50 protein-coding genes and 1 pseudogene (2 of these 51 cut by a window edge) are annotated in these 57,671 nt (G+C 46.7%); 10 read left to right on the forward strand and 41 right to left on the reverse strand.

Translation table 11 applies throughout. The features are described 5' to 3' along the window. The 14 genes from PSF11_RS13965 to PSF11_RS14030 all read right to left on the reverse strand — a co-directional run. On the reverse strand, nt 1–204 hold the 5' end (the start) of the coding sequence (locus PSF11_RS13965) for a tyrosine-type recombinase/integrase (RefSeq protein WP_000654298.1). 867 nt of this gene lie to the left of the window's left edge; the window shows 204 of its 1,071 coding nt (coding positions 1–204); it begins with the start codon at nt 202–204; the stop codon falls past the left edge of the window. A 15-nt stretch (nt 205–219) separates the two neighbouring features. Further along, entirely contained in the window at nt 220–1,869 is a 1,650-nt protein-coding gene (locus PSF11_RS13970; RefSeq protein ID WP_223302950.1) for a TraI domain-containing protein, read from the reverse strand. Nucleotides 1,870–1,987: 118 nt separating this feature from the next. Further along, complete coding sequence (locus tag PSF11_RS13975) at nt 1,988–2,314, reverse strand: hypothetical protein (protein ID WP_012368427.1); 327 nt, start codon at nt 2,312–2,314, stop codon at nt 1,988–1,990. 143 nt (nt 2,315–2,457) lie between these two features. Then, nucleotides 2,458–3,459: a DUF1281 domain-containing protein gene (locus PSF11_RS13980; protein ID WP_004245726.1), complete on the reverse strand. Its 1,002-nt coding sequence runs from the start codon at nt 3,457–3,459 to the stop codon at nt 2,458–2,460. Between the two features lie 84 nt (nt 3,460–3,543). Then, on the reverse strand, nt 3,544–3,843 hold the full coding sequence (locus tag PSF11_RS13985; protein WP_001038587.1) for a TA system toxin CbtA family protein: 300 nt from the start codon (nt 3,841–3,843) through the stop codon (nt 3,544–3,546). Nucleotides 3,844–3,852: 9 nt separating this feature from the next. Continuing rightward, nucleotides 3,853–4,827, reverse strand: a complete 975-nt coding sequence (locus PSF11_RS13990) for an ArdC family protein (protein WP_163769795.1) — start codon at nt 4,825–4,827, stop codon at nt 3,853–3,855. Between the two features lie 152 nt (nt 4,828–4,979). Further along, nucleotides 4,980–5,627, reverse strand: coding sequence for a hypothetical protein (locus tag PSF11_RS13995; RefSeq protein WP_004239680.1), 648 nt, complete (start codon nt 5,625–5,627; stop codon nt 4,980–4,982). Further along, entirely contained in the window at nt 5,627–6,139 is a 513-nt protein-coding gene (locus tag PSF11_RS14000; protein ID WP_000542402.1) for a hypothetical protein, read from the reverse strand. The genes PSF11_RS13995 and PSF11_RS14000 overlap by 1 nt, the downstream gene beginning before the upstream one ends. A 110-nt stretch (nt 6,140–6,249) precedes the next feature. Then, nucleotides 6,250–6,606 carry a hypothetical protein gene (locus PSF11_RS14005; RefSeq protein WP_004239684.1) on the reverse strand — a complete coding sequence of 119 codons (357 nt, stop codon included), beginning with the start codon at nt 6,604–6,606 and terminating at the stop codon, nt 6,250–6,252. 96 nt (nt 6,607–6,702) lie between these two features. Next, a complete protein-coding gene (locus tag PSF11_RS14010; protein WP_223302951.1) occupies nt 6,703–6,873 on the reverse strand; it encodes a hypothetical protein in 171 nt (56 codons plus the stop codon). Nucleotides 6,874–7,291: 418 nt separating this feature from the next. Next, nucleotides 7,292–7,609 (reverse strand): hypothetical protein, encoded by a 318-nt coding sequence (locus PSF11_RS14015; RefSeq protein WP_000171971.1) that lies wholly within the window; start codon nt 7,607–7,609, stop codon nt 7,292–7,294. Between the two features lie 81 nt (nt 7,610–7,690). Beyond that, nucleotides 7,691–8,053 (reverse strand): hypothetical protein, encoded by a 363-nt coding sequence (locus PSF11_RS14020; RefSeq protein ID WP_004245735.1) that lies wholly within the window; start codon nt 8,051–8,053, stop codon nt 7,691–7,693. Between the two features lie 348 nt (nt 8,054–8,401). Next, a complete protein-coding gene (locus tag PSF11_RS14025) occupies nt 8,402–9,073 on the reverse strand; it encodes an SGNH/GDSL hydrolase family protein (protein WP_223854836.1) in 672 nt (223 codons plus the stop codon). Next, nucleotides 9,021–9,929 (reverse strand): integrase domain-containing protein, encoded by a 909-nt coding sequence (locus PSF11_RS14030; protein ID WP_004252296.1) that lies wholly within the window; start codon nt 9,927–9,929, stop codon nt 9,021–9,023. Before PSF11_RS14030 ends, PSF11_RS14025 begins: the two co-directional genes overlap by 53 nt. 400 nt (nt 9,930–10,329) lie before the next feature. Here PSF11_RS14030 and PSF11_RS14035 point away from each other — a divergent pair, with 400 nt between their 5' ends. After that, the gene (locus PSF11_RS14035; protein ID WP_012368432.1) at nt 10,330–10,551 is read left to right on the forward strand and encodes a hypothetical protein; all 222 of its coding nucleotides are present in this window, start codon (nt 10,330–10,332) and stop codon (nt 10,549–10,551) included. Between the two features lie 420 nt (nt 10,552–10,971). On the opposite strand, the gene PSF11_RS14040 is transcribed toward PSF11_RS14035, so the two are convergent. Both PSF11_RS14040 and PSF11_RS14045 read right to left on the reverse strand, forming a co-directional pair. Then, on the reverse strand, nt 10,972–11,211 hold the full coding sequence (locus PSF11_RS14040) for a hypothetical protein (RefSeq protein WP_004245739.1): 240 nt from the start codon (nt 11,209–11,211) through the stop codon (nt 10,972–10,974). Beyond that, a complete protein-coding gene (locus PSF11_RS14045; RefSeq protein ID WP_004245740.1) occupies nt 11,211–11,510 on the reverse strand; it encodes a hypothetical protein in 300 nt (99 codons plus the stop codon). The genes PSF11_RS14040 and PSF11_RS14045 overlap by 1 nt, the downstream gene beginning before the upstream one ends. Before the next feature lie 342 nt (nt 11,511–11,852). Between PSF11_RS14045 and PSF11_RS14050 the strand changes: the two genes are divergently transcribed. Further along, complete coding sequence (locus tag PSF11_RS14050; protein WP_004239694.1) at nt 11,853–12,260, forward strand: DUF3742 family protein; 408 nt, start codon at nt 11,853–11,855, stop codon at nt 12,258–12,260. Nucleotides 12,261–12,302: 42 nt separating this feature from the next. Here the strand turns inward: PSF11_RS14050 and PSF11_RS14055 are convergent, their stop codons facing one another. The 16 genes from PSF11_RS14055 to PSF11_RS14130 form a co-directional block, all read right to left on the reverse strand. Beyond that, complete coding sequence (locus tag PSF11_RS14055; protein ID WP_134736457.1) at nt 12,303–13,817, reverse strand: conjugal transfer protein TraG N-terminal domain-containing protein; 1,515 nt, start codon at nt 13,815–13,817, stop codon at nt 12,303–12,305. Then, nucleotides 13,814–14,152 carry a hypothetical protein gene (locus PSF11_RS14060; protein ID WP_000160224.1) on the reverse strand — a complete coding sequence of 113 codons (339 nt, stop codon included), beginning with the start codon at nt 14,150–14,152 and terminating at the stop codon, nt 13,814–13,816. The genes PSF11_RS14055 and PSF11_RS14060 overlap by 4 nt, the downstream gene beginning before the upstream one ends. After that, the gene (locus PSF11_RS14065; RefSeq protein WP_134736458.1) at nt 14,153–15,595 is read right to left on the reverse strand and encodes an integrating conjugative element protein; all 1,443 of its coding nucleotides are present in this window, start codon (nt 15,593–15,595) and stop codon (nt 14,153–14,155) included. A 14-nt stretch (nt 15,596–15,609) separates the two neighbouring features. Next, nucleotides 15,610–16,584 (reverse strand): TIGR03756 family integrating conjugative element protein, encoded by a 975-nt coding sequence (locus tag PSF11_RS14070; RefSeq protein WP_012368435.1) that lies wholly within the window; start codon nt 16,582–16,584, stop codon nt 15,610–15,612. Further along, the gene (locus tag PSF11_RS14075; RefSeq protein ID WP_004239699.1) at nt 16,581–17,021 is read right to left on the reverse strand and encodes a TIGR03757 family integrating conjugative element protein; all 441 of its coding nucleotides are present in this window, start codon (nt 17,019–17,021) and stop codon (nt 16,581–16,583) included. The genes PSF11_RS14070 and PSF11_RS14075 overlap by 4 nt, the downstream gene beginning before the upstream one ends. A gap of 78 nt (nt 17,022–17,099) precedes the next feature. Continuing rightward, a complete protein-coding gene (gene taaP, locus PSF11_RS14080) occupies nt 17,100–19,325 on the reverse strand; it encodes a trimeric autotransporter adhesin TaaP (protein WP_004239700.1) in 2,226 nt (741 codons plus the stop codon). Nucleotides 19,326–19,419: 94 nt separating this feature from the next. After that, on the reverse strand, nt 19,420–22,287 hold the full coding sequence (locus tag PSF11_RS14085) for a conjugative transfer ATPase (protein ID WP_163769721.1): 2,868 nt from the start codon (nt 22,285–22,287) through the stop codon (nt 19,420–19,422). Further along, complete coding sequence (locus tag PSF11_RS14090; RefSeq protein ID WP_004245744.1) at nt 22,287–22,724, reverse strand: TIGR03751 family conjugal transfer lipoprotein; 438 nt, start codon at nt 22,722–22,724, stop codon at nt 22,287–22,289. Before PSF11_RS14090 ends, PSF11_RS14085 begins: the two co-directional genes overlap by 1 nt. Beyond that, complete coding sequence (locus tag PSF11_RS14095) at nt 22,721–23,206, reverse strand: hypothetical protein (RefSeq protein ID WP_004239705.1); 486 nt, start codon at nt 23,204–23,206, stop codon at nt 22,721–22,723. Before PSF11_RS14095 ends, PSF11_RS14090 begins: the two co-directional genes overlap by 4 nt. Beyond that, entirely contained in the window at nt 23,203–24,732 is a 1,530-nt protein-coding gene (locus tag PSF11_RS14100; protein ID WP_036919079.1) for a TIGR03752 family integrating conjugative element protein, read from the reverse strand. Before PSF11_RS14100 ends, PSF11_RS14095 begins: the two co-directional genes overlap by 4 nt. After that, complete coding sequence (locus PSF11_RS14105) at nt 24,729–25,625, reverse strand: TIGR03749 family integrating conjugative element protein (protein WP_163769719.1); 897 nt, start codon at nt 25,623–25,625, stop codon at nt 24,729–24,731. The genes PSF11_RS14100 and PSF11_RS14105 overlap by 4 nt, the downstream gene beginning before the upstream one ends. Further along, on the reverse strand, nt 25,622–26,266 hold the full coding sequence (locus tag PSF11_RS14110; RefSeq protein WP_000033152.1) for a PFL_4703 family integrating conjugative element protein: 645 nt from the start codon (nt 26,264–26,266) through the stop codon (nt 25,622–25,624). Before PSF11_RS14110 ends, PSF11_RS14105 begins: the two co-directional genes overlap by 4 nt. After that, the gene (locus tag PSF11_RS14115; protein WP_004239708.1) at nt 26,259–26,675 is read right to left on the reverse strand and encodes a TIGR03750 family conjugal transfer protein; all 417 of its coding nucleotides are present in this window, start codon (nt 26,673–26,675) and stop codon (nt 26,259–26,261) included. The genes PSF11_RS14110 and PSF11_RS14115 overlap by 8 nt, the downstream gene beginning before the upstream one ends. Nucleotides 26,676–26,687: 12 nt before the next feature. Then, nucleotides 26,688–27,050, reverse strand: coding sequence for a TIGR03745 family integrating conjugative element membrane protein (locus PSF11_RS14120; protein WP_073557142.1), 363 nt, complete (start codon nt 27,048–27,050; stop codon nt 26,688–26,690). A gap of 47 nt (nt 27,051–27,097) precedes the next feature. Beyond that, complete coding sequence (locus tag PSF11_RS14125) at nt 27,098–27,337, reverse strand: TIGR03758 family integrating conjugative element protein (RefSeq protein WP_001070025.1); 240 nt, start codon at nt 27,335–27,337, stop codon at nt 27,098–27,100. Then, a complete protein-coding gene (locus PSF11_RS14130) occupies nt 27,334–27,660 on the reverse strand; it encodes an integrative conjugative element protein, RAQPRD family (RefSeq protein ID WP_001236300.1) in 327 nt (108 codons plus the stop codon). Before PSF11_RS14130 ends, PSF11_RS14125 begins: the two co-directional genes overlap by 4 nt. 146 nt (nt 27,661–27,806) lie before the next feature. On the opposite strand from PSF11_RS14130, the gene PSF11_RS14135 reads away from it, so the two are divergent. Then, entirely contained in the window at nt 27,807–28,415 is a 609-nt protein-coding gene (locus PSF11_RS14135) for a DUF2913 family protein (protein ID WP_004239713.1), read from the forward strand. Nucleotides 28,416–28,502: 87 nt separating this feature from the next. Here PSF11_RS14135 and PSF11_RS14140 read toward each other — a convergent pair whose 3' ends face one another. From PSF11_RS14140 to PSF11_RS14180, 9 genes and pseudogenes are all read right to left on the reverse strand, one after another. After that, on the reverse strand, nt 28,503–29,252 hold the full coding sequence (locus PSF11_RS14140; RefSeq protein WP_000179437.1) for a TIGR03747 family integrating conjugative element membrane protein: 750 nt from the start codon (nt 29,250–29,252) through the stop codon (nt 28,503–28,505). Beyond that, a complete protein-coding gene (gene traD, locus PSF11_RS14145; protein WP_012368437.1) occupies nt 29,239–31,386 on the reverse strand; it encodes a type IV conjugative transfer system coupling protein TraD in 2,148 nt (715 codons plus the stop codon). Before traD ends, PSF11_RS14140 begins: the two co-directional genes overlap by 14 nt. Nucleotides 31,387–31,741: 355 nt before the next feature. Then, complete coding sequence (locus PSF11_RS14150; RefSeq protein WP_004245750.1) at nt 31,742–32,296, reverse strand: integrating conjugative element protein; 555 nt, start codon at nt 32,294–32,296, stop codon at nt 31,742–31,744. Continuing rightward, a complete protein-coding gene (locus PSF11_RS14155; RefSeq protein ID WP_004239718.1) occupies nt 32,286–32,924 on the reverse strand; it encodes a transglycosylase SLT domain-containing protein in 639 nt (212 codons plus the stop codon). The genes PSF11_RS14150 and PSF11_RS14155 overlap by 11 nt, the downstream gene beginning before the upstream one ends. 12 nt (nt 32,925–32,936) lie before the next feature. Next, nucleotides 32,937–33,671 carry a TIGR03759 family integrating conjugative element protein gene (locus PSF11_RS14160; RefSeq protein WP_000790124.1) on the reverse strand — a complete coding sequence of 245 codons (735 nt, stop codon included), beginning with the start codon at nt 33,669–33,671 and terminating at the stop codon, nt 32,937–32,939. Between the two features lie 13 nt (nt 33,672–33,684). Then, entirely contained in the window at nt 33,685–34,425 is a 741-nt protein-coding gene (locus PSF11_RS14165) for a hypothetical protein (protein ID WP_000149725.1), read from the reverse strand. Further along, on the reverse strand, nt 34,422–35,084 hold the full coding sequence (gene pilL2 / locus PSF11_RS14170; RefSeq protein ID WP_004239720.1) for a PFGI-1 class ICE element type IV pilus protein PilL2: 663 nt from the start codon (nt 35,082–35,084) through the stop codon (nt 34,422–34,424). Before pilL2 ends, PSF11_RS14165 begins: the two co-directional genes overlap by 4 nt. A gap of 171 nt (nt 35,085–35,255) precedes the next feature. After that, a pseudogene (tnpA, locus tag PSF11_RS14175) lies at nt 35,256–35,693 on the reverse strand (IS200/IS605 family transposase). Nucleotides 35,694–35,850: 157 nt separating this feature from the next. Continuing rightward, nucleotides 35,851–37,839 carry a TonB-dependent receptor gene (locus PSF11_RS14180; protein ID WP_272682830.1) on the reverse strand — a complete coding sequence of 663 codons (1,989 nt, stop codon included), beginning with the start codon at nt 37,837–37,839 and terminating at the stop codon, nt 35,851–35,853. Between the two features lie 256 nt (nt 37,840–38,095). Here PSF11_RS14180 and PSF11_RS14185 point away from each other — a divergent pair, with 256 nt between their 5' ends. The 7 genes in view from PSF11_RS14185 to PSF11_RS14215 are tightly spaced (at most 31 nt apart) and all read left to right on the forward strand, a layout consistent with a single transcriptional unit that may run on beyond the window. Then, a complete protein-coding gene (locus tag PSF11_RS14185) occupies nt 38,096–39,325 on the forward strand; it encodes an MFS transporter (RefSeq protein WP_000974234.1) in 1,230 nt (409 codons plus the stop codon). A 31-nt stretch (nt 39,326–39,356) separates the two neighbouring features. Continuing rightward, on the forward strand, nt 39,357–40,094 hold the full coding sequence (locus PSF11_RS14190) for a class I SAM-dependent methyltransferase (RefSeq protein ID WP_000371013.1): 738 nt from the start codon (nt 39,357–39,359) through the stop codon (nt 40,092–40,094). 20 nt (nt 40,095–40,114) lie between these two features. Further along, the gene (locus PSF11_RS14195) at nt 40,115–46,219 is read left to right on the forward strand and encodes a non-ribosomal peptide synthetase (protein ID WP_004239721.1); all 6,105 of its coding nucleotides are present in this window, start codon (nt 40,115–40,117) and stop codon (nt 46,217–46,219) included. Between the two features lie 12 nt (nt 46,220–46,231). Beyond that, nucleotides 46,232–55,447: a type I polyketide synthase gene (locus tag PSF11_RS14200; RefSeq protein WP_017827831.1), complete on the forward strand. Its 9,216-nt coding sequence runs from the start codon at nt 46,232–46,234 to the stop codon at nt 55,445–55,447. Continuing rightward, nucleotides 55,447–56,535, forward strand: a complete 1,089-nt coding sequence (locus PSF11_RS14205; RefSeq protein ID WP_000801189.1) for a Gfo/Idh/MocA family oxidoreductase — start codon at nt 55,447–55,449, stop codon at nt 56,533–56,535. Before PSF11_RS14200 ends, PSF11_RS14205 begins: the two co-directional genes overlap by 1 nt. Then, nucleotides 56,535–57,308 (forward strand): thioesterase II family protein, encoded by a 774-nt coding sequence (locus PSF11_RS14210; RefSeq protein WP_004239723.1) that lies wholly within the window; start codon nt 56,535–56,537, stop codon nt 57,306–57,308. The genes PSF11_RS14205 and PSF11_RS14210 overlap by 1 nt, the downstream gene beginning before the upstream one ends. 18 nt (nt 57,309–57,326) lie before the next feature. Then, nucleotides 57,327–57,671 carry the 5' portion of an ABC transporter ATP-binding protein gene (locus PSF11_RS14215; protein ID WP_001044024.1) on the forward strand. Its footprint extends 1,422 nt past the window's final position, so only the first 345 of its 1,767 coding nucleotides appear in the window; the start codon lies at nt 57,327–57,329; its stop codon lies off the right edge, out of view.

The raw sequence follows: 57,671 nt of genomic DNA on the forward strand, positions 1-57,671 counted from the left end.
CAGCACATGCTCATGTGTCACTTCATCCGGTAGCGGTAACGCATTTTCACAAACTCCGCAATAACGCAGAAAAAGACGTACCATCTTACGGTATGTTTTCTCCGTATCCGGCCGTAATACTTTATTGTAAAAGTAATTACTCAGCATTTGCTCCCATACATCCACTTTCTGCTGATGTTCATCAGAACTGTGATTATCTTTCATAAACACCTCCTGCTTTTAACTTCCGACAATACGAATAAACAATGATTCCTCCGGCATATTCATGCCAAAAATCTGACGTCCTTTAATCATGTAACCATTGATTTTTTTATGGGATAACGTAATTAATGTTTTGTTATCACTCAGCGGATTCAGTTTTTCACCATAAATTCGAGCCCTGAAATGCCCTGTTTGTCGGGTATCATGACGAATAATCCGGTGCAATTTAAGGGATTCAAAAGAAGAAATAATATGGCCGATATCATCCGGATTTTTACCCGCCTCCTGTATGTACTGATAAAAAACAGCCGGACTCTGGCAAAACAAATACTCCATGACACAGTGAACCTTCGCATCCGGCGTATTTATTGCCAGTTTTCCGCCCAATAATCCGGACTTAAACCACGCCCAGAAAGCCTCTCCTTCATTTTTTATACTCAGACAGTTTTCGCGCTGTTCATCCTTCTCATCACGATTGCCCGTCTGAGTATCAGATAAGATTTCCGGCATTAAACCTGATAATTCAAGTGCATATTTCATATCCTCAGATAACGGAGGAGACATATCTGAGACAGTTTTTTCATCAGCAGAATCAAGTGCCCCATGGACAACCGCACCTTCTGCTTCTGCAACTACCATTAGCGGTATATCGCAGTGAATTCCGTTCTCTGTTTTTTCTGAAGTAACAGACTCCGGAGGCAATACAGATGTTACAGACGGAGTTTCAGGTTGTGGCTTTTGCGCCAATTCAGCAGGCGCCAATGACGCGATATCATTCTCCGGCTGCCCTGATAGCACTGAAGACGAAGCATCAGGCGCTGACATAGAAACAACGGAAGAAAATGCCGGCAATGCACCGGCGGGGAACGCAGCCAGAGCCTCATTCAGCACACGCTGTAAATCATTATCACCGTTTACCGGCTCGGTCACCACGTCAGACAACGCCTGAAGCGCCTTTGGTGTACCCGACAACCAGTGGATTACCTTCTCCGGTAATAGCCGGAAAGCCATCATGGCCCCCGTCGTCCGGCGAAAATGCGTCATATCCGGCACCGGCTCATGAAAGCGAAAACGATACGGTACGGTGGGCGCACTCATCCCCGGCTGCCACGCCGACAGGCTGTTCAGTTGTCCCTCAAACTGTGCCGTTAACGGTAACCAGTAAAACAGTCCGGTATAAAAAACACACACATTCCAGGCGCTGAACTGACGGCTCTGCTCTTCCGACGGAAGCCCGCGGGGCAGCATCTCTTTCTGGGACATCCGCATACACCAGGCTGTCGTATTCAGCGTTAAATCCAGCAATCCCCCTTCGCCGGCATATTTCCCGGTTTTTGATGCCGGCACACACTGAAGTCGTTCTGCCAGCGTCTGCAAAGGAGACAGGCAAAGTGCCCGGTACTGGTTATCCGGTAACGCTACCACCCGGCTGATTTGCTGTAACCAGTTTTGCCGCTGCGGTGTGGTCAGCAATACGTCAGCTGCCTGCGGTAAATAAAAGCCGTCACTGTCACGGATAAATAATGGCCTTTCCTGCGTGTTTCCCGGGGAAACACGCAATGTTTTCTCTTCCGCTTTCCGGGAAAGCGATTTACGAAACCACGGTAACATCGGTGTTACTGCCTCTTTAATTCGGTAAAAACAACAACGCAACATTAAATAAAACATAAATTATTTTAATATCAGGATAAGAATAAATAATAAATGCACCTTATTTTCATTACGTTAACTCATCCACAAAAATAATTCCGGCAACAAAACAGAAGATTACATGAATAATGTTTTATTATTCTGTCTCTGTCTGTTTCTGCTGCCAGGCACGGATGGCCTTTTCATACGCGTCCGCATTCACATGCTCCCGGGTCATTCCGCATTGCAGAATATTTTCCCGACCTGACCAGAAGCCCGCATTTCTGTTTCTTTCCACCAACTGACATTCCGTCAGGTAATAACGCCCCCACTCAGCCTGGCGCTGTTCATCCCAGACCAGGAAAACGCCCACAACCAGAATCAGTGGCAACAAAAGTCCGGCTGTGACAAAAAAAGGAAACAGAATTTCATTCCAAAAATCCTGAGCCCACTCCCTCACACCCTGCCCAAATTCACATCTCATCACACTCTCCCCCATCTCATTCAATGACGGCATCACGATAACAATGCGGGAATAAAACAAAAGCCGAAATTAGTTTTCCGAAAAAAATAAAAAAACCCGGTATCACTACCGGGTTTTCAGTCAGTTAAATCAGTACGGAAACCTCACCCTCCATAATGTGGCAATGAATCAAGAATATAGTCCGGTCCCGTCACATCCTGGAAACCGTCCTCATTCTCTTCATCACTGAACTCAATCTCATCAGATTCATGGTCGGTTAACCGGCCATGGTCATACTCGCTGTATCCGCAGAAACCACAGCCTTCTTCGGCATAGACATGACGGACCTGACAGCGGAAACGCGCAGACAGAGCACACAAAACCGCTGCTGACGGCGGCCCCCACGGAGTATCAAACTCTGCGGATAACTCCGTCGCATACCCGCCATCAATACAGTGAAAACCACTGCCGTTCGGCCATTTCACACCATAACGGCACTGATAAAGGTGATATGTACTGTTACCGGGGGCAAACGCCTGCCAGCGCGCCTGCCGCCAGATGACCTCCGGTGTTTTCCATAAACAGCCGTTAAAACCGTGTAATTCAGCCGCAAGGCTGGTCGGTAACAGAGTCCGCATATCCATCGGTATGGCTTCTCCGGTACTGCGAAGGTACTGAATATCCTCCCAGGCTGTCGCCACCCGGCTCTCATCCTCTCCGGTAAACCGGTTAAGCCAGTCAAAACTGCTTCCCGATAACAACGGGGACAGTCTCGCTTTCTGCGTCGCCGTCAGCGAGTCCCAGGAATGGTACGCCCCGCCTTCAGATAACCACATCTGATACCACTGATGGATTTGCTGACAACATGACGGTGTCAAATCCGGTGCAGTCATCAGCAGGTCAACCCAGTGCGTGAAAGCCGTGTTTCCCGGGGAAACAGGCCCGGTTGCACCGTATGAAGTCAGTTCCGGTAACGGCGGAAAAGACAGCGGTCTGACCGGTTTCAGTATCCCCGCGCAGCCGGCCAGCAACAAATGCAGACTTTGTGCTATCGCCGTCTGCCAGGCGGGTATCCCATCATCCGCATATATCCAGTGTTTAAGAGCCGGCATATCCGCCGCGTTGTGTAAGGTGATGTCAAGTCGGTTCGAGCACCAGTTTGGCATGATGATGTCCTCTTTTCAGAATAAAAAAGAGGGCTTATCCCGTGAGGAACAAGCCCTCACGGGAAAGATGTCAGTCGTTAATCGTTAAGGATTATCCGGCATGACATCCGGGTTAATGGCACCGCTCAGCTGAGCCTGTGCAAGTAAGGCATCGCTGTCACTGACATACGGGGATGCCGGCAGATAACAGGATGCATTCAGTTTATCCAGGTGGTACTTATCCACCAGACGGTTGACCACCGATACCGGCGATATCCCGAGTTCAATCATCCGGGACACCTCAGCATCATCGGACAATCCGGTATCACTCAGCGTAATGCCGTAATGCACTTGCAGTAACTGATGTACCAGTAACTGAAAGCGGATAATGGTCATTTTGTTCATCGCAGTCTCCTACGCGGCCTGTCGGGATGCGGCCACATTCAGTAAAAACTCACAGGCCTGGCGGGCCTGCCCGGCGGCCCGGAACAACGCTTTTTTGTCCGATTTCAGTACCCGCAGCCAGCTGTCAAGATAGCTTTCATGGTTCACTTCTCCCTCGACGCTTAACTGCGCACAAAGAAAAGCGCTGCCCATTTCCGCAACCAGCTCCTCAAAACTGTACAGCGGGTCACCAAACTTCAGGGACGATGAGGTGATGCCTTCACGGGCCAGCCTGGACGGATGACCGGTACTGTGCACCAACTCATGCAGTAAGGTGGCCTGGTAATCGGCATTCCGGTCAAACTGTGACGACAGCGGCATCACAATCCGGTCCTGTGACGGACTGTAATACGCCCGGTTCTGCGCCGCACTGGTCACCTTCACGCCGCTGGCATTCAGGATATCCAGCACCCGGTGCGTGGCCGGCAGGGTTATCCCTGCTGTCTCCTCTCCGGGTAGTCGCCGGTTTTCGTAAAAATGCGCCGGCAGGTCATCACACTGGGCTATGTTAAATAACGGATTCGCCTTTATCATCGGCACCTCCGTCATCACCACCTCACCGTGTTCACCCCGCAGCAGCTCACCGTGACGGTCTTTTGCCGGCACCTTCACCGGTTTGAATATCACAGTATTCGTCGCCATTTCGCCTTTACGGACATGGCCACCCAGTTGCTGTGCCTGACGGTAAGTCAGCCAGATATCGTAACCAAAGCCCTGCTCCGCCGCCGACAACCATAACAGCAGCACATTTATCCCCTGGTAGGAATGACCGGTCAGGGCGTTCACCGGAAAACCGGTGCCTGTCCCTTCCGACGGCCGCCATGGTCGTTTCCACGGACGGGTGCCTTTTTCCAGCGCGGCCACAATACGGTCAGTCACTTCCTGATAAATATCGCGAACCGGCTTATCCGCTGCCGGACGGCGTTTACGGTCAGATTTTTTCATCGGAATACCCTCAATAAAAAAGGTGTATCCCGTCCTGACGGTGAGATACACCATCAGGTGAAAAAACAATATGGTTAATTTTCAACCGGCGTTTCCAGTGGAAACACTGATTAAAATGTGTTCAGTGCTTCCCGGGGAAACACCTTACCTGATTACCACCAGGCCACAAAAAACAGTGACTCTGCGTCAAAGTCAAACGTCTCCGTTATCTCTGACAGCCAGCGTCTGACGCCTTCCACATCAGCCCAGTACGCCTCATCATAAGCCGTTGAACCAAAGAAAAAGCCCTCAGTGGTCGGGAACCGTGTCTGACAGTTTTCCGGTGTCAGTGCCTGCAAGTCCTGCTGTAAAGCCCGCAGATGGGCCTCTGTCACCAGCACCTTTTCACAGTTCTCAAAAGCCCCGATATGGTCATGCACCCACTTAAACAGCGCATTAACCTTACGGAAATACCCGACTTCAATATCGCCGTCGCTGTCCGCTTCTGCGTAACGTGAGGCGGGTATCCGGCTTTTGTCTGTACCACGCTTTTCACTGGCATAAAAGTAAATATCGAGTCCCTTCTGCTCAGCATCTCTGACACACGATAACGCACACGCCAGCGTGTCCCAGTTGATCCCCAGCTCCGCATCAAAATGATGTGCAACATGCGTTAATGTTGCCCGTGTCTCTGCCGGACAAGCCGTTTCATCAACATAGGTAACATCATCGGGGAACCACATCTCACACAAGACGAATGCCTCCGGATTGCAGCGGGATAAATCCGCTATCAGTTCCCGTATCGTACAGGCTCTGGCCATTATCCTGCCTCCGGTAAACCTATCCCTTCCGGTAACGTCAGGATAAGATAAGGAAATACCTGACTGACATAGTCCAGCACCGGCTGCCAGTCCCGGATATCCCCGTCAGAAGAGACCGAAAAATATCCCGGGCACAGGTTGTACAACAACAGTAATGCCGCGACTACAAACACGTCATAGGGTTTGTATGCTGTCTTGCAGAAATCCCAGTAGTCCTCTACGGGGATTTCGCGCTGAACAATAAACGTCTCATGATTCATGTCATCAGCCGCATTACCGTTAAAACAAAGCGCCTCACCGTCGTCGGTGAATAATGAGCCATCATTCAGCCGTTTTTCCTCCAGGCCATCACACAACACAATAGGTTTATCTGGGTATCCGCCGCAAATCTGCTCTGCGGATATGGGATTGGCCAGATAGTGGTGATAGAGCTTGTCCAGATGTTCACGGAAGTTCTGCCACATCAGGGGGTCAACGCTTTGTTTTTGTGTAAAATAATGTGTATATCCCATGTGATAAATCCTCATTCTGATTAAAAAAATGGCGGATTCATCTCCTGACGGAAATCAATCCGCCGGGCGGGGTCATAACAAAAAGTCAATGGTGCTATCAGTACAACAAATCAGCGACACCAGGCATAACGCACCTGTGCCAGCTGGTATGTCAGTGCAAATCCGGCACGGGAGGCCGCTTTTATGGAACAAAATGTCCTGCTGTCCAGCGAGGTTATCAACGAATGAAAGCGGTATTCTTTCGAATGCGCGCCCAGACGTACAGTAATGCGGATCCTGAACTGCCGGGGATTCACTTTCACCACCGTCGCACGGTAAGCGCGCCGGCCGGTTCGGTTACTTATCCACGGTAATTCACCGGGTATCCCTGACGAAACAAACGGTATACGGTCATAAAAACGGTACAGCCGTTGCATGATCAGACTCAGAAATGAAAACGGTTTGTTTTCTGGCAGTAAAACAGACATGTGTGTTTCTCCGGTAAAAAAAGACGGAGAAACGTCCACCTGACGGGGAGTTTCCCCGTCGGGTAGGTAAGTAAAAAAAGAATGAATGCCGGCAAATCAGTCGCTCAGTTCGATACCGACAAGGTATTCATCAGCCATCTCCATTGCCATCCATTCACTGACGGTCTCATCCAAGCCGGCTTCACAGCCTTTCTGCCAGATCACTGCATCAATCCGCTGACCGATATCCGGTAAACGGCGAAGCAGACATGCCGGCCAGGGTCTCATCAGACCATCCGCACGCCACAGTAATAATCTGCCGTAAGCAAATCCGGCATCATAAAGCGTACACTTCATCAGCGAAATGGAATGAGGGCGGTTTTGCTCACCGGCATACCTTTCAGCCAGTTTCAAATCAGCCTCAACATTTCGCAGTGTCCGGGCTTCCTCAACCAGCCACATCAGCCATTCCCAACTCCGGGAATAGCGACAGACGTGATCGGCCACAAAGAACAGTCCGCGGGTAATGCCATAAATCATGGTTATCAAACCTGATCAGTAAATGGAAGCAGCCCCATTTCAGGGTAGCTGACTGACACCTGTGAGTCCGTTAAATCAGTCGGTTACATGCTTTTCATTTTCGTGTTGCAGGCAGCAGCGGTAACCCCAGCGCCAGGCTTCATTCCAGATTTCCGGATCGAGCCGCTCAGCGATGACTGTCAGCCGGTGAAGCAAAAATGCGGGGGCACCGGTTTGCGAGTCCATAGTAAATCAGGGCGCCAAAACGAAATGCCGTTGTATACAAATCAAGCTCAATAAACGGCAGTTCTCTGTAATCTCCGCTCTGATACATCCGTTTTTCGTCCAAACGTATCACCTCCAGTTCTTCTGCGGTGATTTTCAGCATCCGGGCATCATTAGCAACGGCCTTCAGTTGCTGAGAAACACGGGAATGCGGAAATAAATAACTGGCAATACCAGACATTACGTGGGCAACACCATAATTCAATGTAAAAAGAGTCATAAGGGCTATCCTCAGATAAGGGAATACAGCCCTCACGGGATGTTTTCCCGTATGGGTCATAAAATCAGTGAATGTCCGCCGTTAAGCACCAAACATCAGCGCTTCAACCGGATCTTCAAACTGTGCATTTTTGATCGCATCGTTGTAGATACGGCGAAAGTCAGACGCATAAGGCGTTTGCTCAGCCGCTTTCCAGACAGCGCGGACCATTTTCTCAAGATGTGGACGGGTAAAATCAGCCTCCACAGATAACGCGCCCAGTTGCTCTGCAACGGCACTGATTATCCAGAAGTTTGGCGGAAAATTATCTTCGTCCGGGTGCTCGCCAATATCCAGACGGACAAAAGCAAGAACCATGTCGAGCTCACCTGAGAGGTGATGCAGTTGCGTGAGAGAGTGCAGATCGTCAAAAAAAGACGATTCCGGAAATGTAGATACCTTCATTGAATTTCTCGTGAAAAAACGGAGAAATTCCCTGATGACGGGTGATTTCCCCGTCAGCGGGCAGGTTATATGAAGCGTTGCGTAAAAATAATCCTGATGATAACGCTATTCTGTTATCACCCTCCGTCGATTTCAAGGACGAACGGAGTTCTGTCATCGCCCGTAGGCTCCCGTCTCAGATGACCCGAGGATTGGCAGTGGCAATCACCCGTAGGCGTTCCTCTCAGATTGCCGGAACATTGGCATTGTTGTCACCCGTAGGCGCTTCTCTCAGACAACCGAAGCATTGGCAAGTTGCATTACGCAACGAGATAAGCAGATTCATTTTTAGCCGTTTTTTTATCTTTGTCAATCCTGCCCATTCAGGATTTTTACCACTTCTCTGATCACCCGTACTCCCCCTTTACGGGTAATATGTATTCCATCATCAGTTCGTACAGTTTCATTATGAATAACAGATTGCCATTGCGTTCCTAATATATGAGGCTGATTAATATCCAGATAATGAATATTTAATAACATCGCACTGTGTTTAATTATATGCCGGGTATGTATTAAATAACGTTCATGTTCCGGATTTTTTAAATGTGGTGGAGATATCCAGACAATTGTCGCTAACGGATTTTCACTTTGAATTTCAGCAATGAATTGAAATACCAGACTGTAATATTTCAGCCATTCATCCGAACCATATTGAACAAAATCATTTGTTCCGAGACTAATAATCACATTATCAAACTCCCGCAAATCGAAATTATTCACGAAAGCGATCCAATCTTTTTTACTTTTATTTATTAACCCCGAACCGGAAACATATTCTGTTTTTATTTTTTCATCCAAAACATATTTTGCTGACATTTCATAAACAGCCGTTAATGAATCACCTAAAAATAACGTCTTCGCCATTAACGGAAAACAAAAAGCAAAATTAATAAACAAAATAATTAAACAGACTTTCATTTTTATCTTATTCCTCAATATCTCCTTTCTGACTATAAACCCGTTTAATATAATCGCCACGACCGTCACCATGCCCTAAATCCATGGAGGTTAATGCATAGGCTTCCTTTTGACTGAATCCCTGACTGAGATAATATTTTTCAACATCCTGAGCATAGGCATACCGTAAACCATGATTTGATTCTTCGTGAATAAATCCGCCTATCCGTCGCATCACATTAATATAACGATCTTTGGCAGAATGTAATGACGGACGATTAATTAAATAACCGTTATGTTTATCCGCATATTCAATGGCTTTATTAATTAATGTTAATACACGGGCTTTATCCGGCACTAATGCTTCACGGGGTCTGCCTCCTTTTGTCCCAAAAACCACATGAACGCGATCTTTACCGTTTTTAAGCGCCTGTTGCCAGGTCCGTAATGATTTTACTGACTGCACGGCTTCTTCATTTCTCAATCCCAGACTACGGGATAACTGCATAGTTAATGCCACCCCCTGATCATAAGGCTCAATCCGAGCGAGCGCTTCGTGAAAGCGCTCGTCCGATATCGCGGTACGGGTGCCAGCCCTGCTGGCACCTGAAAGCCCCAGCGCCTCATTACTGAGGCGCTCATGTTTAGGGTCAGCCAGTTTATGACGTCCGGCAACACGAAATATCGCCCGGATAGCCGACATTTCGTTTTGACAGCTGCGTAAACTGATATTCTGTTCTCTGCGGGCATGGATATACATTTCAATATGGCGGGATTTCAGTTGCTCAACAGATCGTATCTGAATATTCAACCCGGCCAGCTCTGCCGCAACCCGTTCTGCAATTTTGACCCGGTCTGCAATGGTTTTAAAGCTCCCTCCGGCCTGACGTGCAAGGATATGCATTTCACGGGACAGGGCTTTTGCTCTTCTGGACATTCTCTGATTCTCCGCCTCTTTCGCTCTCAACTGGTTACCTTTTCCCGGCGCGACGGTTTTATATTGCGCATCCTGCGACCTGACAGATACCTGAGCACCGGGGCGATAAAAGGTTGAGTTGTTGAGAGGTATCAAATCAGTTCTCTGAACTGTTTGCGGTCATCAGACCGGCCCCCGTTATCAGGGCACCTCCGTCCGTCAGTTTCCTGACGTCGCCTTGGTATCGTGTCGTTTTTTCTCCTTTTTTCATAATGTTATACGTTTTTATCATCATATAAACGTTGAGCGTTGAAAGACTTTCAGCCGTTCTGAGCAATGCATTACATGTCTGTCAGATTGTCAGTTTTGCTGTAAGACCAGTATTGAAGCGTTCTGAGCGTATGCACTTGCGTGCGTCACTTTGTCTTCGTTTCACTTGACGAAAGTGACGCACGCCCATCATTCTGCTGCTCAATGTATTGCTCCGAAGATGCCGCTTTCCAAAGCTGCGCAATGGAAACGCGTCATACCGGGCATACAAAGGTTGCAGAAAGCAGGACGTATTCGTCAGAACACATCAGAAGAGGCAGATACACGTTATCGCATACTCTGCTTTTTTGTGGATATCCGGGTGACCGGATAGCTGTGACATGGTCACTGAAGTGCAGTTAATCCTGATGATAACGCTATTCTGTTATCACCCTCCGTCGATTTCAAGGACGAACGGAGTTCTGTCATCGCCCGTAGGCCCTCGTCTCAGATGACCCGAGGATTGGCAGTGGCAATCACCCGTAGGCGTTCCTCTCAGATTGCCGGATTGGCATTGTTGTCACCCGTAGGCGCTTCTCTCAGACAACCGAAGCATTGGCAATGTTGCATTAAGCAACGGTGTAACGTGGTAAATTTAATCAAACTTTCTTTTTTCGTCAATACCCGATAAAGAAAAAGGAGAATATTTTACATCCTCCTTTTTCTCTTTATTAAATATCCCCTTGTTGGTTCTTCATCGTATTAATAATCAATGCCATCTTTAATCACGAAAACTCAACAATCAGATATGTTTTTATTTGGATTTATCATAAACATCCCAAACAGGCGGTTTATTTTTCATAGAGTCAACAGAAACACGTAAGAAGGGCATATTAGTTTTAAATGTTAAAATAAAATCCAAGGACATTCTATTACAAACAGAAAAAAAACGTTTTTGTTCTTCATCAGTAAAATTTTTTTGTTTTGGGAATATAAATAAACTCCCTAAACTAACCTGACAATGTATATAACATTTCTCACCAAACCAGCTCACTAACTTATCATGATATTTTTTTCAGTAATCGTAGTCAAATATTCTTTTCTGTAAAATTTAATACCTCTCTCGATCATTAACCAAAAGAAACTTTCTTTATTCTCAGAATAAAAATTATTACAATCCCCATTACCTTCCAAAGCATCATTGTCATTTTTTTTATTATATAAACATCCTTTGTTACCATTTAATGTTGTTTTTCTCCTTGAGTATTGCTTCCTTATTTTACTGAACCAACCCCTCCTCCTCCACAAATATCCCGCCCCTATTAAGACCACAAACCAAAAAATAAAATTCATATTATCATCTCCTATATACAAGGACTCGGATACATATTAAAAACTTACTTAAACTGACATAAAAAATCAAATTCAATAAATCCATCCAGATGAAAGAATAAGATTTTTATATGAAGGCAACAAAAAAGTTATACACATACCCACCGCCACCATCAGGGCCGATGCCCTGTACGCTCCCGTTTACCCGATTGCTTGTTGGCATCGGGTTGCACTGGCTTGGTGACCGTGGATATGTGCATAACTCACAAGATGTAGACAATGATTAAAAATCGACCTAAAATTGTATTAACGATAGACGACAAGCATGAGATAAATCAGACTCACTGATTACCGGAGGGGGAAATGAGTGATAAAACAGCCGCTTCCAGAGGAGAACGCTGGGGCATAAAAGCAGCTTATAAAGCAAAATGGCTAATCAAAAAATTGAAGGCTTTCGATAAGAACTGTGTGGCAAGCGCCAAAAGCAAAAATATGCCGGGTTGGCTGGGGCATATTCCACTGGTATCTATAACTCTCGCAGTCATCGCGTTACTGGCTTATTTCAGTTTGTACATCCTATTTACCTTTGGAGCGTTGGTGATTTTATTTTCTGTAATAGAACACATTGATATTTCTTCAGGAAATAACATTCAATCCACTGATAACAATAATGAATGGCAATCCAATCTCGTTGGCAATAGTGACGACTTTAGAAATGGCAACCAAGGTTTTGGATATTATATGAACGGAATAAATATTGACGAAGATTAGCCAGCCACAAAACTAAATTTTGCAGCTGGCTTCAAAATATTATTAGTTAACTTTTTTAGAAATAGCTTGTTCTGCTAACTGTCCTCCTTTCCCCCCCGCACTATGCGCAGGTGAAGTCGCGTTAGATGTCATATTACCTAGCTCGGACCCAACTTTAGCTCCAGCCCAACCAAATGCTGTCAACCACAACGCCGGCAACACCAAAAACATCGTTCCCATTACCAGGTTCATAATGACATCATCAGACGTGTTCTGAAGCCCGTTCATATTCCACTGACTGTGCGTATCGGAATTATACAGTGCCTCCATCATCCAGCTGTCTATCCAGCGTGCCAGCTCCCACCAGAATGTCAGAAAGTTCAGCGCAAATATCACAAACGTCACCGTTATCGCCGTCTTAAATTCATACGCCGAAAACATCAGCACCATCGGGATCATGATATACACCGCCATTAACATCAGCCCCTGCACCATCGGTAAGGACTGTCGCATCGTATCAAAGGCAGGGAATGCCCCCAGTGACGCCAGCGAAGTCCCGGCTACCCCTCCCATTCTGGCCAGCTCATTCATCACCGTCATATCCGCATTACCCCCGTATCCCCGGTATACCCGGCCGCCGGAGACATCCAGATTCGCCGGACTCACCAGCCGGCGGACGATGGCCTCCTCAAACTCTTTCGAGTTTTTATTAATCAGCTTCATCGCCGCCCGGGCACGCAGCCACATCCCTTCATCGGTCTGCTCTTTGACAAGTTTCAGTAACCCTGCATTCGCATCATTCCACCACTGATAACAGGTCGGGTAACCGTTGCCGTTGACATTCGCATACCCGTCATCCCGGTCGGCATCCCAGGGAAAGCCCGCCCGCGGTGTCCGTGACTGGATCTGATGATATTCCCCTTTCATAAAGGTGGCCGAGCCTATCCAGGTGATATCCTGTAACGTTTTTTCATCCTGTGTTTTTCCCTGATCTTTCGCTTTCCAGTCATACAGGGCACGTGAGTAACAGTCATCCGTAAAATCCTGAAGTGCGGCAGCCAGCGCCGGATTTTTAATGTTGCTGTGCTGCACCTCAAAACGCACCTGACGCAAATCCGGCCGGCACGGAATGCTGGCCACCGCCGCCTGAGTCACCCCTTTCGACAGCTTATGTACCAGCATCCACCACAGCGGGATTTTGGCTGTCTGATTATCCAGTGACGACACCACGCCGCTGTAACCGGATTCCGCCGGCTTCACCGGGGTCCAGGTGCCGCAGGTTTTGGTCCGGCTGGTATCAAATTGCAGGGTACTGACACTCACCTCCATCAACGGCACACAACAAAACAGGATCACCACAAAGGTGCCGTAAAGCGCGTTCTCGATACGCACAATTGCCAGTGAACCTTTGTTACCCTCATCCTCCCCCTCTTCCCGCACTTTCAGCCAGATCCCCAGCACTTTAAAGACCAGCGGCAGCGCAAACAGCCCGGTGCTGGTCAGTACCGACCACAATCCGTTATTCACCACCCAGGCCAGCAGCGTGAGAAAATACTCGAGATAACTGTTTGTCATCATAAGCCGTCACCTCCCGCCCAGACTGACCATTCACTCACCGCCACAAAGGCGGCCATCGCCAGCCCGCTGCGCTTCAGACTGCGCCGGGCCGTCTCACTGACTTTCGGGTGGTGATACAGTTTCCATAATCCAACCGCCACGGCTCCGTACAACACACACCGCCAGACCAGCCAGAACCAGCGGGCACGGTAAAACGCCCGGCGCAGACTGTCCGCCTCACCGTAATAACTCAGCCCCAGCTGAGCCACCGCCAGCAACACCACCATACTGAGCAGGGTCAGCCCGGTTACTTTCAGCACCGGCCATAACCGGCGCCCGGTTTTTCCTTTCGTCATTTAACGTCCTCCGGTGTCACTGTTTTGCTCCAGTCCCTGTACACGCACATCCGTATTATCTGGGGTCTGGGTGGCAGGGTTCGCCTGTGTCCGTTGCTGATCACGCTCAATCACCGTCAGCATCGCGTTATTGGCAATGGATTTACGCACTTCCATTTCCGTTTGCAGCATCCCGATTTCGCGATCCAGCTGGTCAACCGACTGGTTACCGATCTCCTGGGCTTTCGGAAAATTACCGGCATTCGGCTCCCCCTGGCCGGTGATCAGCATCCGGCGCATCGTCAGCGCCAGCTCCATCGTGTCCGCCATCGCCAGCTCACCGGCCAGACGCTGTGTTAATGCCGTTTTATCCGGATCCCGGCGCAGCGCTTCAATCACCCCCCGGGAGACCGTCAGGCTGCCGGTTTTCAGTTTCGCCAACTCTGCCGCCCCGACCGCGCCCCGGCTGTTCACCAGTTTATGCAGCTGTTCCAAATTTTCCCGGGTGGTGGTCTCCAGCACCTGTGCCAGCCCGGTTCCTGGCTGGGAACTGCCCGGTTGCTCCGCCTCACCGCCGCTCTGACAATCCGCCGGATTGGTGCAGGTGCGGACCGATTTGCTGCCCAGCACCTGTGTGACCACCTGAGCGGCTTCCTCACTGTTGGCAAAGCGCCTGCAAGCGGCTCCGTTACACTGGCCGGCCGGCACCGGGGCCGTACTGGTTGCCGGCAGACCGTTCATGATATTAAAGCCGGCCTGTGCAAAATCCTGCGCCGGCTGAATCGCAGGCTGACCAACCCCACCGCGCTGTTTCCCGCCTATCCATACAACCCCTTTATCGCCACTGCTTTGCTGAATTTGCTGGTCAGTTTTTACCGCATCCCCGTCACTGTTATTGATGATATTCTTTGCTTCTTCGAGGATCGCCGCCTGCGTCCACTGATTATTTTCTGAAAAGTCCATCATCCGTTTAGCCATGTTCTGACAGTTCAGCTGCGCCTTATCAAACGCCACATTAGCCTGCAACACCCCGTTGGTCAGCATTTCATACAGGCCGGGATTCGCCCGCTGGATAGCCATCGCCGGCAGACTGGCCACCGCCCCGGTGGCATTCTGGATCACCTCACTCATCAGATTCTTAAAGCCGGCCGTCACCCCGTTCAGCTGGTTGCCCACCGTGGTTTTGATATCAAAATTGCCGCACATCAGATCACTGTTCCAGCCCATGCTCATCCCCAGACGTTGCAGATTACTGCGCCCCGGCGGCTGGGATAACACCGTGCCGCCGCCCAGGTTGTAGTACAGTTTGTCGGAGACCGCGCCGGAAACATTTGCGCCGTAGCCGATATCATTCGCACCGGCAGAAAAATCCAGCCCGGCCCGGACAGAAAATGCCGGTACACTGCATAACACCATCAGTGTCAGCGCCGGCGGAAAAAACGTGTGTCGTTTTGCTTTCATCATCTTAAAATCCCTGCTTAAAACGTTGTGCTGTACAGAAATTTTTGCCCCATGCGCTTGCAGCAGCTGTACGGCTGCCACAATGCCCAGGCATAATTACCGTCCTGTGCCTGTGCTCCGCCCTCATCCGGAAACACCGCACAGCTGTTTTTCAGCCCCGGCGACAGGCGCTGCCATTTATGGTTTTTTGTCCCGGTATTCTCCGTCACCGCGTCCGGCGGCCAATAGCCATCCCGGCGGTTGCCTTTCAGGGGCACATAGGTATGCGCCTGCCCGGTGCGGGTCATAATATCTGCCACGCGCTGCGCCACCACAGCCGCCGCTTTATCCCCGTCCTGCTGGTTGACAAAACCGCTGCGCGGATAGAGATTTCCCCACATGTTGCCCCGGCTCTGCCCCCCGATTTCCCGTTTCCCGGGAATTATCGCTTCCGGATACGCCATTTCCGGCACACCGAGCCGCCACGGCACACTGTCGAGCGTGCTCAGGTAATAAGGAAACAGCGGTGTGGCTGCGCTGTCACAGGAATACCCCGGAATACTGCCGCCGATAAGGGTGGTTGCCGGATGACCGATAGCATCCGCATAAAAAAAGTGCAGGGCGGTTTTACGTTTTGCCTCAAACTTCTGTTCACTGTTTCCGCCCCCGGCAGATACCCCGCTCAGCACGCCGGTCACGGCATTTTCAATCCCGCCGGCCGCCCCGCTGACCAGTGACATTTCCCGCCACGGGTTTTCACCCGGGGCATGGTAGGCCGAGACCACCGCCTGCGGAATAAAATGTGACACCCGGACAGATGTCCGGATACGGCAGCCGCCCCAGCCACACTTCAGCCAGTAGCAAATCCCGCTGATACGCCAGCTGATACACGACGGTGAGGCCGCAGAAGCGACCAGAGTGGCGGTACTCAGACTGGCTTCCGCCACCGGCACCAGTGAACAACCGAGTAACAAAGCCCCCGCCAGACGCCGGCGATGTGATTGTCGGGTCATGGTTGACCTCCTCCTTCCTGTTGTTCCCGGTACTGCTGTATCTGCGTCACCGCCTGTGCAATATCGGTGGTGCCGTAAACCACCCACTGCGCATCAACGACGACCGCCGGCAGAGATGACACCCCCAGCTGCCAGGCCTGAACCACGCCCTGATAAGCCTGCCGTAATGCCGTTTCTCTGGCCTGCCAGGCCGGACTTTGTAACAGGGCGGTGATGTGCGGGGCATCCGCTTCACTCAGTTCCGTCCCCGGCTGAAGCAGGGCCTCATCCAGCAGGCGTTCAGGCGCATCCAGATACACCACCTCAAACGGGATGTCCGTCTGCGGCAGAGCGTCATCCTGCGTGGTATACAGCACCACTGCCGCCCCGGCGGTCAACGGCAGGCATGACAGCGACAGCATCAGCAATCCGGAAAGAGATAAAAATCGTTTTTTCATTCGGTCAGTCCTCACAAACGAACGGTGAGAGAAGAAAAGCGCATCAAAACCCGCCGGTGACCGGCGGGTTTTCACCGGTTACCAGCCCACCGCAAACCCGGCGCCGATACTGGTATCGCCGCCGTTATTCCATGACGCATTCAGGCGCACATTGGTATTGGCCGTCGGCTTATACTGCACCCCGGTGGCTATCGCCTGTGCATCACGGTAATGCCCCATCGCCATCCCGAACGAAAAACGCTCACTGTTCACATACGGAATGGAAGATATTGCGGTCACCCCGGCAATCCCCGCATTGGCCCGTTTCTCCACCTGACTGATTTTATTGTCCAGCTGACTGAAACGCTGGTCGGTATACTGCCGGGCATTGTCCAGCACCGTGTGGGTCACCTGCCCGAACGTCTCATCGGTATAGCGGTTTGCGGCCGCCAGGGTCTGTTCCTCCCCCTCAATACGGGCCTGCTGCTCTTCCGTAATCCGCTTGTTTATCTTCGCCTCACTGTACTGAATGCTCACATCGGTGTAGTCCATGGCCTGTTTCAGCGTCTGCTTATCGCCGGCAATACGCGCATCCCGCTCCTCATCCAGTTGCCCTTTGTTGACCGCATCCGTTTTTGCAATGCCGGCCGCCACATGCGTCAGAAAACGTTCCTGACCTTCACGGCCGACGGACACGCTGTTATCCCGGTCAGCCAGGCTGCCGTCCCCCAGTGCCACACTGTTTTTCGCCAGCGCCCGGGCATCCACACTCAGTGCCACGGATTTTTCGCCCAGCGCCAGACTCTTATCCCCGACCGCAACAGCCTGTTTACCCTGACTCAGCGTACTCTGCGCCTCATTCAGGGCTTTATCCGCCGCCTGATATTCCGCCTGTTTCTGCGCCAGTTCGGCTTTCACCTTCTCCAGATCCCGGATGTTTTCCAGCTCGGATTGCGTCGGACGCAAATCAGACAACTTTGTATCCAGCGCGGAGAGATCCTTTTCCAGCCGGGAGAGTTGCGTTTCTGCCTGCTTCAGTGCCTGATCGGTGACGGCTTTTTCCGCCGATAACTGCTGTTTCAGCTGTGTGGCCTGTGACGACATGGCCTGTGTGTGACTGAGCGCATTGTCCTGAAGGTACTGATCCACTTTTTGTTTCAGCGCCTCCGGGTTGGTATTCAGCCCGACGGTGTTATCCCGGGGACGGCTTTCCAGTACCAGCAGTTGCTGTAACTCTTTGGCATAATCCGGGCTGTCCGGCGATAAACTGTTGACCTTATCCAGCTGGATCAGGTAGTTCAGCTGATTCTCATAGCGGGTGAAAATACCGCTGACCATCTGATTAAAGGTGCCTTCATCGATGTTATCCAGATACAGCTCTGACAGGATCTGCTTCCCGGCCTCTGTCACCCCGGTGAGCCCCTGCTCAATTTGCTGCCGGGCATTTTTCTGATAAGCCTGATACAGATTCTTTTTCCCGTCCGCAGAGGTGATCAGGGCGATTTTGGCCAGCTCTTCCTGATAACCGGCAACGCCCTTCAGGGCCGCGGTATTCAGGTGTAAACGGGATAATTGTTTCTTCTGCTCGCTGTCCGTGACCGCATCCGACCACAGCATCGCTTTATCACTGTGGCCGGCACTCAGTACCGGGGACAGGGCCACACCCTGATAGTTGGTCGTAATCTGAGAACCGGTTTTCTCTTTGATGGTTTCATTAACCAGAGCACTTCTGGTTTTCGCTTCAATATAGGCATTAACATAACTGACATAAAACTGCGTGTCATTACTGACCGACGTATCCTGCTCAACCCGTTTTTTCACTTCCTGAGCCAGACGGTCAGCCTGCCCCTGCTGCCACAACGCCACAAAATTCTCATCCACAATCTGTGAAACCGCCCCCAGATTGCGTTCATAAATCTGTGCCATCCGGTCAGCGACCTGCTGTGCCTGTGTCACCTGCTGCTGTTGCGCGGTACGCTGACCCGCCAGGGTCTCCTGTTGCTGCAACAACGGTTTCATCGCTTCCTGACGCTCCAGAATATTGCTGTTCGCCAGCGATTTACTGTCAAACAGGGCCTGCGTCTGCATGTACTGCTCATGCGCCTGCGCCCTGTTCTGCAACAGGGCATTCTGGGCTTTCATCGCCGCCTGCGCCTGTTCCGCCGTCATATTGTTCCCCAGCGCCATACTGCCCTCACCGACAGCCGTACTGTGCTGCCCCGTGGCCACGGCCGTGTCCCCCAGTGACACGTTTTTGGCCTGTAAAGCGCAGGAATAACTGACAACCAGCGACAAAAGCGTTACTTTAACTCCCGTCGTTTTCATGACGTCATGTTTCCTCTTTTTAACATACCCAATGAAGCGGCCGGGTAAGCCGTGCTGCAACACGGTTTACCCACTCCCTGCTCCACCCGTTTCATCATCCCGGCACCCGGGGCGGTAACCCCCGTTTCCGGTCAAGTTCATCTGCCACCCTGAACGCCGCTTCCAGCTCACTGCATCCGTATTGCTCCATCAGCACCCGCCGTTGCTGCTTCTCCTCTTTTTCCGTCATCCCCAGCGCCAGATATAAGCTCGGCTGTACCACCCGGAACAGCGCCTCCACTTTCCGCGCCAGCACCACCCCTTCCGTGTAACAGCCGGAGAGTTTGGCTGCGGACAGCAGCACCTGTTTCTGCTCCTCACTGAGCGTCTTAAAGCGGGCGATTGCCTCCACCTCTTTCTGCGGCATCGTCAGACACACCCACCACTCCGCCATATTGAGCATTTTCTCGGCACAGTCCGGATAGTCATCGAGGTTCTGGGTCGCCAGCCACAGCCAGGCCCCCAGTTTCCGCCACATTTTCACCACTTTGGTCACATAGGGGGATAACAGCGGGTTGACCGTCACGATATGCGCCTCATCCACCACAAAATTAATGTCCCGGGCCCGGTACTGATCCCGCTCGGCAATATTGTTGATGGAGTTGATAAGACTCACCATCGTCAGCGCCATCTGGGCCTCATACCCTTCCCGCGCCAGGTGCCCCAAATCAATCAGGGTCACATCCGCCTCCGGCCACAGCTCCCCCGGCAGATTAAACAGCTCATGCTCAAAACTGCCCGGTTCGGTAAACATCCCCAGGGATTCCGCCATTTCGGCCGCTTTCGCCCGGCGCTGCGGATTTAATGCCCGCCCTTCCTCTTCACCTTCCCCCCGGGAGAGGGCATACAGCGCCTCCTGCAAATCCGCCGGCAGCATCTGCCGGTCGGCGGCATAAGACGCCCGGGCCCCCGCCATCAGCGCCCGGCGGATCATCGCCCGGTCAGCCCGCTTCAGCTCCGCTTCTTCCCGCACATCCCCGCCGGTGATCATCATGCGGGCGGAGATTTCCATTTCCCCCAGAATGTCACGCTGCCCGTCATCATCCTCAGATTCACTGTCCGTCTCTGGCAGTTCATCCGCATTCAGTGCCAGACGCTGTTCATCCATCATCAGCAGCTGATGCGCATCCGCAAACAGCGGCAGACGCACCCCGCTGCCGGGCTTGACACTGACCTTATTGACACTCAGCCCCAGACTGGCGTAATAGTCCGCCAGTAAACCAAAGGAGTTACCGGCCTCCGCAATAAACAGACGCGGACGGCGGACCGCCATCAGCTGCGATAACTGTGCGCATAAGGTGGCGGATTTACCGGCCCCGGTGGGACCGAATAACAGCAGATGCGCATTCTGGGTACGATCCTGTTTATTCTGCGGATCAAAGGTCAGCACCCCGCCGCCCCGGTTAAAGAAACTCCAGCCGGGATGCCCGGTGCCGCTGGTGCGCCCGGTCACCGGCAGTAATCCGGCCAGGTGCTGTACCCAGGTCAGCCGGGTATACCAGTGTTTTTTATCCGTCTGCGGGTCAAAACACATCGGCAGGGCACGCAGATACCCGTTCAGCGGCGCCACATCATATTCCGGCTTCACCGGCTCCAGACCGGCATTCAGCAGCGTGGCCGTCAGATCCACGCGCTTTTTGTTCAGTTCCTCCACCGAGCCGGCACGCAGCAGCAATGACAGGGAGGCCCGGTAAAGCTTATGGCGGTGCCCCAGTAAACCTCTGGCGGTTTCCACGTCCCGGCGGGTACGTTGCGAGTCGGTGTTTTCCCCCACCGAGTTTTTCCCCAGCCGGGTAAATTCCTGCTCCAGCGTATCCTGAGGCTGTGTGATGATGGTCATCGACAGCATCGTCCCTTCCGGAAACAGGTCCATCAGCGCATTGATATTTTTGTCACCGCGCTTCTGCTCCCCGGTCAGGTGCCCCGGCCCCGGGGCTTTACGCAGTTTTTCGATATTCACCACACCGTGCGCCAGGTTATCAAACCACCACACGCCGTTTTCCACATCCGACCGGGGCGGGGTAAACCACAGCGTTTCCGCAAAATCCTTCAGCACCGGCAGGGTGCCCGGGGCTTCCTCCGCCGCCGGCCAGTACGCCCCTTCCCGGTACAGCGTCTCCCGGTCCACCCAGTCAGGGGCCGGATTGAAATGACGCAGCAGCCACTGATGCACCTGCCTCCCGTCCTGGCGGACACACTGCACGCCGGCACTGCCCAGACTGCTGACCAGCCGGTCACACATCTGATTGAGCATCGCCACCGGCGGCATCGGATCGGTATAGCTGTTCCCCAGCCGGCGGTAAACCACCATCCGGGTCCGGCGCTGCTGTCCGCGCCAGGGTTGTCCGGTCACCTCCGTGTCCTTAAACAGCCCTTCCGGACGGGCAATCCCCCGTAAATGACGCGCCATTTCGGTCAGCCAGGCTTCGGTAAACGCGGTGCCCCGGGCCGCCGGCAGGATATAGTCCCGCAATGTGGCCAGTGTGACGCTCACGTCGTCCTCATCCTGACAAAAAAACTGCACCACCCACGGGTTATCATCATGCTCATCCAGACTGTCCTGAAGCGCATCCTCCACCGCATCCCGGATTTCGAGCAGACGGCCGGCAGAGCGCCCTTCCGTCGGCGCCGGCTCAACGGCATACACCGCCCCGACCGACACCCCGTCATCAAGCAGCAGGCATTGCTCCTCATCCAGAAATTCCACCCAGGGCAGGTAATCAATAAAGGACGGATTCGCATGGTAAATCTTCTGCTCATCCGCCCGGGTCATTTTTCCCGGCCGGGAAAGCGGCTGACGGCCTAAACCGGCATTCTCTGCCGGTGTACTGCGGTGTACGGTTTTGTCAGCCTTGTTTTCATCCGTTTTTTCAGCAGAAACCGCCTGCGCTTTCCGGCGTGAGCGGAATAATGAAAATCCCATCACAAGCCCTCCACACGCTCACCCGGCAGGGCATACTGCACTTGATGGTAAAACGGAAACACCGTACTGTATCCCGGCACCGGCAGATTGCCGGCCGAGAGATGCGGGAACACATACATCACCATGTCCGGGTTCGGCAGACGCGGAAACTGCTGATGGATCTCACTGCTTTGTGTCCGGGTATACGCGGTGTCCGCCTGCTGAAGGCGCGCGGCTTCATCATTCGTCAGGGCGCGTCGCAGGGCGCTGCGGGCGGTCTCCGTCACCGTCCGGCTGTCCGCCGCACCGTTCGGATCAGCCTGTCTGCCGGACCAGATGGCCATCATGTCGCTGTTTCCCGCCGGCAGCAGCTCCTCTTTGGAGGTGGCACAGCCGGCCAGCAACAACACCAGTGCGCACAGCACTCTGCTTTTCATCACACATTTCATCATTCTCATGATATGACGCCTCCCGCGCCCTTCAGGATCGCCCCCCGGCAGGTCAGCCGGGCAAACTCACCGTGACAGCTCAGTTCAGATAGTGAAAAAGGCACACATTGCCAGCCGGCTTTATCCGGCGCCTCCCCTTTAAAAACGGTGTACAGCAGGCGATCCCAGTCACTGTCCTGCGGCCACGCCTCATCCCGCGGGGCAAACCGGTAAACGGTAATGTCGTTGTCACTCAGCCCCACCCGGTGACGGCCCACAGACAGAACCGCCCCGGGCGTCTCACCGGCGGTACTCTGCCACGCCAGCTGTATCGTCGCCGGTGACATGCCGGCAATCAGCTGCTGTTGCTCCTCATCAAACACCTGATGACCGGCCACCGTCAGGCAAAAATGACTTCCAGTACAACCGGCCTGTCCGGCACTGAACACAAACACCAGCGGAAACGTCACCGGCGTCACAGCCAGCACCCCCGGCTTCGCAAAATACGTCACTCCAGACCTCCTTCCTCACCCTCTGTCAGTGAAAAACCGTAATTCACCCGGCGTCCCTGCGATTCATAATCCACCGGGATCTGACGGCTGATATGCACCGCGACTTTCTGCCCCGGCGGCACATACACCGCATCAAAGGTCTGCCCGTAGCGGGATTTCACCCAGTCCGCCACATCCTTAAACCCGCCGCCGATGGCACTGCCCAGCGCCGCTTTCCCCGCATCCCCGGAGAGCGAGGAGGTGATACCGTACCCGTTGTTCTGCGCGGTATACTGACTCTGCGACATCGCATCCCCGGCCGAGGCCGCTGCCGTCAGGGCAAACAGGGTCGGCAGATAGGTGCCGGCATTGGTTTTACGTTCACCGCTGATACACGGGATCCCGCTCTCATCTGAAATCCAGCCGAGCGACCCGCCGTTATTACGGGCATTCTGTCCGCTGTTGGCCTGACTGCCGCCGTCCGTCCGGTCAGCCGGCTTCGGCACCGTGCGGATCGTGCCGTCCGTAAAAACAAAGGTGATCGAGGTGATATCCCCGCGCACACAGGACAATGTCCAGTCACCGGTGGCCGAGCCGCTGATCACCGCCCCTTCCACATCCGGTAACTCAATGCCGTTCGCCGTGAGGTTGTCTTTTCCCACCACCACCTTGAACGGATACGGATCGGTCACTTTACCGTCAATGGGCACCCGCCCCAGCAACGCCGTCATCGCCTGGCTGCCCACCAGGGTGGCATTCTCCGGTATCGTGTACGCCGGTTCGGTATGGGCCTCACCGTCCACTGTACCGGAGAGCGTGCGCTGATTTTTGGCCACCCGGTCCAGTTCCGCTTTCTGACGGGTAATGGCGTTATCCTCCAGAAAAGAGGTCGGAAACGCCGGTTTAGCCGGTTGTCCGTTCACCATCCGCCCCGGTTCAGCCGGTTGTCCGTTCACCATCCGCCCCGGTTCAGCCGGTTGTGCATCCTGCGGCTCAGCCCACAGCAACCCGTCTTTCACCGTCAGTCCGCTGCCCCCGGTATCCAGCCCCAGTCCCAGCGGAATATCGCCTTGTCCGCTGCCCTGAGCCGGCTGACCACCTGATGCTGTCAGCGTTTCCCCCAGGCTATCCAGACGCCGCATCAGTGTCTGCTGCTCCTGTTGCAGGGCACGCTGCTGACTCTCCGCTTCCTGACGGACGGAAGCCACCGCAGACTGGATCTGCCCCGACACATTCTGCTGCCGGTTACGCAGCTGCGCATTCTCTTCCAGCAATTTCTCATTCTGGGCGATCAATTCCGCCTGACGGTCACGTACCGTTTTCATAGTGCCAATCAGCGTCCTCAGTGTATCGGCCGGGGTATCCCCCTCAATCCCGAGTGACTTCAGCTCCCCTGGGTCAAGGTCATTGATTGACTGAGACAGGTTGTCCTGTCCGCTGCCGGTGACCGGCGTGTCGGGCTGGCAGCTTTTGATACCAATCAGCACCGCCAACGCCAGTGCGGACGGCACCAGAATTTTGACCAGCGTATTGGATTTCACTTTCATCGGGCTTTCCCTCCCGTCCTCCGGACAGGCGGCTCCGCAGGAAACGCCTTATCCGGTTTGCCTTTCATCACCAGATACACTGTGGTGGTATCCTCCGGTGTGCCCTTCGCGTCCAGCCACTGATGCTGGAACGTGGCGCTGACAAACTGCCCCTGCAACTGACGGGGATCCAGCACGACTTTCTGAGCGGACTGATTGGTCAGTTTCACCGCCACCACCCGGTACTCCGCCGCCTGCCAGCCGGCCAGCGGCCGCGCGATCAGTGGTTCAGACGGGTAGAGTGCTGTCAGTGTTTTTGGTAAGGTCAGTGGCAAAGGTTGTACGCCGGACACCGGCTCCACTGTTCTTAACGGTGCATACAGACTCTGGGCGGCATAACGGGTCAGTAAGACCGGTAACGGCGCCGGATAACGGGTTTTCGCTTTGCGGTCCACGCTTTCCGGTACGGCATCGGCTGCTGCCCCCGCAGCCTGCCCGCTGCGTCTGACGCTCTGACTGTCACGCTGCGTACTGACTTCACCGCTGTACACCACCCGCACCGGCTCCAGCTTCCCTTTACCGGCAGTGGCCGTCACATCCAGCAACAGGATTTCCCCGCTTTCCACATCCTGTAACTGAAGGCGGGTCTGCGGGAAGGCGCTTTCCGCCCGCAGGTACACCGCCCCTCCGGTACTCTGGATCCGCAGTTTCTCATTCAGAGACGGTGGAAAACCGACACGCACATTTTTTTCCACAAACACAATGCGCTCTTCCCCCACATGCAGAGAAACCGGTAACGGAATACGCTCCCAGCGGACCAGCTCTACCGCCTGCACCGGCAGCGGCAGAGCGGCCACAGAAAACATCGCCGAAATCCCCAGAGCACAGGCCGTCAGATGACGTTTTATGCTCATTGACTGACCTCCTTATTCTGCTCCGCCGCTTCCAGACGCTGAGGCAGCCCGTCATAGCAGTCCAGGGCCAGACCAAACGGATTACTTTCCGGATCGCCCTCCCAGCGCACCACTTTCACCGGATAACGTACCGTCGCTCGCTTGACCGGCTCCGCGCTAAAATATTCATCCGCTACCAAATCCAGGCGCACGATCCAGTTATCCCGGTCAATCACCCGGACTTTATCCTCACTGAACCCGCGTCCCGGGATCTCATACACCACCCGGGAACGCCCTTTCAGCTCCCCGAGCGTAGTACGGTAAGCGGCCTCTTTCTCAAAATACGCCCGGCAGGACGGCGTCAGATAGGCACTGAGCTGTGCAATCTTTCGCGGATAATCCACCTCGCCGTCTTTCGGCCAGGCATTCAGTTGCTGAAAAATATAAAAGCTGAAAGCGTACACCGTCGGCAGCGGCACTTCCCACCATGCCCGGGTACTGCCGGAGCGCAAATCCGGCGGATTATGGATCGTCAGTTTAGCCGGCGCCCGCATCCAGCCGGCAAAGGCCACAAACAGGCAGAGCACCAGCACCCCGCAGATCATCCGCAGTGTCAGAATGTGCTGGTCCCGGTTTTGCAGGGCATGACGAAATTTACTCATGGCGGCCTCCGGCGATATACCGGCACAGTGACAGCGCCTGCGTCCGGCGTAAAAACCAGCCCTGAGATACGGTGATGAGGGATTTTTCAGTCAGCCGTCCGGTCAGCGGCAATGTGCGGGCAAACCCGGTTTGCAGTTTCCAGGACAATCGGCGGTAGAGATAATTTTCCGGTTTTCCGCGTTTGATACGGGTCAGAAAAGTGCCGCCAAAAAACACCACCAACAGCGGCATTATCAACGCGCCGGTCGGCAGGATCACCCACCCGGCCAGCGGTAACAGCGGGATACTGATAACGCTCCCGCCCACACAACCGACACCGGCGGCGGCAAACATTTCATGGGTGGTAAATCCGCGAAAGACGGTGGGCTCTGCATTTAAGCGATCCGGCATAAAATCGATGGTCTGCATCGTTGCCTCCGCTTAAAAAATAATAGTGGCGGATTTTCCGGCCAGCCAGACGACCGCCACAATCAGGACGACACCGACTACAATAATTGTACCGAATTTACCCCAGCCAGCCTTTTGGTCGCGCACTTCATTGAACGTGGTGACCGCGGCAATGGCCACCACGATAAAAGCCGTCGCAGCCACAACCAGCCCGCCAATCACAATGCCGTCATTAAGATAGCCTTTAATGGTGTCCATCAGTCCGCCGCCGCCACCGGAAGAAGGGGGTTCCACCGAAGGCAGTGCGGCATACGCCGGCATCAGACTGAATAAAGTGAATAACGTCACCACTGACGCACCAATACGACGGACACCACGTCCCCAAAATGATTTCATATCCATAAAATGACCTTTCATTCTGTAAAATAAATTAAACAGCACACTCAACTGGCAAACATCCAGATGCAGACCACCAGTAATATCACTGCCCGGACAGCAAACTGCCCCACCCTTGCAGTACGAACATTTTCATTTGCCCAGCCCCGGTAAACATCAACCAGTCCCCAGGCTGCCCATAAAAACAGCACCGCCAGTAATGCCCCGATACACAACAGATTCAGAACAGCCGGAGACATCCCCGAGCCGGCAGCAGCCTCAAATGCCGCCTGCTGTGACGGATTCATCGCTGCTCCCGGCGGTAATCCCCGCGCAGCGGCTCCGCCACATTAACCGGCACCGTGGGCTGGGCCCGGGAAGGCTCCAGATAGCGGACAATCCCCTGCCGGATAATCTCCACCTCTCTGGAGGCGCGGGAATAATCAAAATAAAAACGGGCGTGATTGTCCTGATTTGCCTGAATACGGGCGCGCTCCAGGCTGGCCTGGATGTGATCGAGCTGCTTTAACGTCAGCGCCAGTTCATCTTTTTCAGCGGCCTGAGCAGGCAATACCCCAAATGCACTGACAACCAACGCAAACAGGGAAATAAGCGGAGAAAATAATCGCATAACGACTCCTTAAAGACGGTTAACGTGGAGTCAGGGTAAAAAAGGCGGACAGAAAAAACAGCAAACAATTAGTTTTCCAAATTTTTTAATTTTATATTGCTTGCTTTTTGCGAAAATAGCTGAAATGAATAAATAAAAGTGAGCCTATGAGTCAGACCATCACCCGAAAAACTGGGCATTTTGCCTGGTGTGCACTGGTTGCCCTGCATCTGGCCCGCAGGGAGGGGCTGGTGCAGTCCGACATGCAGAAAAACCTGTTTTTAATACGCTGGCTGGCAACCGCCAAAAAGCAACGCCGTTTTGACCGTGACGTTACGCCGGATATTGACTGGCTGCTTCAACAGGGACGTACACTGGGGAGCCGGGCCAAACTGCCACAAAAACTGGATTATCTGTACCGCTCCTGTACAGGCGCATTACACGAGCAGAGCGATCTGTTCCGGCTCACTTATGCGCTTGAATCGGCCAAGGAGGCAGGCTTTGCCTATCAGTTATTGAGTGATAAATCGTGGCACAGACGACATGCGGTGAGCCCGGATACGCTCAGCAACACCATCTGTTTATCCAAAAATGCACTGGAGCAGGCTTTTGATACTGACGGTCATCAGACCGCACACCTACCTGTAAAAATCGGAGGTGATATCGCCGCACTAGCTGAACTGCTGACACAATGTGGCTGGCAACTCATCACGACAGACAACCCGCCACTTTATTTACTGCTCACACTCATCAATCCATCAATCAGCGCAGGATAACCCCATCACACCACTGACGCGCGGCCTAGCCGCTTGTCTGCTGACAGAGACACACAAAAACAAGTGTTGTGTGTCTCTGCCCAGCGCCTATAAATATTTTTTAAATGACGCGGTAGCCACTGCCACCGCAAGCCCGAACAACAGAGCCGCCGGTAACAACACCAGATTAGGGTAAATGGCAGACGGCCAGGACAGATAAATCATGCACGGAACAAAAAAGGCCGGCTTAACAAAACGCTTGGCGTGGTGATACACAAAACTGGATTCATACCCGGCACCATAACGCCGCAAATCACGCCGGTTAAAGCCTTCCACCATGCCCACCAACAGCACCATAACAAACAGGGGCATCGACAGCACCAGAATAGTCACCCGGATAAAAAAGGTCAGCGTCACATAAACCGTCGCCAGCAGATAGTCTCTCAGCTCGGACACAAACCAAATCCGCCAGTCATCCAGTTCACGGGCAACTGCATTCCCGCTGACAGGATACACGTTCTGCCAGCTCTCCATCAGCCCGGACTCCACAAACAGCCACCGGTATGCCTGTTCAACGGTATGAGCCAGCCACTGCGCCGGACTGGACATCAGCAGACTACGGGTAAACCCTTCTGACAGATACCCGCTCTCGGTTAACATCACCTGCCGGCTGTGCTCCGCCCCTTCGTCCGCCCAGAAAAACGCAATCCCGACCCACTCAATCAACAGACTGCATACCCAGGAGGCCAGTAATACCCCGATGATGGCCCACGGCCAGTGCCACAACAATTTAGCCGGCAAACCGGGGTCTTTTGCCGGGTGACGCGGGGTTTCCTGACGTACCTCAGCAGTTGCCATCGTTGCCCCCTTCGGTATCCGGTGCCATCTCAGCCACATTCATACCGCCGCTGTCATGCCGCGCATCCGAAAATGATGACGCAGTCCACCAAGTTTCGCCGGTACGGTAATTTTTCTCCATATACTGTGCGATTTTTTGTAAATCCGGTGGCATCAGGGCATCAGCCTCTGCCGCCGGCAGGGGCATCCTGATTTTCCATAACTTCCCGCCTTCCAGCAGCGCAAACGCCTGTCCTTTCGGTAACTGAATAATATCTGCCGGTAACAGCAGCGGTTTAGCCACCATACTGACCCTGTCCTGGGTATTGGAGGTAAAATCACTCCCCTGCCTCGGATTGGAAATATCGGTGATCCCGGATACCAGGGTTTTGGTGTAAATATCCACTTCCGGTAACTGTTCCGTCAGTAATTTCGCGGTCATCAGTTCACGGACACGCAACATCACCAGCGTATTAAAGTTACCGGTGACCTGCGCCGATTTCGCCGCATTCCCCAGCCGGGCTTCAATATCAGACCAGGTCTGTGTGTAGGCCGTCACTTCAATCCCCGCGCCGCCGCTCTTGTTCAGTAACGGAATAAATTCATCCCCCATCAGTTCATTAAATTCATCGCAATGCAGGCTGATCGGTAATTTTCCGGCGTGCTCATCCTCCGGCAGTCCATCCTGAGTCCCGAATTTATAAATATGCCCGGCTACCGAGACCAAATCCGCAAACATGGAATTCCCCACCGCTGCCGCCACTTCCGCATCCGATAACGCATCCAGCCCGACATATACAATCCCTTTTTTCCGAATCACCTGCTGCCAGTCAAAAATCGGACGGGGATCCTGCATATTGGTGTAATCCGGCGACAACAGGGCGGCAGTTTTTCCGGTAGTCAGTTTTTCCAGTAACGGCAGCAGAGAAGCCACTATTTTATCAAAATAGGTCCGGTCATAACGGATCGCACTGCGCAGCCCGTCCAAAATCGGATCATAGATTTTTTTCCCTTTCTCACTACTTAACGCCAGCTCCGTTGCCCAGATAGCCACAGCTTTCGGATCACTTTGCAGATGACGGGGCACATCCTCGACCGTCAGCGCGTTCTGCGCATTCTCGATTTGGGCAAACAAATCAGGTAGTTGTGCTTTAATCACCTGCATCGAATATGTCTGATAGAGTTCCCCGATATTGGTGACATAACGTAAAATTTTGGCATAATCCGGACGCTCCCCCAGAGCAACCAGTGCCCGGGCAATGATATTAACAAACCGCCAGGCAAACTCCCGGAACGCCGCGCTGTTCCCTTCCCCGGATAACTGGCCGGCAACCCGCCCCGCGACTTCCGATACTCGGCCAAAACGCCCGATGGCGTTATAACGGGCACTGATATCAGGCCAGCCCAAGTGAAAAACATAAAACTCCTCACTGCGCCCCGCACGATGCGCTTCCGCCCACATCCGGCGCAATAAATCCGCATCCCCTTTCGGATCAAAAACAATCGTGATATTCCCCCGGCGGATATCCTGAGTGATCAGCACTTCCGCCAGACGGGTTTTGCCGACACGGGTGGTCCCCAGTACCAGCATATGACCAACCCGTTCACGCAAATCCATGGTCACATTCACCTCATCCGGCTCCACACCGTGTAACACCGGATTCCCCCCCACCGGCGTCAGCGGGCGGACCGGATTCAGCCAACTGTCTTTTTGCAAAAGCCGGCAAACCGCCGGAAAACGGGATTCAAAACGGAGTTCAAACTGCCGGGCCAGCCGGTAATGTGCCGGCGGCTGAACATACCGCTCCACTTCCGGACGCTGGGTTTCCAGCAGGCGTTGCGTGTGTTTTTGCTGCCACTGAAACCCTTTTCCCAGAAACAGACGCTGCCGGCTGACCGGCACCTGTGCCGACGTCACCTGATAGCGGGGCAGACGCCGGAGATTCCGGCGGTAACGTAATACCCGGAATCCCTGATGTGCCCGCAATGCGGAAAAACCGGCAAACGCACCGGCGGTGACATAACTCACGGACGGAGACAATGCCACTGCCCAGGGCGCTACCGCACACACAAACGCCGCCCCGCCGGACACCAGAGCACTGTTCAATTCCACGGCCGGTCGCAGCCAGGCCTCTATCACATAACGATCACTCATTCTCTCAAACTCTTTTTTGGTGTTACCCCGGAAAACAGTGTTTAAAAATTCACCGGTGTTTCCAGTGGAAACAGTGTTCAAAAATCATCCAGCGTTTCCACTGGAAACACTGTTTGAAAATTCACCGACACGTCCGGAAAACAATGTGCTCACTGCACTCAACCCCAGGGAGGATCTGACGGATTTTCTTTTTCCGGTACACGCGATTCTTTCCCGTGACAGTGACGATGACGGCGGGCAGGACGGTTTTTTTTCCCCAGGAGTCTCATCACAACAAAGAACACGCACCACATCAGCACGGCCAACCAGAATGCCGGGGAGTCAACCCCATCTGAAGGCCATATCGGCGGTAACATTACTTCACCTGCTGGGTCAACCCGGTTTCCGTGATCAGAACTGGGTAATGTGATAACTGAAGACGGTGAGCTAAATCGGTGCCAGAAGCTGGGGAGAGCAGTCCTCCCTGAGCCAGCGCCTGAAGCGCCTGTAACCCGGTTTCCGATTTCACATTCACCACCATCCCGGCCGCATTCATTGCATTCAGCTGGGCTGCGTGCTGTGTGAGCCATGCCCGGGATAACGGATCATCCCCCACCAGATACAGTGCCCCAATCCCCGGTAAATGCAGGACGCGGTCATCCACCTCCCCCGGCGTCATTTCCGGTGTCTCAACCGGCAACACCATTGACGGGGCCATCACGGACGGCAGAGGGCGGGACGCCGGCTTTGCTGTCCATTCATTCGGGGCATTATTTATCGCGTCATAAAAAGGTGCTGCCGGTTGCCCGCCATAATCCGCCACCACCGTTAATGCCGCCTGACTGCCGCCGGCTGCGCAAAACAGCAGCATCCCCAAGACGGGCAGGGGATAAAAGGCTCGCGTTGTCTTTTCTTCAGGATTATTTCGCATCGGTTTTGTTCTCCGGTTCTATCCACACAAACGATACAGCCCGATCTGTACTGACTGCCGGTAAATGAGCGGGAACGGGTTGTGTACCGCCCGTCAGTGTCGCCAGCTGACGCCGGACACTATTTTTATAGCGTACTGCGGGCTGACCGCCCGCCGGATGGTGATAACAGCCGGCGGCACGGATCCAACTACCCGGTGACGCCTCATAACAGCGGCGCAGGATGCGGGCGGCCACATGCAAATTGGTATAAGGATCAAAGGCCTCCCAGGCGGAACGGAAGTGATGCCCGTTCCAGCCCCAGTTCACCTGTGCAATCCCCACATCAATACGTCTGGGGGATGTCGTCTGTAAAAACGACTGTAAAGCCTGCCAGGCGGCCTGCCGTGTCGGATAACGGTATCCTTTACCAGCCACATTCAGCGTCCACGGCCAGGGATGGATTTCACCGGCCTGCGGGTGATGTGCCGGTAATGTCCAGGATGACTCCGTCAGTGCCAGGGAATACAGGGCTTCTGCTGGTACATTCTCCTGCCGGGCCACCTCACGGTAGCCCGGCGGCACCTCCCGAGCCGGTAACGGCACGGAAAACAGCAGCAGGACAAGAGTGAGCAGGGAATTTTTACGCATCACGCCTCCGGATTAAGGTGTGAGCGGACGCCACCGCCCATCCGGTAACTGTTGCATCACCACCGGTGTGGTGGTCAGTCCGTACTGAAGCGAGAGACCGCCATCATGATTTAACGTAATTTCCCGCTTTCTGACGCGCTCTGCCGGGATATTTTTTTGTCTGGCCCAAGCCCTCAGGCGGTTATCATCCCCCTTTGTCCCCAGCACATAAATATCAAACGGCTGTTTGCCGGCCAGCAGAGTAGCCAGACGGGCATCACACGCGCTACAATTTTCCGCCTGCACAAACAGTGCCTGCCGGCGCTGCGCTGTTCCCTGTTCCATCCTGCCGAATGTTCCCAGACTGACCGGTAATACCTGACCATAGAGCCGCTTCCAGGCAGCATCTACTTCCCGCTGAAACGCCAGCTCTTTTTCTGCCCTGGCAAATTCCTGCTGTACCCACTTTTCAGCCAGCCGGCGGCGCTCTTCGTCTGACCGGGCCTCAATACCCAATGTCGTCAGGGGATCCAGTCCGGGAGACTGAATACCGCGCCGCCCTTTCATCAGCGCCTCAAAACGGGCATACTCCTCCGCACTCAGTCCCCATTCCTGCGCCTCATACTGCAATGACTGTGTCTGACTCTCAGCCGATTTCCCCGCCTCAATCTGAACCGGTCGGGTTGCCCCGGAAACAGACTGTGCAGCTGTCAGCGGTGCGGACATCAGACACCCACCCAGTAAAACCACGCATCTTATGTTTTTCATCACGGCATTCCTTTTATGGCAGGCGCAACGTCACTGTGCGCCCCTGATAACGTAATGTCACACGATCAGTCTGAATGTCGGTCATTTCCCAGCCCTGATAACGTCCGCCTACCGGCAGTAACTGTACCTGCCCCAGCTGACGAATATCCGCAGGAGCCAGTGCGGCAAGAAGACGACCGCCCCGCTGTTCAATCGCGGTTAACTGAAACGGCACGGTCCGGGATGGACGGACAGAAGCCCCGAGACGGGAAGTTTCCGGCGTGGCGGGTTTTGCCCTGACAACCGGGGGATTGACCGTTTTTTGTTCCGGCTGACGCTGTTCCTGCAACTGATGTAACGCCAGTGCCCACTGTGCCTGGCGGGTTTCCAGTTGTGCCAGCCGTTTTTCCAGCCCGTCAGACAGTACGGCGATCTGTTCATCCGGTTTGCCGGCCACCGCCAGCTGTGCTGTCACCGTTCTGAGGGTGTCGCGCTGTGATGCCACATCCTGTTTTAGCGTCGTCAGCCCCTGACGGAGCACGTCCAGTTGCGCATTCATCCGGTCATCCGTGACAGAGTCAGCCATCTTCATCTCAATCGCCTGTAATCGTTGTCCGAGTTGTGACAGAGCCTCTGAGTGTGAACTGATAACATTACTGTGGATAAACAGCGGGATACCGGCCACCAGAGCACAGGCGACCACGCCCGTCACAATCACCCCCCGGTAAATTTTTTTATGTAATGGGGTTACGGACAATTCTTCAGAATGAGTCATTTCAGCCACCCTCCGCGATGAACCTTATTCACATCGGTATGACCAGTGGAAGTGTTAAGCACCGGTGGCACCGGTAATGGCGTACTGCCCGCAGAAAGTGGGGTGACCACAGAGACGGATGAAGCGCCGCTCATTCCTGCATCCGGCGCAGATGGCGTGTATTCCGGACGAAGTCGGTAACACACTTCCCGTTGCACATCATCCACCCACAACTGCCAGGCCGGACCGACAAGGATCTGTAACGCCACATTCAGGCGGATCGATCCCATCTGATAATGAACAGCGGGTAACGGCAAACGATAAAGGTGGTTCGCCTGTCCATCGGACGTGCACAGACGATATCCGGAATCACGCAGGGCATAATGTAGCGCATCCCCGACTGTCGGGGAGACGGAAGCAGGAATACGCAGATGAACAATTTGTTCCAGCGGGTAACGCTGTGCCTGTGAAGGCGAAATATCAACCAGCCGGTAACGGTCATAACGCACCACTTCCGGGGCTGACGGATAAATATCTGGGAGCAGCGGCTGAGCATAACCGACGTTGAGCGGAATCGCGATGTCTGCCGCCGCTTCCGTAGGCTGGGCTGGCTTGTCTGCACAGCCCCCCAACAACAGTGAGGTCAGGGCAAGACATATCGGGAGAGTTTTCATACGCATTTTCTGTCCTGAGTTAACAAAATAAAGTCACAGGCACACTGTGCGCAGAAAAGCAAGCGCTCTCAATAGGAAATTAGTTTTCCGAAAAAAAAGAAAACGGCGGGTGTAAAATACCGCCTCTAAAAGAGGTGGTTTTAAATTGGGCCCCCTATAAGGGGGCTATATTCTTTATTAATCCCCCAACAATTCCATTTGTTGGTCGAGCTCTTGATCAACTTTATCCTGATGCCTTACATAACGCCTAATGATGACTTCATTAACCCCCACCGTATCAGCAAAATATCCCCTAGCCCAAAAATGATTACCCCAAAGTTTCTTACGTATATGTGGAAATCGATTATATAACCTTATCGTACTACGTCCTTTCAGGACTCCCATTAGTGTTGATATTGATAGTTTAGGTGGGATCATTACAACTAAATAAGCATGGTCTGGCTGAACATTTAGCACCAATACTTCACAGTCTTTCATAATGCAGAGAATATAAATTATTCTATAAAGCTCTTTTCCTACTTTATCTTTCAATATATTATAACGATATTTAGGAGTCCAAACTAGATGATATTTGCAACGTCAATACACATGTGATGAACTTCTGTATAAACCCATGTTATTTCCTCTTTACTTGTGGTGAGTAAGAGGTAGTTTTTTAACATGGGTTTCCTTCAGGCTATAGCCTCACAGGGTCAATCATCACCTGCTTAGGTGGTGGTTTAAGGCTGACAATAAAAACCCGCTTTTTGGCGCAGGCGGATTTTACTATACCCTAAAAGTTAATACTTCCCTGAACCCCGATCTCTCTCGGATTACCTAGCTGTGCTTTATTACCAAATGCATACGTTCGATATAAAGCATCACCAATATTTTTCGCATAGATACTAAGTTCATATTGCTTTGTAGGGTGCCATGATATTGATGCATCAACAACAGTATAATGCCCTTGTTCTAAATTATTTTGCTCATTAAAGTAAAATGGTCCATTAAATCTGACTGCAATCCGAGAAGACCACTTTTGCTCCTTGCCATATAAGCCCTCCCATGAAATTAATGAACTATAACTAGGAGTATAAGCAGGTCTTTTATTTTTATGTTCTCCACTGGTAAACTCTGATTGATTGAACATGCCACCCAGTGAAATACTATGATTAGGGGTAAGCTTTGATTTCCAAAGATATTCTATCCCTCGACTTCTTGAATCTCCCATATTAGATAATGCCTGATAACCAATAACACCTACATATCCTTGAACATCTTTACTATCTATTTGATATAAAGTAATTTCGGCCATATGGTTATCATTAACACTGTGCCATTTCCAACCTAATTCCATTTCCGTGGCAATTTCCGATTTATAAGAATTCAGAGCTAGTTTATCAACCCCTTCTTTGTTAAAACCACCAGGTTTAAAACCGCGGCCAACTCCAAACCATATACGATTCTGCTCATTTGGAAGCCAGGCGATACTTGCTCGTGGAATAAAGGCATTAAAAACTGCATTATTATTATAATTAGACTCACCTTTTCCTTTTTCTAAAATAATCATTCGAGTTTTTGCTTTTTCGTGAGAAAAACGAGCCCCTGCACCTAACTCCCAATTGTCATTTATCCTGTATGCACCATCAAAATATCCAGAGTAATTATAAATATCATTATCAGATTTTTTTCCTCCCATTCCGACTTTCCCTACAGATAAATTATCATGTCTATAACCCATCTTTTGAAATGATACCCCTATAATTCCACTTAGATCCCCCCCCTCATAATTAGCTCTTGCTTCTGAATACAAAATATCCTGAGAATCATCTTGTAACGTTCCGTCCATAAACAATCTATCTATATCCATATTTTGATAAGAAAGTATCGTTTTAAACTTCCATTCATCATTAAAATCATAACCTGTATTCCAGGAAATATTTTTTAATTTACGTTTAAGATTAGGTGTTTCATATAACCATTCAGTATCAATTTTTGAACGTGAAAGAGGTGAAAAAGGAACAAAATATTCCTCATGAGAATGGTAATTTTCTCCACCTACTTTTAAATTAGACTCAAATAATGTATCAGGGGAAATATAATTAGCAGACAACCATCCAGCTTTTATATCTCTGCTATCAACATTTTTTTTATCCCATGCTGGATTGTTCAAAGAACCATTATTTCTATCGAGACTAACATTCCCCTGAAAAGCCCAGCCGTTTTCCATGTAGCCAGTGCTTCCTCCTGTATTGATTCTTTCCCCTTGACCAAAATATTGCCCCCCTAACCATGCTTCAGCGTGACTACTGGGTTTTTTGGTAATAACACTGATAATCCCTCCCAATGTGCCACGCCCATAAATAACTCCTTGTGGGCCTTTAAGTAGCTCAACTTGCTCAACCCCTTGAAGAGATTGAGCATACGATTGAGAAAGCTGGGGAGCACCATCAACAAACAGTCCCAAACTTGGAGAAAAGAAATCGGCCGAAGATTGGCCCCGAAGAGTCATATTGTTATAAATACGCGAACTTCGGTTTGCAGATAACAACTCAGGAAAAACTGCGCTCAAATCATCAGTTTGATTAACTAAAGATTTTTTTAACTGTTCATCAGTTTGAACATTCACATTACCAATTACATCAAAACTACTTTGAATGCGCTTAGTTGCAGTAACAGTTATTGTATTATCATGCTGTTCTGTGGCAGCTACAGAGCTTACTGTTACCATTGTAGCCGCTACAAAAGATATAGATTTAAATAAAGTTCCTTTATTTTCCATATAAACCCCAAAATGTGCAATGGCACTTTACGCCGAAATGTTAATGCGAATTAATATCATTTGCATTGTTATTATTATTTGAGGTTGATCACATTTTGAGCATGAAAATTATATATACTTATGAAAGTGTGCTGAGTAACAGAAAACATGAATATTAAGGTGGGTTAATAGAGTGCAAACCAATGACAAAAAACAAAAGGATCATTGCTGCTATAAATCAATCTGTTATGAGTTATCAGCCAACAGAAGGATCATTATGGCTATAGGTGGGGTTTATATCACCCAAACCCTTATATCAATGATTATCATGCAATCTGTACCAACCTTACTAAGAAGTGAAGGATTTTCTCTCTCTTTAATTGGATTGACTTCACTTTTTATGCTTCCTTGGACACTTAAATTTTTATGGTCTCCATTTATTGAACGCCTGAGATTACCTTTTGGAAAAAAATTTCGCCGTTCACGTAACTTGATTCTTATTGGTCAATCATTGGTTGCTCTTTTAGTTTTTTTACTTATTCTAATAAACCCTAACGATAATATAAGCAAACTGAATAATCTTTGGATTTTTGGAATATTTATCCTATGTGCATTCTTAACATCGACTATTGACATTGCATGTGATGGCATGGCGGTAGAACAGATTAAGGCAAGTAATAGAGGGTGGGGAAATATTGCCCAAGTTGGCGGAGGAGAAATAGGAGCATTATTAGGCACTAGTGGTTTTTTATTAATTTCCAGTTATTTTAGCTTAAATACTGCATTTGCTATATCAGCTCTAACCATCATATTACTTACAATTCCAACACTCTACTTTAAAGAATCAGATAGACTAACCACATCTGAAACTTACCATATACCCAAATTATCATATGCATTTAATCGAAAAGAGGTAAGAATTGGTATTTTATTAGTAGTTTTATTAGAAGGAGGTAACAGAATCACAGATATGATTACCGGACCTCTATTAATAGATATAAATATTACATTAAATAATATTGCACTATTAATAGGAAGCTTCAATTTTTGTGCAAGCCTATTTGGAACACTTTTAGGTGGTATATTAATAAAAGTATTTGGCATATGGAAATCAATTTTCATTACCTATGGTTTACAAGGTTTAATTTTTACTTTCATATCCATGGCTATAGGAATAAAATATATCCCACATGAAATACTTTTTTTACTTATAGGGTTCAAATATATTCTTTTTTCTGCAGGACTAGTTTCTTTTTACACTGGTTTAATGAGCTTATCTTCATTGAAACAAGCTGGTATTGATTTCACTATTTTCCAATGTACAAATGCTTTTACAGCAATCATTGCTACTCTATTAGGCACTTGGACAGCGGAGAACTGGTCTTATCATTTTGTTTTTGCAATATCATCTATTTATACTTTTATCGCAGTACTAATTTCCATTAAATTAATAAAAAAACGCCTTAAACTAAATATTTCATCAAACAATTTTGAGCAATATGTATAATTAGTAGGAAATTGAATAAGGTAATTACAGAATGGATAACTATGAAGATTATTATACTCAGTCTGCTGAAATGTATGATATTTTAAGCGAACCTCATTGGGAAACTCGTAAAGATACATTTATAAAATCCTTGAAGTTTATGGGAGTAAAAACAGGCAACTGGTTAAATATAGGTTCCGGCACTGGCCAAGAATTAAGTATAATTGCGCAAATGTTTCCAGACATACATATTTTTGCAATTGAACCGTCTGCATCTATGCGTATTGGCCTAATGACAAGAATTATGATGTTACCTGAAATACAACACCAAGTAACTGTGATTGCTGATACATTTCAAAATACCATTCTACCAAAATCATTTTCTGCCGCTATTATATGTGGCTGTATAGGATATTTTAATCAGAATGATAGAAAAATATTATGGAATAAGCTTGCAAATGGGCTAGAAAAAAAAGGTGCTATTTTGGTAGATACAATGCCGTTTAATACGCCTTGTAACATTTCTAAGATACTATTAAATAGTAAAAAAATAGGGAACCATATCTATGAAATTTATTTAAGTGGCAAACCTATAGATCAAGAGGCTATTCGTTGGAATATGAATTTTAAAATCATAGAAGACGATAAAGTCATACGAAATTTTAATATAGAAAGAGATTGGTATACTTTTGGAATTGAACAAGTAATTAAGGAGGCATCAAGAGAAGGATTGGTCCATGAAAACATTAGCTCAAGTACTGTACCAATGGCAATCCTCCGCCATAAATAACTCATAATTAAGGTATAGAAATGAAAATATTAAGTGATATTAATAACATAAAAGAATTATGTTCCAAGCAAATAAACATTGACAAAAATAAATTTTCAGATAAGGACAATCTGATAAAATTAGGTCTTGATTCAATTGGATTTATGCAATGTTTATATATTTTCCAAAAAAATGGTTATGCTATAACATTAAAAGATTTGTATTTAAATCCAACAATAAAAGGATGGTATAAAATATTAAAAAAATCAGATATAAATAAAAAAGAAAGAAAAGATAATATATATACACATAAAACAATAAAAAATGCTGGTGAGTTTTCACTTACACCTATACAACATGCCTATTTTGTCGGCCGTTTGAATAAACAAACTCTTGGTGGTGTTGCTTGCCAAATTTATCAAGAATTTGATGGCACCCCTAAATTTACTCCGGAAAGTCTAGAGAAAGCATTAGTATTATTATCAAAACGTCATCCCATGTTGAATATAGTATTTCACCAACAGGGTACACAATTTTGGTCTCCTAACCCAAATAGAAAATATGTTACATATCATGATTTTAGTAAATTACCAAAAGATGAGTATGAGAAAAAACTTTTACAATTACGGGAAAAATTAAGCCATCAGGTACTAAATGTTGAAAGCGGTCAGTTAATTGATTTTCACATGATATCGCTACCTAACAACAGATATCGTTTATGTACTAATATTGATATGTTGATTGCAGATGGTACAAGTTATTCATTACTCTTTACTGAACTTTGTTTATTATTGAGCGGAGAAATACTGCCTCAGTTAGATGAGCACTATGACTTTTACCATTATTTACAAGATAAAAAACAGTATGAAAACAAAGAATCAGCATATCAATATTGGAAAAATAAAATCCCAAACCTACCAGACTCTCCTCTTCTGCCATTATATATGGATCCAGAAAAAATAAATAAAATAAAAATTAAACGCCTTAGCTGGACATTTAGCTCAAAAGAATGGAAAAACTTTAGTAATTTGGCTAAAGAAAATAATATTACACCTTCCATTGCATTAGCAACCTGTTTCTCATCTGTACTTGCAAGATGGACTGGCCAAAATAGCTTATTACTCAACTTTACATTATTTGATAGAAAGCCATTAGCCCCTGCAGTTAATAATATTATAGCTGATTTTACTAATGTCATTCTTTTAGAAATGAAAACAGACAATCGACCATTAATTTCATTATCTAAAGACAATCAAAATACATTTATTGAAGCTTGGCAACATTCTGATTATTCTGGTATTGATATCATTAGAGACCTTCGTAAAAATGGCACCCATCCTTATGGGTGTCCTGTTGTCTTTACTAGCCATATTAATCAACCACTTATTGATAAAAATATAGAATCTGTATTAGGTTCTATAGGATGGGGAATATCACAAACCCCACAAGTTTGGCTTGATCACATGGCAATTAACAAAAGTGGAAATATTGTTTTACAGTGGGATTATAACAATGACTTGTTCCGGAATGATGTTATAACAACAATATTTGATGTTTATATTTCTCGTATACGCCAACTTGCCAACGATCCTAATGCCTGGATTGAAACCCAACCTGATTTAATTCCTAAAAAACAATTAAAAAATAGAATATCAGTTATCAAAAAAGATAATTCACTATTACCACATACACTGCATAAGTCTATTTTCCATAATTATTCAAATTCATCAAAAATTGCTGTCATTGATATCGACTCTCAGGAATGGAGCTACAAAAAATTATTATCTAAAGCAACAATACTCAGTGATCAAATAATACAACAAGGTTATAAACCAGAAGACAGAATTGGTGTATGTATGCCAAAAGGAGTAGGGCAAATCATTAGCGTTCTGGCTATTTTATTAATGGGGGGAACTTATGTTCCGATTGATGTACTACAACCAGAAGAACGTATAAACCGCATTGCTAAAAATGCTCAGCTTTCATTACTCATCGTATCTGATAGCGATCCATCCTATTCAATCTATGCTACATTTTGTAACAGAATTGTTTGGCAAAAAGTTCAACCCTCCGAGAATAAACCACTACACAATATAGATATATCTCCTCATCAAGCAGCTTATGTTATTTATACTTCAGGTTCTACTGGAGAGCCTAAAGGTGTTGTTGTATCCCATGCCAGCGCAATGAATACCTGCCTTGATCTCAATCGGCGATATAACATTTCAGACAAAGATCGGGTACTTGCCATATCAGCACTACATTTTGATCTGTCTGTTTATGATATTTTCGGTGTTTTAAATGCCGGAGGGACTCTTGTATTAGTTAAAGAAGATGAGCGCCGTAATCCTGATGCATGGTTACGACTTATTAACCAACATAAAATAACACTTTGGAACAGCGTACCTGCACTGTTTGATATGTTACTAACCTATGCAGAAGGAATAGGGTCATCCATTCCACAATCGCTGCTATTAATCTATCTCTCTGGAGATTGGATTGGGCTTGATCTCCCGACACGTTACTATAATTTCTGCCCTGATGGACAAATAGTCGCCATGGGAGGTGCCACAGAAGCCGCTATTTGGTCTAACTATTTTAATGTCACAACATTAGACCCATCCTGGAGCTCGATACCTTATGGATATCCTTTATCCAACCAACGTTATCGTATTGTTAATGCTAGAGGAGAAGATTGCCCTGATTGGGTATCAGGAGAACTTTGGATTGGTGGTGCAGGCGTTGCGTTAGGCTACCTAAACGATCCCGAAAAAACAGCACAACAGTTTGTAAAACAAAATGGTGAAAATTGGTATAAAACAGGTGATATGGGAAGATATCTCCCTGGCGGTATACTTGAATTTTTAGGAAGACGTGACCGCCAAGTTAAGATTGGCGGATACCGTATAGAACCAGGGGAAATTGATGCTGCATTCAATAAGCTTCAGGGTGTGCAAAATGCGATTACACTATGCCTTGGTAATGGTAATAAAGAAAAAGCATTACACTCTTTTGTGATACTAAATTCGGGTAATTACCAGGATATTATCAGTTCAAATAGCACCTTTTCTCCCCTCTACTATCTGCGCTCAACCCCAATAAATGTACAACAACAATCCCAAGAAACGGCAATCATAGCTGGATTTTTATATGATTATCTTACTGAACAAAATATTGATTTCGACAACCTCTTGTCAGAAAAAAAATCAGCAGATGACCATAGCATTATCGCTAGCTATCAGTCATTAATGGCTAATTGGCTAAATTTAATAGCACAATATCCACAAACTACACTCAATTCCCCCCCAACTAATAGTACCCAGCGAACGCTAATAGAAAATTTGCAGCGCCACAAAAACAATTTAACAGACATACTCAAAGGTAAAAAATCAGCTCTAACACTATTTGATGATCCCTATTGGTCACCAGAACAAGTCACTATGCGTATTGATGGAATGCACTACTCCTTAGAAAATTTACTACAACAAATAAGAGAACTTCATCATTCACTAAAAAGGCCAATAAAAATCATTCAATTAGGTGCTAGAAGCGGTATTTCAGCAAATTATATTCTGCAACGATTACCCACTAATATGGTTACCCTACTGCTAACTGATGAGTCTCTTTCAATGGTAACGCAAGCTAACCAAAATTTATCAGATTATCAAAATAGTTATGCTGAGCCTCTTACAGAAGTATTTCTTCATAAAAATCGATATAGTGCAGATATCATTTGGATGAACAATTATCTTCATCGATTAGACAGCCCACAAAAAGAGATACAAAAATTCGTTTCACTCTGTGCTCCGAGTGGAATGATTTTTATACAAGAAGTGTTACATGCCCCTGCACAATCACTGATAAGCATCTCTTTATTACAACAAAATGGTAGTGATCCTGCTGATGAATTATTAACAGCAAAAAAATGCAAAGATATCTTTAGCGCTTCTACTGCGACTTATAAAAGTGAAGGAGTTAACGGCGAAATATTGACACAGTTATACCAAGCACCAGAAAAAATTTATTTACCAGATAAAAATAAGCTAGAGCATGATTTGCGCCAATTTTTACCAGACTATATGATCCCAAAACATATTTATTTTCTAACTGAGTTCCCCTTAACCGCAAATGGCAAAATAGATAACCAATCATTAAAATTGTATTGTCAGGAATACCAAGAAGAATACCTAAATCAACAACCTATCAATGGTAAAGAACAGATCATCATAACAATATGGCAAAAGCTCCTTGGCACCAACAAGATACACCGTCACAGTCATTTCTTTCGTGAAGGGGGAGATAGCCTAGTTGCTATTCGATTGATCTCTGATTTAAACCATATTGGCTACCAAGTTGAACTGGAGCATATCTTTGCTTATCCGATCCTTTCTGATTTTGCACAAAATATAAAGCAGAGCGAAGTTTTCGAAAAACAGCCAGCAATTTCACATAACGAGGCGTATAGATACAATCCATTTCCACTCACTGATATTCAGCAAGCTTACTTAGTTGGACGGCAAAATAATTTTACACTTGGGGGTGTTGGTACACATTTTTTTGTCCATTTTATAGCGGAAAATTTAGATGTACCTAAATTAGAACGTACAATTAATCAGTTGATTTCTCGTCATGATATGTTACGTGGTGTCATTATTAATGGACAACAACAAGTACTTAAAAAAGTTCCTTATTATTCCGTTAAAACGCATTATATCCCTACAGAAAAAAGTGACGCTTTTCTAGTATTACGAGCTCAACTTGCTAACATTGTTTATGATCCAGAAATTTGGCCTTTATTTACTATTCAAGTTATCAAGACCAAAGAACAACCAGATCATATTTTTATTAGCCTTGATAACTTATTCCTTGATGGAATGAGTATGCAGATATTTTTCAGTGAGCTAAAAACACTGTATATGGAGCCAAATCACCAATTTATCCCTCTAGATATTACTTTTCGAGATTATATTGATTGTGATGCCTATCCGATTAACACACAAAATGATTGGGAATATTGGTTAACGCGTTTACCACAATTACCACCAGCCCCACAATTGCCACTAATAAAAGATCCAGCACAGATTGTGCAACCTCGCTTCTCGCGTTTACAAACATCATTATCTACTTCTGTTTGGCAAGCACTACAACAAGTTGCTCAGCAAAATAATGTTACGCCAGCAGCACTTTTGATTGCTGCTTATTGCGCCACATTATCCGCATGGAGTAAAAGCCCTGAGTTAACAATTAATTTGACATTATTTAATCGGCATCCTGTACATCCTCAAATAAATGAAGTACTTGGTGATTTTACCTCATTACAATTACTCGATTGGTATACCTGTGATCTTTGGTCAAACAGTATCTCAATGATGCAAAAACGTTTACATAAAGATATGCAACATCGTAGTGTTTCAGCCATTAAAGTAATGCGTGAAATGGCAATTCAACGACAGATGTCTCATATAGAGATACCTGTCGTTTTTACCTGTGCATTGGGCTATAAACATGATGAAGGTTTTCTTTCTCATCATTCATGGCTAAAACCTGTTTGGGGAATATCACAAACACCACAAACATGGCTAGATCATCAAGTATATGAGTCAGACGGTGAATTATATTTAAACTGGGATTTTGTCGAACAATTATTTGACTACACAACCATTTTTTCCATGTTCCAGCAATATGAACATATACTCACTAAACTGGCTACTGAACCACAATCTTGGCAATTGCCACTAAATAAACTTATACCAAGATGCAATAATCTCGTCATCACCCCAGTTTTCAATGCCAAAAATAATCAAAACACACATTATAAACAATCTACTGATACACAAAAAACAGGTCAGACAATACAAAAACTACAACAACTTGTTAAGCAAGTTATTGGAATAACGTTAGCACCTGAAACAAATTTTTTCGAAGCAGGTGCCAGCTCTTTACAATTGGTTCAACTTCATGCAGCACTACAAAAAAATGGCTATAGCCATATTACAATTACTGATCTGTTCGCTAGTCCAAATCTAAGTACATTAGCGCAATTGCTTTGGCAAAACACTTCACCAACATGTGAGCAATATTCCGACCGAGACAAACACAAAAACAAGAGAAAGAAACGGTTACAACTACGAACTCATAGTAGATAAAGGATATTAATCATGCTGAATTTTGAAACTTTCTATGGTAATAGTGAACCTATAGCTGTTATTGGTCTTTCTGGTCGCTTCCCTGATGCACAAAATATTGATCAATTTTGGCATAACATAATTAATAAACACGATAGCTCTCGTCTTTTTTCTGAAGAAGAACTAAAAGCCGCAGGTGTCGCTGAACAAACTTATCATTCACCTGATTTTGTTAATCGTGGCGCGCCGTTAGATGAAGCGGAATATTTTGACGCTACTCTATTTAATTATTCACGCTCAGAAGCTGAACTTATCGATCCCCAGCAAAGAATTTTTTTACAAGGTGCTTGGCATGCTTTAGAGCATGCTGGATATGCCCCTTGCAATATAACCATCAAAACAGGCGTTTTTGCTTCAGCAAGAATGAGCAGCTATCCTGCCCAGCAAGATTTAGCATTGCACAATATTGGCCATGTCCGTGGCATGCAAAAATTATTAGGGAATGATAAAGACTATCTCGCAACACGTATTGCATATAAATTAAATTTAACTGGTCCAGCATTAACTATACAAACCGCTTGTTCTAGCTCCTTAGTTGCCGTACATATGGCTTGTGAAAGTTTACGCTCTGGTGAATGCAGTATGGCTATTGCTGGTGGAATTGGTATCACATTTCCACAAACCGGTGGTTATCTATATCAGAAAGGCATGATCTTCTCACCAGATGGTATTTGTCGTCCTTTTGATGCAGAGGCAAACGGTACTTTTGCTGGTAATGGATTTGGTATTGTAGTGTTACGTCGTCTTGAAGATGCCTTAGTGGATGGAAACACAATTATTGCTGTATTACGTGGTAGTGCCATTAATAATGATGGTCATCAAAAAGCGGGATTCACAGCTCCCTCCGTAGCAGGCCAAGTTTCAGTTATTAGAGAAGCAATACAACTGGCCGATATTAAAAATGAAGATATTGAACTTATTGAAGCACACGCAACAGCTACACCATTAGGTGATCCAATTGAGTTTAGTGCATTATGTCAGGTTTTCGCTGATCGCTCTCTTACTGCTTCTAAATGCGCTATTGGCTCAGTTAAAGGCAATATCGGACATCTGGATACAGCAGCAGGTATCACTGGCCTAATTAAAACGATATTAGCGGTAAATAAAGCACTTATTCCTCCATCTATGCATTTTAATCACCCAAATCCTCAATTACAAATAGAAAAAAGCCCGTTCTACATTCCTAAAAACCCTAAAGCTTGGTCTAGCAGAATACGAACTGCTGGTGTTTCTTCATTTGGTATTGGTGGAACAAACTGTCATATCATTGTGCAATCATTGCCTGACTCATTAGTATCAATCAAACCTGAACAAGAGGTAGACAATAATTTTGAATACTCATTATTGCTTAGTGCCGCCACAAAAGAGAGTCTAAAAAAACTTGCTGGTGATTATGCACCATTAATAAAAATTACCCCAGCAAACATTCTGGCTCATAATGCATTACAGCAAAGACAACTCAACTTACCATGGCGCTTATCTATCCCCTTAACAAGTGAGAGTGATATTTCACTGTTAGCTTTCTCTCAAGGAAGTGCTGATTCTTTAATACAATATGGTCATACATCAACAAATAAGAAAATAGCGTGGCTATTTTCTGGTATGGGATCACAATATCCTGCTATGGGTAAAGTGATGTACCAACATTCAACAACATTTGCCGAAACAATCGATCGTTGTGAGCAAGCATGCCTGCAACACTTAACATTTCCGTTAAAAGAAGTCATGTTTGGCCTACATAGCGATAAACTTGTTAATGCCAGTTATATTCAAGCGGCTATTGTCGCCTATGAAATCGCAATGGCAGCACATTGGCGAGCAATCGGTATTTTACCTGAAATAATTGTAGGTCATTCTTGCGGAGAATATGCCGCAGCCGTTATCGCTGGTTTCTATACAATCGAACAAATGATGCCACTTGCTGTATATAGTGGACAATTAATGGAAAGTCATGTTAATGGTGAAATGATTGCTGTATTTGCAGAATATCAAGATATTCAAATCATTGCTAAACAATGTCATGTTGAATTAGCTGCAATTAATGGCCATAACAACTTATCATTCGCGGGGCAACCCGATGATATGCAAAAGTTTACTCAAATATTGAAAGCAAAGAATATTCGATTTAGAGAAATGAATAACGTGTGTGCTGCTCATACCTCTTATATTGATAATATTCTTGATCAATTGATGGAATTTACTGAGTCATTATCAGCCTCACAAGGAAAAATAGCCTTAGTCTCAGGCTATACAGGGCAATTAATTTCTCAAAAAGAACTTCAACATCCATCATATTGGGCTCAGCAACTACGCAATACAGTTATGTATCAAGATGCAATACAAACGTTAGTCAATCATGGTGTCACCCATGCTATGGAATTAGGACCAACTTCTGTATTAAGTGATCTTGGTGAACGTGAAGGCATTACTGAGATTAGTTGGATACCAACTGCCAGAATGGGAGTTGATGAAATTCAGATGAAACAACAGGCTGCAACAACCCTATTTATTGCAGGCTATGATTTACCATGGCAGTCACTGTTTAAAACTCAAGGAAGTTATATACCATTACCTCTCTATCCCTTTGAAAAACAATATTATTGGTATGAAAAAAAGGATAGTGAAAAATATCAACCACAAAAAAGCGCATTTGATTTACCTATTAGCCAAGGTCGTGAAACGGCATTAAAAGCGCTTACAACACTCGATCTTCCTCGTTTAAACTCATTTAATTCAACACTTACCACTTTACATAATTATTACGTCGATAAAATGATATGCTCGTGTTTAGGCCATGAGTTGAATACCCCCATGTCTGTAATCGATATTATGCGAGCAGGACGCATTTTACCCCGCTATTATCAATTATTAGTACGTTTATTAGAGGCCTGTGTTGAGGATGGATATTATATTTACCAACAGATAAATCAGCACAACTACTATAAAAAAATAAAATCTATTTCTAGTGATAAATTACCATTATTATTCCATCAATTACAATTAGATAGCGAAGGTCTTCAATCTATTCCTGACACCGTCAAGCGAGCAGGAGAGCAACTCTACGATATGATGACAGGCGTGATTGAACCTGTTTCAGTGATCTTTCCTGAAGGTGCATCTCAAGGTGTTGAAGTTCTCTATCAAGATTTTAGTTTTGGTCGTTATTTTAACCAAATTGCTGCCGCGGTACTTAAAGGATTACTTTCTCACTACCAGCCCACTGTGGCTAAGCCTTTGCGAATTATTGAAGTCGGTGGTGGCACGGGAGGAACCACCTCTTGGCTGCTACCTATTTTATCAACCATACAACATGTTGAATACGAATTTACCGATATTTCACCTATCTTCACCCGACGTGCCGCACAAAAATTTAGTCAATATTCATTTGTTAACTATCGAGAGTTCAATTTACAACAATCCCCTGAAATACAAGGTTTTCAATCTGATTATTATGACATTATTATTGCTGCTAATGTTATTCATGCCACTCAACATATTGGAGATACATTAACTGCTCTTCGTACTTTACTGCGTTCCAATGGTCATTTGCTTATGCGCGAAATAACCAAACAAGCTCGCTTATTTGATTTTGTTTTTGGCCCACTGGTGTTACCCCTCCATGATGAAAAGATCCGTAAAGGAAAACTATTTTTATCACCAGAATTATGGCATCAACAGTGTCGCTTAGCAGGATTTCAACATATTCGCTGGTTACCTGATGCATTACCAGAAACCAAAGATATGTGTGAACATATTATTCTCGCCAGTGTTTCGACAGAAAACGATCACTTTGATCAAGAGTTACCTAGTGACACCAAGATACAACAAAGTTCACACTACCAATGGCAATTAACACCTTGTGTGGAACAAGATCTTATCAAGCCAACATTAATATTTAACCATCAACAAACATTGCCTTCTGAAATCACAGCTATTTTATCCGCTATTGGATGTCTTTCTGAACAGGGCGAAAATCAATTAATCGTTGCCAACCTTGCAGATCCTTTAATTATCGCCGAGCAGATCCGCCAAATATTACTGTCATCGTCTGATGGGTTTGTTGTTATCACGCAACAAGCCTGGGCATTAACTGCCATAGAAACGGTTAATCCAGCACAACGTAGTATTCGAAGTTTATTAAAAACTATTCAAAAAGAATATAGCTCAAGGTTAATTGCCATTGTTGATTTAGGTATAAATGCCTCATGGTCTGAATTAGTTCCTGCTTTTATACAAATAGAACAAGGTAATAATGAAATTATTGTTCGTAACCATTGCTGCTACTTACCACAATTAACCCCACTGCCCTCATCTTCTACGATCATAGCGCAGAACATCATGGTATCCCCGCGCTGGCATATTATTACTGGTGGTTTTGGAGGCTTAGGTCGAATTACAGCAAGTTGGTTAGTAAGGCAAGGTGCTAAACGTATCGCTATTTTGGCACCACGAGCTGATAGCAGCGCATTAGATTGGATGAATAACTTACAGAAATCTAACCAGCTAGAAATAAAATGGCTAACATGTGATTGTCGTGATAACGCTCAATGTCATGCAGCACTCACTCAGCTTGAAAATGAAGGTGGCATTGAGGGGCTTATACACAGTGCAGGTATTTTGGATGATGCACTTATGACACAACTCACCCCTAAGCGTATGTCTGACGTATTTTCTGTTAAAGCGATATCTGCCAAGCAATTTTGTGATGCTTTAGAAAAAACAGATGCCAGTTACCTTATTTTATACTCCTCTGCCGCTGCAACTATAGGCTCTGAAGGACAAGCAGCTCATTCCCTCGCTTGTGGATATTTAGATGGATTAGCTGAATATGCACGTCGCAATATCAAGGGATTAACCGTCATTTCTATCGCTTGGGGGGCATGGCAAAGTGTTGGCTTTGTGGCAGAAAAACAACTCCATGATAAATTACAACACAAAGGTATGAGTACGCTTACTACTGAGGAAGGACTGGCACATTTAGATGCTTGTCTGCTAGATAATACCTCTTGTCGCCTTGCAATGCGCTTAGCGACTCCACCTTTAATGACACAAAAAACGCCTTTATTTCATCAGACTAATCATAATGATCATTATGATAACCATGAAATTAATCACACTCGCCAGCTTTGTGAAACCCCAACTCAAACGGATCAAACAGAGCCGGTAAGCCCTAACAGGGTTGATTATCGCGTTGGTGATAACTTAGAACAGTGGCTAACAGCATGCATCAAACAACTGTTGCGTCTTGGTGATGAACATATTGATACTCACATTGAACTATTCCAATTAGGACTAGATTCTCTCTCTTTCCTCGATCTCAGTGCGGAAATTAAGAAACAGTTTGCGGTCAATATTGACGCTGAACAATCTTATGATGATATGACTATTGCTGGTTTAGCCTCAGTTATTCGAACCGCAGCACCTGAGAAATTTACTGTGACAGAAGCACTCCATAATCAAGACAACATTTCCCACACAATGGAGTCAGAACGATATGCCCCATTTCCATTAACACCAATTCAACACGCCTATTGGATCGGACGTAAAAACCTCTTTAACTACGGAGGCGTTGCTTGCCATGCAATTTTTGAATGGGATTGTCAACGCCATATATGGGAGCCGGCCTCACTTGAAAAAGCTTGGAATAAAGTTATTCAGCGTCATGATATGTTGAGAATGATCATAGATGATGATGGACAACAACGTATCTTAAAAGAAGTTCCTTATTTTCATTTTATTCAACATGACCTAACAAATTTAACCCAACAAGAGCAACAAGAGAGCCTAACACAGATAAGGGAAGCCCTTTCTTATCGGGTATTACCGACTGAGTCATGGCCATTATTTGAAGTTGAAATTTCTTGGCTAAATAACGATTGTTACAGATTACATATCAATCTAGATTTACTGCAGTTTGATACCATGAGCTTTAAAATTCTGTTTGATGATCTATTTAACGCCTATTCAGGACAAGAATTAATACCACAAACATTTACCTTCCGCGACTACTGCTTAAAAAATCAAACAAATCGTAACAGTGATGAGTGGAAAATGGCATGGTGTTACTGGCAGGATCTATTATCTGATTTACCTTCTGCCCCATATTTACCGATAAAGAATTCATCCATTACTGAACAACCTCGTTTTACGACTTTCCAACATCATGTTTCTATAGCGCAATGGGACAAATTAAAACAGAGGTGGAAAAAGCATGGTATTACACCATCAGCAGGGCTTTTAACACTTTTTGCTTTAGTTTTAGGTCGCTGGACAAAATACCCAGCCTTTACACTAAACTTAACTTTCTTTAATCGTCAACCATGGCACCCAGATGTTACACAACTTATTGGTGATTTTACCTCTGTACTCCCTATAGATATTTATCTAGATAACGACTGTACATTAAATGAGTCAATGGCAAAAATACAGCGCAGACTTTGGCAACATTTAAGTAAGTCCCAAGTAAATGGTGTAGAGATTTTACGTGAATGGGGACGCTATAAAGGGGATAGTAGCCAATCTCTGTTACCTATTGTATTTACTAGCATGTTAGGTATGACACTAGATGGTGACAATATTGATGAAGCATTAAATCAGCTTTTCGGCCAACCCGTATATAGCTTCGCGCAAACACCTCAAGTTTGGTTAGATCACCAAGTAATGGAAGGAAAAGAGGGGCTAACATTAAATTGGTTCTGCATGGATGACATCTTTGCTGACGGTTTATTAACAATGATGTTCTCTGATTATCAAAGCTTGATCACTCAATTATGCCAAGATGAAGATAATAATCAATCAGTTGATAAGATTATTGCGCAACTTCCTTCATATCAACATTTAGCAATAGATAATCACCTCCAATCACGCTATCAACAACTCGAGCAAACATTGGAAAATCATCCGCAAATCAAACGTGCTCATGCTATGGTAATGGTAAAAGACGATACGAAAGTAGAGCCTCCTCTACAATTACTGTTTGAAGCCTCTTCTGATATTCCACTATCCGTTATTAAACAGCCCAATTGGTTACCTAATTTACTTTCGCCATCAGCTTCACTCAGTGACATTATTGAAAAGAGTTGGCAACGATTTGAGGAACGAGCACGGTATGGCATATGTCACACACTGTATCGAAATGCTCTTTTTACCGAGCTAAACACACCAATCACCCTAGCTGAAATAGTGGCTCGTTTAAAAGCAAAGCCTCAGTATGAGAGGCTACTTAGTCAGTGGCTAGATTTATTATGCCTGCATCACTTATTAACCAAAGAGGGTGATCAGTTTTATGCCACAACACAGTTTATTAACTTATGTTTATCTGCCCCAGTATTTCAACAACCTGTTAATGATTGGGAATATGTACTTTGGGATTACCTTGAACAATCACTAACCCAACATGAATTACTCTTTAGTGGTAAGGTTTCTCCTCTTTCACTACTTTTTAATTCAGATGAAATTACCACAGCACTATACGCCAAACACCCTGCACTAAATTATTTAAATCAATGTGCAAAAGATATTGTTAGTGCAATGGTTGGTGCAACATCTTCACTCAATATTTTAGAAATAGGGGCAGGTACAGGAGCTACCACTCAAGGTATAGTCGCAGTACTTAAGAATACGCATTACTCATACACCTTTACTGATATATCACATTACTTCCTTGATAAAGCGCGAAAAAAATTCACTGCTGTAGGAGAAATGCGCTATCAACTCTTTGATATTAATGCACCAATACAATTTTCTCATCATCCAGATAATGGCTATGATCTGATCATTGCATCTAATGTATTACATGATGCATCACATATCGGCCACGCACTAAAACGGATTAGAAGCCTGTTAAAACCTCAAGGCTATTTATTATTTATCGAAGCAACCGAGTGTCAAAGTGCTATGCAAATGGCGACTGTTGGCTTTATTGAGGGATTAAGTGCATATCAAGATAAGCGTATATTGACGAATAAAGCGATGCTTGATAGTGAAAGTTGGCATGATATTTTAATCAATACTGGTTTTGAAACTATTGGTCAATGGCCCCAAACAGATTCCTCATCTTTGCGACAAACACTCTTTTTAGCCTCTCCCACTCGTGGAGGAAAACCTTATTTAGGTAAATTACGTGATTATTTATCTCATTCTCTTGATCAGAATATCGACTCTTTTGAGTTGTTCCAATGTGAAAATATTGAAGCAACCCTTAATGGCATAGCAACATCATCCGCTCAAGAGCTAAATGAACAGATACAACCTGTTGCAATACCTGATGTACCAACCAATATGATTAATGAAATCATTGCATTATGGTCTGAGTTATTAGGTCGTGAGGTCAATAGTACAAATGATTTCTTCCGTTCTGGAGGAGATAGTTTGATTGCAACCAAAATGATCAGCCAATTACATCAACGGGGATATCCAGCAACATTACAACAGATTTTTACCTATCCATGCTTAGCCGATTTTTGTGCTCATTTAGAGCAGGAAAAGCAATCTCAACGAGAGTACTCCTCTTTGATACCTCTAAGCGCTGTATCTGCTCCAAAACCTTACCACTACTTTATGGTACATGCTTCTGATGGTGATCCCGGTGTTTACCTACCTCTTGCTGAGTCGTTAAATAATACAGTGTGGGGATTAACAGTTACAGATGCTTCAAAACTAACTGATTTGGATACATTGTTATCATTACATTTATCTAGCATAAAAACAGCACAACAGACTGGCCCTTATATTCTTATTGGTTGGTCATATGGTGCTTTTATTGCCAGTTACCTTGCAGAACAACTCTCGCAACAAAATCATTCCGTATTATTAGTATTAATAGATCCCGTCTATCGACATGATTTTATTAAATTTTGTCATGATGACTCAGATAGTTCATCAGATGAAAATAAGCAGCTTGCATGCACTAAAAGACTTATGTCATTCCTACCTGAAAGTGACCTACCATTATCTGATGATATCGCCTGTTTATGGCTGGAAGCCACCAACCACCCAACAGAATGGACATCACCTGAAAAAGAGTGGTACCAACGATTACCGCCACATACCCAACATCACTATTTTTCAGGGGAGCACTGGTCAATACTGCAAGATCGCGCTACCAGCACACATCTGGCCGAAATCATTGATCAGTGGGTGCAACAAAAACTTTCTAATAACGGATATCCATCCGAAGGAGGTAATTAATGAAACCGGCAAAAAAAGTGGTGATTGTAGGCAGTAAATTTGGAGAGGTTTATCTCAATGCATTTATACAACCTCAAGACAAATGGCATCTTATTGGCCTTTTTTCCAAAGGTAGCACTCGTTCTCGAGAATTATCTAAAGCATTCGGTATTCCACTTTTTACTCGATTTGATCAACTACCTGAAAAAATAGATCTAGCTTGTATTGTTGTGCGATCAGCCATTGTTGGTGGCGAAGGTAGCCAACTTGCGCAAGCATTTTTACAACGGGGGATCTCGGTTGTACAGGAACATCCTGTACATCCTGATGAAATTACCAGACTACAATCATTAGCAGAAAAAATGCATTGCCACTATATCGTTAACAGCCTCTATCCACATAATAAAGCAGGACGTTTATGGATAGAAAACACACAGAAGATATATCAGCAAATACAACAACGACCAGTGTGGGGACAAATTATCACAAGCAGGCAATTAATTTATTCCGCCTTAGATATATATTGCCAAGCAATGAAATTACACCCTAATGATATTACAGTCACATTAGAAAAAGATAATACCCCGCTACAATTTCTACGACTATCCAACCCTACTGGTGATTTGCTTTTATGCCTACAAAAACATTTGTCATCTAACGATCCTGATCAGCATAGCCTCGTGATGCATCATATGATATTAGGCTGGCCAGCTGGTTATTTAACTCTCGCTGGAAGTTATGGGCCAGTAGAATGGAATAATGCGCTTTATATTCATCATCACCAAGATAGTAAAAAAGCCATGTATCAATCTCCTGCCACGATGGAGCTTGATGAACCACTGTTTCATTCATTTCATACTCCACCAAATAGTTGGCAGGATGTGATGGAATGTGAAGCACCAGAAGCTATTAATTACTTACTGGCAGAGATAGATAAATGCTGGCAATTACCTAATGATAAAAAACCAATGATTTTACAACCCCATTACCAATTAGCTTTATCTCAATTATGGATAAAAACATTGCAAACAGCAGGTAAAGCCATTGATGGCACAATTGCGCCATTTAAGCGAATGAACTTCACCAAAAGTAGTGGACGGAGAAAATAATGATAAAACAATCTCCCAAATATATTACTCCTTTAAATGAGCAAAATGTAAATAAAGACAATGCTAACCTATTGGTTTGCCCATTTGCTGGTGCCAGTAATAGTGCATTTAACTCGTGGAGATCTACCGATATTTCAGGGTTAAATTGTCAATTAGTTAATTACTCTGGCCATGGTTGCAGATTTAAAGAACCAGCCTTTAATGATATTGGGTTATTAGCCAATGAATTAATAACAATAATAAAGAAATTTTATCCACCACGGCATAATTCATTATTACTTTGCGGTCACAGTATGGGGGCCCAAGTTGCCTTTGAAACTGCTATTCAATTAGAAAAAAATGGCTGGGAATTATCTGGACTAATATTATCAGGCTGCCAAGCTCCTCATATTCAAGCAAGGAGATTACTGAGTGATTTAAATGATGATGACTTTATTCAACAATTAATTGCCATTGGTGGATGTGATGCTGAATTAATCAAGCAGCCACAGTTGTTAAAACAGTTTATGCCATTATTACGTGCTGATTTCCTTGCTACCGAGCGTTATTTTTTTCAAAAAAGCACTAAACGGCTTTTTCATACCCCTGTTTTATTAATGTATGGTAGTCATGATAGTGAAGCTGATAAAAACGAAGTTGAAGCATGGCAAGATTGGATAGATAAGCATTGCACTATTAATTGCATCGCTGGAGATCACTTTTATCCAATTACACGCCCAAATACTTTTTGTCGTTTTATTATTGATTTTTATCACCAATTTATCAATGATTAAATTGATTAGGTAATATATATGAATAAAACAATAGATACTTTGCCACTTAACTTTCGTATTTTAATAAAATTAGCCCCACTCCCTCTGATTAGTGGCATTATTATGGCAATAATCTCAACAATGCTAAGTTTAGCACCATTATGGATCATCTATAAAATCAGCCAGATTTGTTTTTCAACATCACCTAATATTCAACAAATAAATAATCTAGTTTATATCACTGTGATTATTTTAATTTTACGTTGGGGATTAATGGCAATAAGTCATATTGCCGCACATCGGGGTGCTTTTTATATTCAGCATCAATTACAACTCGCAATAGCTAAAAAAATCAGTAAAGTACCATTATCATTTTTTGCTCAA

This window comes from Providencia sp. PROV119 (genome assembly GCF_028482435.1).
In the GTDB taxonomy this organism is placed as follows: Bacteria; Pseudomonadota; Gammaproteobacteria; order Enterobacterales; family Enterobacteriaceae; genus Providencia; species Providencia stuartii.

Excerpts from the sequence above, each read along its gene's own strand:
- PSF11_RS13990 (WP_163769795.1), bottom strand. The coding sequence starts at position 4,827 with ATGAAAAAATCTGACCGTAAACGCCGTCCGGCAGCGGATAAGCCGGTT.
- PSF11_RS14120 (WP_073557142.1), bottom strand. The coding sequence starts at position 27,050 with ATGAAATCATTTTGGGGACGTGGTGTCCGTCGTATTGGTGCGTCAGTG.
- PSF11_RS14005 (WP_004239684.1), bottom strand. The coding sequence starts at position 6,606 with ATGTCTGTTTTACTGCCAGAAAACAAACCGTTTTCATTTCTGAGTCTG.
- PSF11_RS14180 (WP_272682830.1), bottom strand. The coding sequence starts at position 37,839 with ATGGAAAATAAAGGAACTTTATTTAAATCTATATCTTTTGTAGCGGCT.
- PSF11_RS14045 (WP_004245740.1), bottom strand. The coding sequence starts at position 11,510 with ATGAATTTTATTTTTTGGTTTGTGGTCTTAATAGGGGCGGGATATTTG.
- PSF11_RS14000 (WP_000542402.1), bottom strand. The coding sequence starts at position 6,139 with ATGGGATATACACATTATTTTACACAAAAACAAAGCGTTGACCCCCTG.
- PSF11_RS13975 (WP_012368427.1), bottom strand. The coding sequence starts at position 2,314 with ATGAGATGTGAATTTGGGCAGGGTGTGAGGGAGTGGGCTCAGGATTTT.
- PSF11_RS14065 (WP_134736458.1), bottom strand. The coding sequence starts at position 15,595 with ATGATGAAAGCAAAACGACACACGTTTTTTCCGCCGGCGCTGACACTG.
- PSF11_RS14200 (WP_017827831.1), top strand. The coding sequence starts at position 46,232 with ATGCTGAATTTTGAAACTTTCTATGGTAATAGTGAACCTATAGCTGTT.
- PSF11_RS14155 (WP_004239718.1), bottom strand. The coding sequence starts at position 32,924 with ATGCGTAAAAATTCCCTGCTCACTCTTGTCCTGCTGCTGTTTTCCGTG.
- PSF11_RS14015 (WP_000171971.1), bottom strand. The coding sequence starts at position 7,609 with ATGACTCTTTTTACATTGAATTATGGTGTTGCCCACGTAATGTCTGGT.
- PSF11_RS14055 (WP_134736457.1), bottom strand. The coding sequence starts at position 13,817 with ATGATGACAAACAGTTATCTCGAGTATTTTCTCACGCTGCTGGCCTGG.
- PSF11_RS14020 (WP_004245735.1), bottom strand. The coding sequence starts at position 8,053 with ATGAAGGTATCTACATTTCCGGAATCGTCTTTTTTTGACGATCTGCAC.
- PSF11_RS14070 (WP_012368435.1), bottom strand. The coding sequence starts at position 16,584 with ATGACCCGACAATCACATCGCCGGCGTCTGGCGGGGGCTTTGTTACTC.
- PSF11_RS14075 (WP_004239699.1), bottom strand. The coding sequence starts at position 17,021 with ATGAAAAAACGATTTTTATCTCTTTCCGGATTGCTGATGCTGTCGCTG.
- PSF11_RS14205 (WP_000801189.1), top strand. The coding sequence starts at position 55,447 with ATGAAACCGGCAAAAAAAGTGGTGATTGTAGGCAGTAAATTTGGAGAG.
- PSF11_RS13985 (WP_001038587.1), bottom strand. The coding sequence starts at position 3,843 with ATGAACAAAATGACCATTATCCGCTTTCAGTTACTGGTACATCAGTTA.
- PSF11_RS14135 (WP_004239713.1), top strand. The coding sequence starts at position 27,807 with ATGAGTCAGACCATCACCCGAAAAACTGGGCATTTTGCCTGGTGTGCA.
- PSF11_RS14030 (WP_004252296.1), bottom strand. The coding sequence starts at position 9,929 with ATGTCCAGAAGAGCAAAAGCCCTGTCCCGTGAAATGCATATCCTTGCA.
- traD (WP_012368437.1), bottom strand. The coding sequence starts at position 31,386 with ATGAGTGATCGTTATGTGATAGAGGCCTGGCTGCGACCGGCCGTGGAA.
- pilL2 (WP_004239720.1), bottom strand. The coding sequence starts at position 35,084 with ATGCGTATGAAAACTCTCCCGATATGTCTTGCCCTGACCTCACTGTTG.
- PSF11_RS14140 (WP_000179437.1), bottom strand. The coding sequence starts at position 29,252 with ATGGCAACTGCTGAGGTACGTCAGGAAACCCCGCGTCACCCGGCAAAA.
- PSF11_RS13995 (WP_004239680.1), bottom strand. The coding sequence starts at position 5,627 with ATGGCCAGAGCCTGTACGATACGGGAACTGATAGCGGATTTATCCCGC.
- PSF11_RS14125 (WP_001070025.1), bottom strand. The coding sequence starts at position 27,337 with ATGAATCCGTCACAGCAGGCGGCATTTGAGGCTGCTGCCGGCTCGGGG.
- PSF11_RS14160 (WP_000790124.1), bottom strand. The coding sequence starts at position 33,671 with ATGAAAAACATAAGATGCGTGGTTTTACTGGGTGGGTGTCTGATGTCC.
- PSF11_RS14195 (WP_004239721.1), top strand. The coding sequence starts at position 40,115 with ATGAAAATATTAAGTGATATTAATAACATAAAAGAATTATGTTCCAAG.
- PSF11_RS14100 (WP_036919079.1), bottom strand. The coding sequence starts at position 24,732 with ATGAAAGTGAAATCCAATACGCTGGTCAAAATTCTGGTGCCGTCCGCA.
- PSF11_RS14110 (WP_000033152.1), bottom strand. The coding sequence starts at position 26,266 with ATGAGTAAATTTCGTCATGCCCTGCAAAACCGGGACCAGCACATTCTG.
- PSF11_RS14115 (WP_004239708.1), bottom strand. The coding sequence starts at position 26,675 with ATGCAGACCATCGATTTTATGCCGGATCGCTTAAATGCAGAGCCCACC.
- PSF11_RS14085 (WP_163769721.1), bottom strand. The coding sequence starts at position 22,287 with ATGGGATTTTCATTATTCCGCTCACGCCGGAAAGCGCAGGCGGTTTCT.
- PSF11_RS14210 (WP_004239723.1), top strand. The coding sequence starts at position 56,535 with ATGATAAAACAATCTCCCAAATATATTACTCCTTTAAATGAGCAAAAT.
- PSF11_RS14090 (WP_004245744.1), bottom strand. The coding sequence starts at position 22,724 with ATGAGAATGATGAAATGTGTGATGAAAAGCAGAGTGCTGTGCGCACTG.
- PSF11_RS14105 (WP_163769719.1), bottom strand. The coding sequence starts at position 25,625 with ATGAGCATAAAACGTCATCTGACGGCCTGTGCTCTGGGGATTTCGGCG.
- PSF11_RS14050 (WP_004239694.1), top strand. The coding sequence starts at position 11,853 with ATGAGTGATAAAACAGCCGCTTCCAGAGGAGAACGCTGGGGCATAAAA.
- PSF11_RS14150 (WP_004245750.1), bottom strand. The coding sequence starts at position 32,296 with ATGCGAAATAATCCTGAAGAAAAGACAACGCGAGCCTTTTATCCCCTG.
- PSF11_RS14010 (WP_223302951.1), bottom strand. The coding sequence starts at position 6,873 with ATGAGACCCTGGCCGGCATGTCTGCTTCGCCGTTTACCGGATATCGGT.
- taaP (WP_004239700.1), bottom strand. The coding sequence starts at position 19,325 with ATGAAAACGACGGGAGTTAAAGTAACGCTTTTGTCGCTGGTTGTCAGT.
- PSF11_RS14185 (WP_000974234.1), top strand. The coding sequence starts at position 38,096 with ATGGCTATAGGTGGGGTTTATATCACCCAAACCCTTATATCAATGATT.
- PSF11_RS14165 (WP_000149725.1), bottom strand. The coding sequence starts at position 34,425 with ATGACTCATTCTGAAGAATTGTCCGTAACCCCATTACATAAAAAAATT.
- PSF11_RS14130 (WP_001236300.1), bottom strand. The coding sequence starts at position 27,660 with ATGCGATTATTTTCTCCGCTTATTTCCCTGTTTGCGTTGGTTGTCAGT.
- PSF11_RS13980 (WP_004245726.1), bottom strand. The coding sequence starts at position 3,459 with ATGCCAAACTGGTGCTCGAACCGACTTGACATCACCTTACACAACGCG.
- PSF11_RS14190 (WP_000371013.1), top strand. The coding sequence starts at position 39,357 with ATGGATAACTATGAAGATTATTATACTCAGTCTGCTGAAATGTATGAT.
- PSF11_RS13970 (WP_223302950.1), bottom strand. The coding sequence starts at position 1,869 with ATGTTTTATTTAATGTTGCGTTGTTGTTTTTACCGAATTAAAGAGGCA.
- PSF11_RS14060 (WP_000160224.1), bottom strand. The coding sequence starts at position 14,152 with ATGACGAAAGGAAAAACCGGGCGCCGGTTATGGCCGGTGCTGAAAGTA.